Origin of the sequence: Tenacibaculum ovolyticum DSM 18103 (assembly GCF_000430545.1) — a bacterium.
Classification (GTDB): Bacteria; Bacteroidota; Bacteroidia; order Flavobacteriales; family Flavobacteriaceae; genus Polaribacter; species Polaribacter ovolyticus.
The window spans coordinates 952,716-1,010,386 of record NZ_KE387163.1; the positions used below are offsets into that span (position 1 = coordinate 952,716).

Below are 57,671 nucleotides of genomic sequence, written 5' to 3' on the forward strand. Positions count from 1 at the left end.
TTCAAGAAAACCAGTTAAATATCTTAAAATCGATGTTAACTCCTATTGAAAATGCTGATTTAGCAAAGACAATAATTAAAAATTACTTACTTAAAAATAAAGTAGGAAAAATTGTACGCTTGCAAATTGAAAATGATTTATAACAGTATCTAAATAACTTTCTTTACTTGAAAAAAAACACTAAAAATTGGAAAGAAAAACTTCATGAAGTAATTTATGAAGCAGATACACCTGCAGGTAAGTTATTTGATATTATTTTATTAATTGCAATAATAGCGAGTATCGTATTAGTAATGCTCGAAAGTGTTAACAGTATCAACTCACAATACGGTACTATTTTAAACATATCTGAATGGGTAATTACCCTGCTATTTACAGTAGAATATATTGTTCGTATCATTTCAATTAAAAAACCTACTAAGTATATTTTTAGCTTTTATGGTATTATCGATTTATTATCAACCTTGCCAAAATATTTAGCTATTTTCTTTACAGGAACGCACAGTTTAGTTGCCTTAAGAGCTTTACGTTTATTACGTGTTTTTAGAATTTTAAAACTAGCTCGTTTTGTAGGAGAATCTAACAATTTTATGAAAGCCTTAAAAGCTAGTAAAGCCAAAATTGCGGTCTTTTTATTCTTTGTCTTAATTTTATGCATCATATTAGGCACTATAATGTACTTAATTGAAGGAGGAGAAAATGGTTTTACAAGTATTCCTAGAAGCGTTTACTGGGCAATTGTAACACTAACAACTGTTGGTTATGGTGATATTGCACCACATACACCATTTGGTCAATTTATAGCTAGTATTATTATGATTTTAGGGTATGGTATTATTGCTGTTCCTACTGGTATTGTTAGTTCAGAAATGGTAAAAGTAAATGACCTTAATTTAAACACGCAATCTTGTCCTAATTGTTCTTATGAAGGACATGATGATGATGCTATTTATTGTAATCACTGCGGTAATAAACTACACGATTAAATGAAAAACACATTAATTACCATTGTTGGAGCAACGGCCATAGGAAAAACAGCACTTAGTATTAAACTTGCTCAACATTTTGGTTGTGATATAATCTCATGTGATTCTCGTCAATTTTATAAGGAAATGAGCATAGGAACTGCTATTCCCGATACTGAAGAGCTAGCCGCAGCTACACATCATTTTATTCAAAATAGAAGTATTTTAGAAGACTATTCCGTTGGTCAATTCGAAAGAGATACCTTAGCCAAATTAGATGAATTATTTGCCAAAAACCCTATTCAAATTATGGTTGGTGGTAGTGGTTTATATGTTGACGCTGTTTTAAAAGGCTTAGATTATTTTCCTGAAGTAGATCCAGAAATAAGAGCCACGCTTACCAAAGAGCTTGAAGAAAAAGGAATAGCGCCTCTTCAAGAAAAACTAAAAGAATTAGATATTGAAACCTACAATTCGATAACTATTGATAATCCTCATCGAATACTTCGTGCCTTAGAAATTTGTATTGGTAGCGGAAAAACGTATGCTTCTTTTAAAAATAAACCAAAAGCACCTCGTAATTTTAAATCGATTAAAGTTGGATTGACTGCTGATAGAGAGATTATGTACGACCGCATTAACCGTCGTGTAGATATTATGATGGAAAATGGTTTATTAGAAGAGGTTAAAAATATTTATTCTCACAAAAACCTGAACGCTTTAAAAACAGTTGGTTACCGAGAATTATTCGAATATATTGATGGTAATTTCACAAAAGAATTTGCGATTGATGAAATTAAAAAAAATACCCGACGTTTTGCTAAACGACAAGGTACTTGGTTTCGAAAAGATAAAGACATTCTTTGGTTTGATTTTAAAGAACAAACTGAACACATTATTAAATCTATAGAAAACAAATTTTAACGCTTTTTAAAGAGTTCATTTTTTTTCCGTTTTCTATATTTGCCTGCACTCATTAAGTTTGTAAAAAACTAAGATAATCCCCTATATTTGAGTTCTTAAATTATACTGTACTTTTTTAACTAAATTATAAACATGAAATCAAAAATCACACTTTTAATAGCAATTCTATTAACAACAATATCGTTTGCTCAAACAAAACTAGGTACAGTAGATACTGATTTGATTATTGGTAAAATGCCTCAAATGAAAAACGTTATGAGTAGACTTGATAAATATGCTAAAAAATTAGATTCATCTTTTCAAATAAAAGCAAAAAATTATCAAGCAAAAATTAAAGCATACAAAACGGTAGAAAAAACAATATCAGATGCTGATAAAAAAACTAAAATACAAGAAATTACTCTTTTAGAACAAGAGATGGCCAAATTTCGTAAAAATGGTAGTACTATGATGCAACTTCAAAAAGATGATAATATGCGTCCTTTATATAAAAAATTAAGTGAAGTTATAGCCGAAGTTGCCAAAGCTAATGGATATACACAAGTTTTAACTACCAATGGAAACCAGTTTGGGTATATCGATGAAAACTTTGATATTACTAAATTAGTTTTAGCTAAGTTAGGTATTAAAGAATAGTAATACTTTAATGGATAAAAAATCAAAAGAGTTACAATTACAATACGAAGGATATTTACAAACACCTTTTCTATGGAATGGAAAAGGTGTTTTTGATTTATTACAATTTAACAATAGCATATCTAAAACATCTTCTTACACAAATAAAACACCAGAGAAGCTTCGTTTAGGTAAACTTGTTGAACGCTTTGTTTCTTATGAGTTAGAACAAGACCCGTCAATTAAAATTATTGTAGAGAATATTCAAATTCAAAAAGAAAAAAGAACATTAGGTGAGTTAGATTGTATTTTATTTAAAAATAGAAAACCAATTCATTTAGAAATTGTTTATAAATTTTATTTGTACGATAATACTGTTGGTAATTCGGAAATTGAACACTGGATTGGCCCTAATAGGCGTGATAGTCTACTCCAAAAAATAACGAAACTAAAAGAAAAACAACTTCCACTACTCTACTCTAATGAATGTTTAACCTACCTAGATAGCTTAAAATTAACTCCAACAGAAATAAGTCAACAACTATTTTTTAAAGCACAATTATTTGTTCCTTTAAAAGAATATGGCAATAAACTTTCGTTGATTAATAATGAATGTATTACTGGTTTTTACATCAATCTAAAAGAGCTCAATGAATATAATAAATGTAAATTTCACATTCCAAACAAACATAATTGGTTAATACAACCTCACACAAATATTAATTGGCTAAGTTTCTCTGATTTTATTCCTAAACTTAAAATTTACTTAGATGATGAAAAAGCCCCACTCTGTTGGTTAAAAAAATCGAACGGTGAACTTATTAAATTTTTTGTGGTTTGGTGGTAACCTTATTTTTTGATATCCTTTTTCTTGATGTTATAAAATAAACACCTGTTAATAAAACAATAGACGCTACTACAGATTGCGTTGTTAATTCTTCATTTAAAAATTTCCACCCCAGTATTAAAGCGATTACTGGGTTTACATAAGCAGATGTTGCTACTTTTTCTGGCGACACTACTTTTAATAAATAATTGAATGATGTGAAGGCTATGATTCCTCCAAAAATAATTAAAAATAATAATGACCCTTGAGTTTTTAAAGTCCAGTTTAGTGGAGAAATCCATGTTTCTTTAAATATTAAACTTGACACTCCTAGTAAAAAACCTGCTATTAACATTTGATAACCTGTACTAACTAAATAATTTTTTGGTAAATCGGCTTTCGATACAAAAACAGTACCGTAACTCCAGCTTAAGACACAAGAAAGAATCATAAAAATTCCTAAAACACTTCCTTCTGAAGTTGATATTTCTTTTTGACTCACCAATAAATACATTCCGAAAATTCCAAATAAAACTCCTACAATAGATTTTCTTTGCATTCTTTGTCCATCTAGTAAACGTAAAAGAAACAGTACAAAAAGTGGTTGTGTTGCTGCTAACAAAGCTGCAAAACCACTATCTACATATTTAAGTGCCCATACAAAAACGCCGTTTCCATATACTAAAAACAAAAAAGCAGCTATTACCGAGTTTACAAATTGACGCTTCGTTAATTTTATACTTATTTTCATTGATTTTGCAATGATCATAATTAAAGTTCCTGCTGTAAAAAAACGTATCCCTCCTAAATATAATGGCGGAATCTCTGTTACAGCTATTTTATTAAACAAATAAGTAGATCCCCATATAACATATATAGATAAAAACGCTGCTACAATTAATAATTTTGAATTTTTCATGTTCCTATTTATTTCTTCGATAAAAGTACAATAATGTTTTAGTTTTAAGCACAAAAAAGAGTCACCTAAATAATATTAGATGACTCATATATTAAAAACAATATTTCTACAATTTAGCAAATAATTTTTCTGCTACTAATTCAGATGATGCAGGGTTTTGACCAGTAATTAAATTACCATCTTCAACCGCATGAGGTTGCCAATCTAATCCTTTAGTATAAACACCTCCGTTAGCCTTTAGCATATCTTCTACTAAAAAAGGAACTACTTCAGTTAACTTTACTACAGCTTCTTCAGAATTTGTAAATCCTGTTACTTTTTTACCGCTTACTAATGGTTTTCCATCAATTTTTGTATTTTTAAATATCGCTGGAGCATGACAAACTGCTGCCACTGGCTTATTGCTCTTGTAAAAAGACTCAATTAAAGCAATAGAGTTTTTATCTTCTGATAAATCCCATAAAGGACCATGACCGCCTGGATAAAAAACAGCATCGTAATCCGCTTCGTTTACCTCTGCTAATTTTAATGTTTTAGCTAAAATAGCTTGCGTTTCTTTATCATTCTCAAAACGTTTTGTAGCTTCAGTCGCTGCATTTTCAGCAGCACTGTTAGGATCAATTGGTGGCTGTCCTCCTTTTGGAGATGCTAATGTAATTTCTACACCTTTATCCTTTAAAGAGTAATATGGTGCTGCAAATTCTTCTATCCAAAAACCTGTTTTATGCCCTGTATCACCTAAATCTTCATGAGAAGTTAATACGAATAAAACTTTTTTTATTTTGGTTGCTTTTTCTATAGTGTTACCAACCTTTTTAACTTCTTTTTTATTTCCACAAGATGCAAGTAAAGTAATTGCAAAAATTGCCGTTATAATTTTTTTCATTTTATGATGTTTATAATTTATAACAAAATTACTACAAGCATTAAATGTAAAAATTGATGTATGGTAAGAAATTTATAACTCTGAAAATTCTATAATTTTATTAGAAAGAATTATAGACTCTGCTGGTTTTAACTTCACTATGTTTATCATAGCTGTAGCTATTGTTTCCCCTTTTATACTTCTATATTTTTTGAAACCTCCAATTAAAAACGGATTTATAAAATTGGCTATAAAATTACCAATATCTTCTCCTAACCTGCTTTCTTGTCTATTTCCTTTTATTAAAGACGGACGTAAAATGAAAGTGTGTTTTATTTTTTGCTCTAAAACAGACGCTTCCATTTCTCCTTTCGTCTTATTATAAAACACATTACTTTTTAAGTTTGCTCCCATAGCCGAAACAACAGTAAAAATTTCTATTCCGTTCGCTTTTGCTAATTTTGCGGCAGTAACCGGAATACCATAATCTATCAATTTATAAATAGCTTTATCTTTCGTTTTTTTCGCCGTTGTGCCAATACAACAAAATACTTCATCTGCTATAAAATCGGTTGTAAACTGATCTAAAAGAAGTAAATCAACTATAAATTCTTTAATTTTTGGTGATTTATTACCAGTTGATCTTCTCGTAAAAACTTTAATCGTTTTATAATTATCGTCTTTTAACAACTTATTTAACAACAAACTTCCTGTTAAACCTGTTGCTCCTAATACAATTGCCGTTTTCATAAAGTTATTTTGCTATTTCTTTTCGTATTCTACTTAAACTTTCTGTTGTAATTCCTAAGAAAGAAGCAATATGATAATTTTTTACATGTTGTTCTATGTTTGGATACGTTTTTATAAAATTCTGATATCGTTCTTTTGCTGATTGAGATAAGTTTGCTAGAATTCTCTTTTGAAAACTTACAAAAGAACGTTCCATCTTCTTTCTAAAAAAACGCTCTATTTTAGGTATTTGATTGTAAGTATCTTCTATACTCTTCTTTGATACTCGTAGTAAAACAGCCTCTTCTATACATTCAATTGTTAACACCGATTTTGTTTCAGAAAAGTAGCCTATATAATCACTAATCCACCAATCATTAACAGCAAATTGCACGGTATGTTCTTTACCTTTTTCATCAATAAAAAATGCACGTAAACAACCACTTAAAACATAATATTGATATTTTACATCTTCATTATTTCTTAAAACAATGTCTCCTTTTTTAAAAATTACTTTCGTAAAACCTACTTGAATACTGTTTATTTCTTCGTTAGAAATTTCTAAGCCTTTAAAAACTATTGATAATTCATTTTCCATTATTTGTAAAATTAAACTAAAAAAATCACCAATATTGGTGATTTTTATTATTTATTAATGAATATATTATAATGTTACACTAGCGTTTCTAGATAATGGTTTTCAATTAAATATGCCTCTTTTAAGGTTGCTATTCTACCATCTATTTTAGAAATATCATTCTTTTTTGAAGATTTACTTCCTACCAACATTACGTTTTTACGAGTATGTTCGTTGCTTATAAATTCAAATACCTTCGTATTGTAATTATTCTTTTCTAAAATTAAAGCTCTAATGGTATCTGTTACCATTTCGAACTGACGTTCTTTAAAAATTCCGTATTTTAAAAGTGGACTTTCTTGCTCTTTCCCTTTTACTTGCTGACGAATTTGTTTGTGACAACACGGTGCACAAATTATTAATTCTGATTTTGCTGACAATCCTTTATAAATTGCATCATCAGTAGCGGTATCACAAGCATGCAAAGCAATTAAAATGTCTATTTTATTATTATCGTATTCTTGAATTCGCTGTGCTACAAATGATAAGTTTTTAAAATCAGATTTCTCTGCGATGTCGTTACAGTAATTCACCAACTCTTCTCGTAACTCGATACCTGTAACTGTAGCGTTGTATTTTTTAGTATTTACCAAATAATCATACAAAGCAAATGTTAAATATCCTTTACCTGAGCCCATATCAACAATATTAATATGCTTTGGTAATTTTGTAGATTTTAACAAACCTTCAATAATTTCTAAATACTTATTAATTTGGCGGTACTTATCGGCCATTTTATGAATAACCTTTCCTGCTTTATCAGTAATTCCTAAGTGATGTAAATAACTACCTGCTTCTGCTAAACGCTCTTTTGGTTTATCGTGTGTTACAGGTAATTTATTTTTAAAACTTGCAGCATTTTCTCGGTAAGAAACTTTTTTCTTTTTTGATATAAAAACCAACAAGTCTTTAGATAACGTAAACAAAGTTGCTGCCCTAAAATTATCCATCAATAAAATTTCTAATTCAGATAAAGCCTCAGTTATTGTATAATTTTTAACTTTATCGTTTGTTGTATAATGATAGGTAAACTGAAACATTTCTGCTCCTTTTATTGCTACTAAACGAATATATATATTTGGTAAACCATCACTCTTTTTAATAGGCTTACTTAAAGTCATTTTTACAAAATTGTTATCTAAAACACTTTTATTTAGTGTATCTCTTAATTGCTGGAATTCATTCATACTGCAAAAATAAATAAGATTGTTTTTAAAAACACCATAATTAAAAATTAGTTTTCCTCCTCTTGATTTTAGACCTAAAAAAGCACGAACTTCGCTAACGCTGAATGTAAATCATTAAAACTGATTCATATTCTTTAAAAAAATAGCAATAACATAATGAAAACGATTATATTTTTTATATCAATATTATGCTTTTTAACCTCATGTAGAGGACAGCCGAATAAAGTAAAAAATAATGAAACTGAAATTGAAACTAAGAAAATACCAACTGATAATTTAAAGGCGTTAAACACCCAACTTGACTTAAAAACAAAAACTATCCATATCATTGTTGCTCTTTGTGATAATAAATATCAAGGGATAGTTCCTGTTCCGAAAAGTATAGGAAATGGACAAGATCCAAAAAACAATCTATATTGGGGTGCAGCTTATGGAATAAAAACTTACTTTAAAAGAAGTTCTGAATGGCAATTAATAAAACAAGAAAAAATTGACTCACTTATTTTAGAACGATTAATTTTTAAACATAATAGTCAGAATTATTATATTGTTGCTGATGCTTATAATGGAAGATACATAAAAAATGCAACGAAAAATTTTCTTAGAAGTAGTGCGGGAATCATAAAGGATACAGTTAAAATTGATAGTAAAACCATTGGAATAAAAGGTAACTCAAAGCTCATAGCATATATTGGTCACGATGGACTTATGGATTTTAATATTCAAGAAAAGTTTATAAATACAGATAATCAAATAAGAGATGTTATTATTCTTGCTTGTTACAGTAAAAGTTATTTTAAACCTCATTTAAAAGGTTCAAAAGTTAATCCATTGGTATGGACAACTGGACTTATGGCACCTGAAGCTTACACTATACACGATGCTATAACTGGGTATCTTAAAGATGAGACAAATGATAAAATTAGACTAAGAGCTGCAAAAGCTTACCATGAATATCAAAAATGTGGGCTTAATGGAGCAAAGAATTTATTAGTAACAAATTAAAATGCTACCGCCAACAATGGTAACTATTGTACAAGCCTATAACTTTATAAAAAACAGCCATAAAACAAGCCCTTTTTAGGGCTTTTATTTTGTACAATATAAAAAAAAATAAATTCTAGGATTGTACACGCTCGTACAATTTTAAAAATAAAAAAAACAGGATTGTACAGCCGTGTACAATCCTAAAAAATAAAATTCACAAACTGTACAAGCGTGTACAGTTCTAGAAACACTAAACTTAAAAATGTACAAAGATGCCGTATAGTTCTCTTTGATCTTTATAAGTAGAAATTATAACAGGTGTCCAAAATAATTAGAAAGCATACAGTGTTTTTTCTAGAAGCAAGTAGTAGATGTGATATAGATGATGTCAAATGTGACAGTCATAAATGGTACTTGGAAGATAATACTATTAATAACGCATAACATCTTATTACACAAGATATCACATCAATAATATAATAATAATGTTTTGCTTTATATTATTGAAATAAGTATTTTTATCGGTGTAAAAGAAAAGATTTTAATTGCATATTTTTTATTTCAACTATAATATATTTTAGTTAAATGATAATTTAAAAAAATAGCTACAACACTCTATAAATGGCATTAAAACGACCGTTTATACGAGTTACCCTTACAAAACATAAAAAAAAAGACTATGACAAACCATTCCCTTTTTAATTTTCAAGGAATAGAAACTGACTTAGAAGCTGCTATAACATCGAGTATATTCGACTTTAAGCACTGTGTTGGCGATGCCAAATTTTGGGCTGAAACAGATTTAAAACGAAGAGTAGAGCAAAGTATGCGAGGCTACAGTCAAAGTTTTATAACGAAAGACAAAAACGGCTGTTGTGGTAATATAGATCCGCCAGGAAGTGGATTTAAAGTTACTTTTGGTCTCCAAATTCAATTGGCTTATAAAGTACGGTTTAAAGCTAATTTAAACATAGGTTATGGCCAACGATATGGTAATTTTGCTGCAAACACCTCTTTTCATGTATCGGCATATAATAGCGGCTTAGGCGTTGGCGTAGATAAAAGTAATTTGGTAGTAGATGTAACTGCTGCTGCAAATGTTATTGTTGGTGGCGGACATGGTACACCTTTACAATCGTACAGCTTAAATTACAATTCTCCGATTCCTATGTTAAATAATTTTGAAAATTCATTTAGATATGGTCAATTATTTACTTGGAATTCTGCCTTACACGACAATCAATTTTCTTTAGATAAATTACAACGGGAAGGAATGATTGGTTTTCGCCTAGGAAATGTAAATGTGAGTTCAAATAACGATACAAAACGTGCTTATTTTGGTGGTGGAACCGATATGGGATGGACTGGCGGTTTAACAATTGTTACTCCTCTAATTGAAGTTGGTTTTCAAGATTTTTCAGGGGATTATTTAAAAAAAGGTATTGAACAAGAAAATAAAAGAATAGATATTCTTAAAAAAATAGAAAGCATTAAAAACTCTAACAAAACTAAACCTATAAAAAAAATAGAATTAGATAAATTAGAAGATGATTTAATAAAATTAACAAGAGGTAAATTTCATAAACAAACAGATTATCAAAAAAGACTTAATAAAGCCTCTACTTACATTCGTTTTAATCAACAAAACGGTTACAATGCAACCATTGATCTAGTTGGTGATGCTTGGTTACAAAACTTTATACATAAAACTATAAAAGATTTTAAATTTGAATATGAGTATAAAAACATAGAAGGATGGGGTGGAAAAAAGTTTTAGTTATATCAACCATTTTACTATGTAGTTGTAAAAATTATTATGTGAATCATAACGGAGGTTATCGACCTAAAAAATCAAAATTTAAGTTAGCAGAGACTCCTTATAAACTTAAAAAAAAGGACTTAGTTAATACAAGTTATGTATATATAAATAAAAGTGAAAATAGAGTATCATATCTCCGTTTTTTCTCTGATGGACGTTTCTTTGAAGGGAGAAATGAGTTAAATAATGAAAAATTAAAACTAACAACTATTAACAATTTTAATAAATATGGAGAAATTGGCTATTTTAAATTAAATGACAACAAAATTGAAATTGAAACCTTTAATGTTAACCTAGGAGGTTCGAGAGGTAATGTTGGATATTATTCTAAAAGTTATGGGTATATAAAAAAAGATAGTGTTTTTATTTTCTTTAACTCTATTGAAAATTCATTTGAAAAAACTGGATTTCCAAAACCAAATAAAGAGAATTGTATAATTTATATCGGTGAGAAAATAGAAGGTTTAAAACAAACGACTGATTGGTAAACGTTTTGCGATATTAAAAACAGAAAAATGGGAAGGAATAAAATTTTTAAAATTATTTGTCTGTTATTTTTGTTGAGTAGTTGCTGTACACCTATACTTCAAAAAAAATTCTATACAACTGAATACGGCAGTAACAGACCTAAAAAAAATAAGTTTAAATTAAGTAAAAAACAAAATGAATTAAATGATCTTCAACTAGAAAGTATTTATATTTCAAAAAACAAAGAAACGTTTTATCGTTTTTTTAAAAATGGTAAAGTTCTAATAAGCGGTATTAATCCAAACCTTAAAGAAAAAGAACAATTTAATAATTTAAGAAGTGGAAAAATAGGTTATTATAAATTAAAAAAGAATTTAGTTTTATTTGAATATTTTTCAGTTGGAGCTCATGACTGTGGGGAATATCATCAATATCAGAAGAAAATGATTGGGGATAGTATTGTAGGGTACCAAAAAATTAAAGTAGAAGGTTTAACGGGAACACCTGACTGGTAAATCTTTTGTAATAAGAAACTAAATAAATTAAGATAATGTAGTTTATTATGACTTAGAGTAGTGCTGTTCAAAATTATTGATACCTCACTTATTCGTATAAAAAAAAGACATGCAATAAAAACAAAGTATTGAAACAATTATTTATGTTAAGTAAATATAAAACTATACAACTCAAAATATGGAGACTTTTCTCAATGAAATAACACTATCAGAACGAGGAGAAATCTGTATTAAAAACCCTTTACTAAATTAGTAAAGGGTTTTTCTTTTATTTTTGATTTTTGATTGAATTTATTAAATTATGAAAAATAATTTTAGACGTATAAAAATTTAATAAATAATAAGAATACCATAAAAAAAACCAACCTGAAATTATAAAAGGTAAATAGGCTAAACTATATTCATATTCATTATAAAATAATTGTATAAATAAGAGAAATAAAATCCAGAAGGAATTATATAATATAGAGTTTTTAATACTCATTTTTAATAAACCTGTAATCATATTAAATTTAAAAAAAACTCCTTTAATTATAATTGTATTATTAATTTCTTTTATTTCAGTACCCAAACCAAAACCTAAATCTACAATTATTAAATCATCCTTTATTTTTAGCTTATAATTATAATAACTTAATTCATCTATTATTCTTTTAATCATTTTTTTTGTTTTTATATTATATACAAGAACCTCCTCTATCTTCCTGCATTTCATAAACTAACCAAGACATCCCTATACTTCCTAATCCTCCAAAAGTAATAAATCCAAAAGCATCTGACATATACCTTTGACTTGCTGCATCACATCTCATACTAGCTCTATTTAAACTTTTTATATTTTCGCCCTCATTTTTTATATAATTAGTCCAAAAATCATTTGAATGTTTTGCTATTACAATAAATGTATTTAATGTTTCGATTTCAATTATTGACAAATTTTTATTGTTAGCTATTTCTTTATTTATAAAATTATTTGTTTCTTCAAAAGTAAACTTATTTATTGAAATTTTGTTAAATATAGATTGAACATCTTTACTAACATTTCCATCAATAAAAGAATCCATTAATTCTGAGTAACTTTTATTAGACGCATTTTTAGATTTTAAAATTGATTTATTATAAAAATTTAAGCTTTTATAATTAATTGATGATTCTAATTTATAATCTTTTTTACCTTTTATAAATTCTTTATTTATGTCTTCAGTTAAATCATTAAAACCAGTATAAATATAATTGGGGTTATTCTTAATAAATAAACTTAAACCTAAATTGTGAATTTCCCCCATTTTATTAGCATCATAATTAAGTTTTTTCATCTCAACTAATCCTAAAGGAATTTTGTTTCTCAATTCATCCTTTTCTTCTATTAAACTCTCATTACTATTACACTTAACTAAAGAAAGTATTGAAATAGTTAACATTAAAACTACTCCTATAAATTGTATTTTTTTCATTATATATTATTTTAAATTATTATTATAATTTTTCAAAATTATAGTATTAAAAAGTAGTATTGGTTAGGTTAAACCTTACAAAAAGTAAGGCTCGCCCTCACTTTTTAGTATATTTATTATCAAATTTGTGTTTCTATCTTAAATTCCTCTCAAAATAATCTAGATATATGTTACTATAAACTCTTTTAGAGAGCGGTATATTTTTATTATCTTAGTCAAACATTATTAAATATAAAGAAACTGAAGAAAAAGATATAACGGAATAAATACTCGAAAAAAGGAATTTGGAAATATTATGAAAACGGATTTGACTTTGAGCCTAGTGAAAATGATAATAATCGTTCAGAACCTTTTTACTTTAAAGTTGATACTTTGTCGAATAAAATTGAACTTATGAATAAAAACTACAAGCAACAAAGAACTAAGGCAGAAAACAAACTCTTCATTAAATTTACGCAATACTAAGTTTCATATAATTACTATTTTAGAGCTCAACAGATAACTACCTTATATTTTAATTGGAATATCTTGAAGAATGTCTGGTTGAGCGCAGTCGAAACCTATTTTTTTACAGGCTAATAGTTCTCGTAAACTTCGTTTGCTACTTTCAATAAAATCATCTTTTTATTTCAGTAATGCTCGAACTGACAACAAGAGCAACACTCCCCCACTCAAAACAAGTATTTAGTTACATATATTTAACTATCAACCTCTATACTATTTATTTGAGCTATATAGAAACATCATGATTCATTACGTACTAACTTATTTCACAATTACAAAACTTTCTATTTTCTACTTAACTCATAGTACCTTTTCCTCTTACACTGCTCCAGATTATCGTTTGTAGATTTTACACCTTCATAATTAAAAATTAGTTTTTCTCTTCTTGATTTTCAATCTAGAAAACATGAACTTCGCTAACCTTGAATATAAATCATTAAAACGGATTTATATTCTTAAAAAAATTACCATCAATTATGAAAAAAATCCTTTTAACATTCTTCTTTTTATTAATAACTAATTACGGATTTTCTCAAGATAATTCAATAATGAAATTAGTTAGAGAAACTGGCGAGATGAAACTTGATTTAAAAGGTTTAACTGAATTTGCAAAAAATAATCTTGATAATAAGGAAAATTTAGCGAAATTTTTTTTCTACTGGACAAGTACCAATATAGAATATAATAATAAATCACTGAGAGAAAGGAATGATGGAATAATCTCTTCAAGCGAACTTTACAATAGACAAAGTAAATTTGAAGTTTATAAAAATAGAAAAGGGATTTGTGCTGGATATTCAAATATTTTTAAATGGTTTATGGATCAAATGGATATTGAATCTGTAATAATAAGTGGGCATATTCGAGATAGTAGAAATCATTATGTTGAATTAAAAAAAGATGATGACTTTCGTCACGGTTGGAACGCAATTAAACTAAATGAAAAATGGATAATTGTAGATACTACTTGGGGAACTTCAAATGATATATCACAATCAGAATATTATTTTGATATAAAACCAGAATTAGCCATAATAACACATTATCCTGAAAATCCTGAATGGCAATTATTGGAAAAACCTCTATCATTAGTAGAATTCAATAACTCTAAATTTATTGAACCTTTTTGGTTTATGAATGGATTTACTGATTCCCCAAAGTTAAAAGCAGATAAAGAATTCTATTATCTTGTTTTTAAGACAAATAAAAACAAAAGCTGGAGTATAAAATTACTATTTAGCAAAGACAATAAAAACTTTAATCCAATTCAAAATATAACTACCATTGAACAAGGTGGGTTTACTTATTTAAAATTTAATAAGCCTGAAGTATCTCAAAACGGATTTTATAAAATAAACCTTTTAAAAAACATCCTTACAGAATATTATAACATAATTAATTTCAAAACAATATAATCAACTCGTGGCAACATTGGCTAAAATTAATACGGGTTTGGTGTTTAATGTATTTTTATAATGTCCGCCAAATCTTTTGATTTGGCTTTAAAAAATGAAAAATTAAAAGAAGATAAAAAGTTTTGACTAAGTGTTTAATCGGAAATTAATTGCTTATTAATTTCCGATTAAACATAGCCGAATCTGTTAGCGAAGAAATTTTAGTTTCTTTCTTTTAAAACTGCTTCAATTTCACTTAACGTAAAACCTTTTGCTTTTAAGAGAATTAGAATGTGATAAAACAAATCGGCGGCTTCATTTTTAAATAAATTAGCATCATTATCTTTTGCTTCAATAACTAACTCTACAGCCTCCTCTCCTACTTTTTGTGCTACTTTATTAATACCTCTTTTATACAGTTTGTTTGTATATGAAGTTTCATTATCAGTATCTATACGATCACTAACAATTCGTTCTAATTCATATAAAAAACCTTTGGGAGTTTCATCTGCAAAGCAAGAAGTAGTTCCTTTATGGCAAGTTGGTCCCGCTGGTATTGCCTTTATTAAAATAGTATCGTTATCACAATCAATCTGAATATCTTTTACCTCTAAAAAATTACCAGACTCTTCTCCTTTTGTCCATAATCTGTTTTTACTTCTACTAAAAAAAGTAACTTTTTTATCCTCTTTTGTTTTCAAAAAAGCTGCTTCATTCATATAGCCTAACATTAACACTTGTAATGTGGTATCATTCTGAATTATTACAGGTACTAAACCGTTTCCTTTTGTAAAATCTATATTCATCGTACTGGTATGTTTTGTTCTTTTAAGTATTCTTTTAATTTTGGTACTGGTATTTCTGCAAAGTGAAAAATACTTGCTGCTAAACCTGCACTTGCTTCTGTTTTTGTAAACACCTCTTTAAAATGCTCTTCCTTCCCTGCTCCTCCTGATGCTATAACAGGAATATTTATCGCTTTACTAACATCATTTGTTATATCAATTGCAAAACCTGCTTTGGTACCGTCATTATTCATTGAGGTTAGTAAAACTTCACCCGCTCCTAGTTTTTCAACTTCTTTTGCCCAAGCTACCGTTTCTAAAGCTGTTTCATTTGTTCCTCCTTTTGTAAACACTTTCCATTCGTTGTTTACATTTTTAGTATCAATGGCAACTACTACAAACTGACTTCCGAAACGATTTTTCAAATCGGTTATTAATTGCGGGTTTTTAACTGCAGATGAATTAATACTCACCTTATCTGCTCCTGCTTTAATTAAAGCCAACGCATCATCAACAGAACTTATGCCACCACCAACTGTAAAAGGGATGTTTATTTCTTTGGCTATTTTTTCTACCAAGTCAACCAATGTTTTTCTGTTTTCTAATGTTGCTGTAATATCTAGAAAAACCAATTCATCTGCTCCGTCTTTTACATACTGCTTTGCTAATTCAATAGGATCACCAGCATCTTTAATATCTATAAAATTGACACCTTTTACGGTTCTTCCGTTTTTAATATCTAAACAAGGTATTATTCTTTTTTTTAACATGTTTAATAGTTGTCATCATTACGAATAAAATAAAACAATCTTTAGTTATAGAAAGATTACTTCGTTATTCTTCCTCGTAATGACGTATTAATTTATTATAAAATTTTGTAGTTGTTTTAATGAAATTCTATTTTCATAAATAGCTTTTCCTAAAATAGCACCTTCACAACCTATTTCTTTCAATCGAAATAAATCTTCTATTTTAGAAACACCACCACTTGCTATTAAATTTATAGCGCTTTTACTTAAAATTTCTTGGTACAAATCAACTGAAGCACCTTGTAACATTCCGTCTTTGGCAACATCAGTACAAATGGTGTTTTTTAATCCTATTTTTTCATATTGCATAATAAAATCAATAACATCTATTTCTGATGTTTCTAACCATCCGTGCGTCGCTATTTTTCGATTAATACAATCTGCTCCTAAAATAATTTTATCAGCTCCGTACTTAGCAAACCATCCTGTAAATACCTCCGAGTTTTTTACAGCAATGCTTCCTCCTGTTATTTGACTTGCTCCATTATCAAAAGCAATGCGCAAATCATCATCAGATTTTAATCCACCTCCAAAATCAATTTTTAAATTGGTTTTAGCGGCAATTTGTTCTAATATTTTATAATTTACAATATGTTGCGATTTTGCGCCGTCTAAATCTACTAAATGTAAATATTCAATTCCGTTGTCTTCAAACTCTTTAGCTACTTCAACAGGGTTTTCATTATATATTTTTTTAGTTGCATAATCACCTTTTGTTAAGCGTACACATTTTCCTTCAATAATATCTATAGCGGGTATAATTCTCATTTTTTCTAGTTTTATAACTCTAAAAAGTTTTTTAATAATTTTTCTCCTACGCTTGCAGATTTTTCTGGGTGAAACTGCATTGCATAAAAATTATTTTTTTGCATAATTGAACTAAATGGCTGAATGTAATTACAACTTGCAATGGTGTTTTCACAAATATCAGCATAGTAACCATGTACGTAATATACATCATCAGAAATGGTTAGCTTTTCTGTTATTTTTGATGTTTTTATTTCTTCAAAGTTATTCCAACCCATGTGTGGCACTTTTTTTAACGGAGGAAACTGTTTTGTTTGCGTATTAAAAATACCCAAACATGTTGTATTTCCTTCTTCAGATGATTTACACATAAGCTGTAACCCTAAACAGATTCCTAACACTGGTTGTTTTAAAGATACTAAAAGCTCATCTAGTTTTCGTTCTTTTAAATATGCCATTGCCGAACTAGCTTCACCAACACCAGGGAAAATAACCTTTTCTGCCTGCCTAATTTCATCAGGATTATCTGTAATTATACTCTCATATCCTAAACGAGTAATGGCGTTTTTTACCGATCGTATATTACCTGCATTGTATTTTATAATTGCAATCATATATTAATTTTAAATTATGTTTTTTGTTTTCTCGATACTAAATTACTTTCAGCTTTGCTTCAAGTAATTTCACTCGAAATGACAAAAAAACCACCATAGAACTTCTTATAATTCATAATTGTTTATAATGTTCCTTTAGTTGATGGTAAAATCATTTTACTACTATCTCTTTTTACTGCTACTTTTATTGCTTTTGCAAATGCTTTAAAAATAGCTTCTATTTTGTGGTGTTCATTTGCGCCTTCTGCTTTTATATTTAAATTACATTTAGCTCCATCAGTAAACGATTTAAAAAAGTGGAAAAACATTTCGGTTGGCATTTTACCGACCATTTCTCTTTTAAAATCAGCTTCCCAAACTAGCCAATTTCTACCTCCGAAATCAATTGCTACTTGTGCCAAGCAATCATCCATTGGCAAACAAAACCCATATCGTTCAATACCTAATTTATTGCCTAATGCTTTATTAAAAACCTCTCCTAAAGCAATGGCCGTATCTTCAATAGTATGGTGTTCATCAACCTCTAAATCTCCTTTAACCTGAATATCTAAATCCATTTGCCCGTGACGTGCAATTTGATCTAACATGTGATCAAAAAAAGCAATTCCTGTGTTAATCGTACTTTTACCAGTACCATCGAGGTTTAATTGAATATCAATTTTAGTTTCATTCGTATTTCTAACAATTCTTGAAGTTCTTTCTTCTAATTTTAAAAACTCATAAATAGCATTCCAATCGCTGCTTTCTATAGCGATAAATTCATCTAACTCACTTCTTTTTACAGTAATTTCATCTGTTCCTAAAAAAGTTTCATCATTTATATAAATTCCTTTCGAACCTAAATTTTTAGCTAGTTCAACATCTGTTAAACGATCTCCGATTACAAATGAATTTGCTAAATCATATTCTTCTGAAAAAAACTTCGTTAACAAGCCTGTATTTGGTTTTCTTGTTGGTTGATTGTCTTTTGCAAATGTTCTATCAATAATTTCTTCTGAAAAAACAATTCCTTCTTCTTTTAAAGTTTTCATTACAAAATTATGCACTGGCCAAAAAGTTGTTTCAGGATATACAGATGTACCTAAGCCATCTTGATTTGTTACCAATACCAATTCAAAATCTAACTCTTTTGCTATTTTACTTAATCCTTGAAATACCTTCGGATAAAATTCTAATTTTTCAAACGAGTCTGTTTGCTCATCTGCTGGTTCTTTAATTAAAGTTCCGTCTCTATCTATAAATAATACTTTTTTCATGTTTCTTGTTTTAAATCAAATGTTTATTAAAAACCTCTTGTCTGTGCTAGAGATGACGATTAATTTGAGATTGATTTTAATGCTTCAATTAGTTTTATATTTTCTTCTGAACTTCCTACTGTAATTCGTAAACAATTGTTTACAAGCGTATTTCTATTACGAGTTATAATTTTTTCAGCTACCAATTGATTATATATTGAATCTGCTTTTGTTACTTCTATTAAAAGAAAATTAGCTTCTGATGGATATATTTTTTTAACTAATTCAATATTTTTTAACTCACTTATCAGCTTTTGTTTTTCTTTGATAATAACATCTCTATTAGCACTAAACTCTTCTAAATTATTTAAAGATGTTACTACAGCTTCTTGATTTAAAGTACTTACGTTGTAAGGCGGTTTTACTTTATTGTACAAATTAATTATAGCAGCATTCGCATAAGCAGCTCCGACTCTTACACCTGCTAATCCCCATGCCTTACTAAAGGTTTGGCTCACAATTAAATTAGGGTATTTAGCTATCTTTTTTATAAAAGATGCTCTTGAACTAAAATCAATATATGCTTCATCAATAATTACGATTCCATTGTAATTATCTAAAATATATTCGATGCTTTCTTCTTCAAAACAATTACCTGTAGGGTTATTAGGGGAGCAAATGAAGATAATTTTCACGTCGTCCATATCTAAATATGGTTCTAATTGATTTAAACTTATTTGAAAATCGTTTACCAAAGGCTGCTTAATTAATTCAACATCATTAATGTTTGCCGATACATCATACATACCATAGGTTGGTGAAAAAGTTAAGGCTTTATCTTTTCCTGGTTCACAAAAAATTCTAAAAGCTAAATCAATTATTTCATCACTACCGTTTCCAACAAAAATTTGATCTTTAGCAACACCTTTTATTTCGGTTAGTCGTTCTTTAATTTTTGTTTGCTTAGGGTCTGGATACCTATTTAAAATTCCGAAAGGATTTTCATTTGCATCTAAATACACTTCAGCAGTTCCTTTAAACTCATCTCTTGCTGATGAATATGCTTGCAATTTTTGAATATTTGGACGAACTATTTTAGTTAAATTAAACATTATTAATTTCTTTTAATCTTAGTGTAACTGCATTTTTGTGAGCTTCTAAACCTTCTGCGGCTGCCATTAACTCAATTGTTTTACCAATATTTTGAATACCTATTTTTGATATTTTTTGAAACGTAATACTCTTCGTAAAACTATCTAAGTTTACACCTGAATATGCTTTTGCAAATCCGTTTGTTGGTAATGTGTGATTGGTTCCTGAAGCATAATCCCCTGCACTTTCAGGAGTGTAATTTCCTATAAATACCGAGCCTGCGTTTATTATTTTATCAATAAAAAAATCATCATTTTCGGTTGCTATTATTAAGTGTTCTGGCGCGTAATCGTTCACAAAATTAATTGCTTCCTCTTCATCTTTAATTAAAATAGCTTTTGTGTTTTTTAAAGCTTCTTCAAGAATTTCTTTTCTTGGCAGATCTAAGACCTGTTTTTGTATCTCCCTAGAAACGTTATCAATTAATTCTTTAGAATCAGATACTAAAACGACTTGACTATCTGCACCGTGTTCTGCTTGACTCAATAAGTCTGAAGCTACAAATGATGGATTTGCTGATGTATCTGCAATAACTAATAATTCACTTGGCCCAGCAGGCATATCAATAGCAACTCCATATTTTGTTGCTAATTGTTTTGCTACAGTTACATATTGGTTTCCTGGCCCGAATATTTTAGATACTTTAGGTATTGTTTTAGTACCAAATGTTAAACTTGCTATTGCTTGTATTCCGCCAACTTTATATATTTTAGTTACTCCACAAATGTTTGCTGTGTATAAAATAGCTGGATTTATTTCTCCGCTTTTATCTGGTGGTGAACATAAAACAATTTCTTTACAGCCTGCTATTTTTGCTGGAACTGCCAACATTAAAACGGTAGAAAACAAAGGTGCTGTTCCTCCTGGAATATATAATCCAACTTTTTCTATGCCTCTTTTTTCTTGCCAACACAACACACCATTTGTTGTTTCTACTGCTACTTTTTCAGTTTTTTGAGCTGCGTGAAATACTTCAATATTATTTTTTGCTTGTTGTATTGCCGTTTTTAATTCTTCTGAAACTAACTTACCTGCATTTACAACTTCTTTTGAAGTAACTTCTATTGTATTTAAATTAACACCATCAAAAAGTGATGTATATTTATTTACAGCAATATCTCCATCAACCTTAACTTCTTTAAATATTTTAGTAACGGTTTTTTCTATATCTTCTACCGTCTTTGTTGGTCGTTGTAATAGTGATTCCCAATTATTTTTATTTAATTCTATCGCTTTCATCTCTCTTATTTTTAAACAACCATTTTTTCTATCGGGCACACTAAAATACCTTCTGCTCCATTATTTTTTAACTCATCAATGATTTCCCAAAATTCATTTTTATCTAATACTGAGTGTACCGAACTCCATCCTTCTTCTGCCAATGGCAATACAGTAGGACTTCTCATTCCTGGTAAAATATCTAAAATTTTGTTTAGCTTATTATTGGGTGCATTTAAAAGAATATATTTTGATCTTCTTCCTTTTAAAACCGATTGAATTCTAAATTGTAATTTATTTAAAATCTCTTGTTGTACTGTATCTAATTTAGGTGAAACAGCTAAAACTGCTTCCGATTTTAAAATTACTTCAACTTCTTTTAAGTTGTTTTTAAATAGTGTAGAACCGCTAGATACAATATCACAAATACCATCTGCAAGCCCTATATTCGGAGCAATTTCTACAGAACCATTTATAATGTGTAATTGAGTTGTTATATTTTTTGACGCTAAAAAATTCTTAACTGTATTCGGATATGAAGTTGCAATTCTCTTGTTTTGAAAATATGATAATCCGTTGTATTCTTCTCCCTTAGGAATAGCTAAAGAAACTTTACATTTAGAAAAACCTAACTTTTCTATAAATTGAATATCTTCTCCTTTCTCTACTAATAAGTTTTCTCCGATAATTGCCGCATCAACAACTCCATCTTTTAGATATTGGGGAATATCACCATTTCTTAAATAAAAAATTTCTAATGGAAAGTTACTTGCTGAAGCTTTTAATTGATCTTTTCCATTGTCTATAGAAACTCCACAGTCTTTTAAAAGTTCTAATGACTCTTTGTTTAGTCTACCTGATTTTTGAATTGCTATTCTTAATTTACTCATGTTGTTTGTTAATTAATTTGAGTAAACCTTGACTTGAAGATTGTTTCTAAAAAAAAGAAACAAAAAACCCGTTTGATTTACTCAAACGGGTTTAAAATATATTTTGTTTTTAATCAATACATCTTCAGTTCGCTTGAGTGCAAATATGATGATGATGATGATGTAATTGATTAAAATTCATGTTCTTATTTTATTACTGCAAATGTTTGTCTTTTATTTTAAATACACAACCTTTTTCTTAAAAATTTAAAAAATAATTATTTTTAGTAGTTTATTCATGCTTTTATACTCCATAATTATTGTTATAAACAACAGAAGTAATTTTCCTTTATTAATACTTCAAACTCTAAAATATGACTATAAATCAACTAAAAAATCATATAAACTTTCCTCTTTTTCTAAGCCCATTTTTTTCTTCAACCTATACCTCGTAGTCTCAACACTTCTTGGTGATACACTTATTAATTGTGAAACTTCTTTACTCTTTAGATTAGATACAATATAAGTACAGTGTTTTAAATCGTTAACTGATAAATTAGGAGAGATATTTTTTAATTTGTTGAAAAAATTTGGTCTAATTTTCTCAAATTGAATTTTAAAATCATTCCATAATTCTTCTTCAGAAATTAAACTTAATAATTTTTTATTTATGTTAATTAAATAACTAGATGCATTTGGAATATTTTCGATATCATCAGTAATTTTTCGAATAGCATCATTATATGTTGATACTTTTAAAACTCGAGAAAACAATGCTTGCTCATTTAAATTTAAAAGAATTTCGATTTCATTTTTCTTATCTATTATGACACCATTATTCTTCTTAAGATCAGCTATTAATAAATTTAAATCGATATTTAAATTTTCAATTTGCTTATTTTTTTTGTTATTATTTCTACGTAAAAAAATAAAAAAAATGGTTAATCCAATAAAAAAAATTGCGATTATACCACTTACAATAAGTTTCGTTTTTTGGTTATTAATAATAAGGTTTTGTTTATTCTTTAATTCATTTTCTAGTTCCAATTCGTATACAAAAGATTCTTTGATTCTTAAATTATCACTAATAATCTTTTTCTCTAAATCATTATTTACCTCTTTATATTTTTGTAAAGCTAATATATAATCTCCTTTACTTTCATAGTATTTTGCATACGCATTGTTAATTAAACTATTAAATTTACTATTATCTGAAGGAATAAATTTTTCTGCATTTTCTAAATTTATTAAAGCTTTTTCACTCATTCCGAGTTCAAAATAACTGTCTGCAATAAAGTAATATATTTGACCTATCCCATCAGTTCTTTTACTGTCTTTTAAAATTAATTTTAAAAAACTTTTTGCATAAGTTATCGATTCTTCCCATTCCCCACGTAATCTTGCATTTATAACTAAATTATAATATGTATTAATTAATTGTAATAAGTTACCAACCTCACTATAACTTGCAATTGCTTTTTTATAATACAATGCAGCTTTAACAACATTTTTATATTCTGATGAAAAAATAAGCCCTCTAGCATTATATATAGAACCTATTAAAAATATATCGTTTGTATTTTTTGCTAATTCAAATGATTCAATGAATAAATCTTCCGCCTTTTTAAATCTTTTTAATTCAAGATTGTTAACTCCTTTTAAGTATAATATTTTACTATTTATTGAATCTTTCTTTACAGTAAACTTATTAAGTTTTATGATTGTTAGTAAGCTATCTAAAAACTGTGGTTTTTCATTATTTTGAAATTTATAAAAGCCTTTAACAATTATCTCCTCGTATTCTTTTTCTGAAATATTTTCTTTTTGCTGTCCATTTATGCTTATAACAGACGACAGTAGAAAAAACACAAATACTAAATATCTTTTACTTTTAAAAAAAATGCTCCTCATACACTTCATAATATTTTCACGTAGAAATTTAATTCAATTCCTCGCATAATAACCCTCTAAATATACGTCAAATATACTACATAAAGTATAAATACATCTTTAGTGGTTTTATAAAGAAAAAGCAGCAACAAAATATTTTTAAAAAAAAAATGACAATTTAAAAATACACAAACTACTATAAAACAAAAAGATAACTATCTATAAATCTATAATTACACATTAGCTAATTGACATAAAATATACATCAAAATCACTACAATCAATTTATCAACTCTTTACTCTTATATATTTGCACCGAAGTTATTATTTTCCCCCTTAATTAAATAACTTCTTTAATTAAACCCCCTTTTATTAATTATACCCTTCCTTATTAATTAATATTTATAAACTACCAAAAACATTATTCCCTATATATGTTATGGTAGTTTTTTTATTTAAAATAAACACGACAACATTCTTTTCAAAACAAATAAAACCACCTTTAGAGGTGGTTTTATTTGTTTTGAATTCAATTTAAACTCAATTGAAATTATTAAGATTACTTATCTTAATATAATAACAAGTAGTAGTTTTTAAATACCTATTTCCTTTTGAGTTGCTAACATCATTGTATTCTCCACAAACTCTTCTAATACTTTAAAGAAATTCAATATATCTAATTTTTCATTATTTGCATTAATAGTTACCAACCTAATAAAAGTATTTTCTTTAAATGCCCCAAAACCTACAACTGTAATTTGATGCTCATACAATGTTGTACAAAGTTCTGTTGGATCAATATTTTTATAATTAAAACAGATAGAAATGGAATCATCAAAACTATATAAAGTATAATCAGGATTATTTTTAAGATAATCAAGAGCTACATTTGCTAAACTAAATTGTTGCTCTACAATTTTCTTTAATCCATTTGTTCCAACAGATTTCCATAATGTCCAAAATTTTAAAGCATCATTTCTCCTTCCACATTGAAAAGATGTTTTACCTAAGTTAAAGTCATCTCCGTCTGTTTGATATAAATACTCAGCATCATTACTAAAAGAATCGTATAAATGCTTTTTATCATTTACTAAGATGATCGAACAAGTTAATGGTGTTCCTAACATTTTATGCGCATTGTAACTAAAAGAATTAGATCTTTCAACTCCTTTTATAAGATGCTTATATTTTTCGCTAAAAATTACACTACCACAATATGCTCCATCTACATGAAGCCATATTTTATATTTTTCTGTAATATCTGCAATTTTATCTATTGGGTCAAAAGCTCCTAAGACAGTTGTTCCAGCAGTTGCATTTACATAAGTTGGAATACCTCCGTTTTTTATATCTTCTTTTATTTGTGCTTCTAATTTTTCAGGGATCATTTTCCCTTTGTTATCAGCTTGAATATAACGAATATTATTTCTTCCAATTCCTGCAAAACTAGCATTTTTTGCATTCGAATAATGTGACTCTTTAGAAGTATAAACAATCAATGGCTTAGTCATACCATCAAACCTACAACTTGGATCTTTAGTGTCACGCGCCATTATTAATGCCATATAATTACTCATAGAGCCTCCTGTAGGAAATGTACCATTACTATTTAATCCGTACCCAACTAAATCACAAGATTTCCTTATAATTTCTTGCTCAATACCAACTTGTGGCCCTGCAACTTTGTAGGTATACATACTGTTATTAAGTAAAACAGCTAATAAATCTCCTAAAACAGCTTTCCCTTGTCTACCTCCAAAAAGTTGATTGAAAAATAAATTTGTTGCTGTTTTTGGTGTTGAAACAAGCACTTCTTTTAATAAAGATTTAAACTTATCATCAATCATTGCTGAATCATTTAACGAAAGGTCAATAGTGTCGTACAATTTATTTGAATCTATTCTTGCTGCTACTGGTTTTTTATCTTCTTCACTGATTAAAAAAGTTACTAGTTCATTAAATAAACTTAAATCATTATTTATGTCAGACATGTATTACTATTTTATTATTTCACTTATTATACTGTCGTACAATAAGTTAATTTTCTATTTATAAATTTTTTATTTTCCTCATCGAATGTTCTACATTTTCGTATCGGTTTAGCATACAAATGAAGAGACATGCTTCTTTTATTTGATATATTTTCTAAACTATGAAAACCCATAAAGTCTTTCATGTAAGTAACTTCATTTACTCTTGATATAGTTGTTTTAGTAACATTAAGCTCTCCTATATCATTCTCTTTATATATCTTTTCTCTAAATTCACCATTAATAACTTTTACCCAGCATTCTTCACCACCATGATCATGAATTGGCGTAATTTGTCCTTGTTCCCAACAAAGTAATATTAATTCAAACTTTTCATTATTGATAATACAGTTCCTAGTATAGCTTTCTTTAGACCATGAAGTATAATCGTCAAAAATATCAGCCGAGAGCTCTATTAGGTGTATAATATGATTGTAAGTCGTACTTTCTCCTTCAGAAAGAGCTGCAACTAATTCTTCTAATGTTTGAATTATTACAGGAGTATGATTGTTAGAATTCAAGTAATTTGTTGCTTTTTATATTCGTTTAATATACAATCCTAAGGTTTCCCTCTAAATTTAATCAAGTAACTCTACAAGGTTTTAATAATGTAAGTTACCAAATATAAGTTTTTCATATAATTATTAAGACTTAATAATGTTATTTTTCTTAATAGAAAATTTCTCTTATATATCATTGAGTCTATCTAAAAAAAATAACCTTACATTTTTAAGAGCGAAAATTATCTCGGATACTATCTGTTTTAAGATTGGTATTATCTCTTATATATTACAAAAATGTTATATGCTTATAGCATTATCAGAAACTATCGCTAAAAACCTTGATATTTTACGGAATCTTATTACAACTTAAGAATCCACAATCTTTAATATAATGTCTTAAGCATCTCTTCAAATATAGATTTAATTGACGCTATAAAAAGTAATAGTTAAATATAAATTAGGTACTATTAATTGTAAAATAAAATTACAACTAAGACTCTAAAGGTACTTCTGGTAGTTTATTTTTAAAACTCGGAGCATTTTCTCTGTAAGATATCAATTTCTTCTTAGATACCAATATCAATAAGTCTTCATTTAAAGTAAATAAAGTTCCTGCTCTAAAAGACTCCATCAATAGTTTTTCTAATTCTAATATTGCTTCTTTTAAAGAAAACTGCTTGTACTTTTCTTCTTCTGTATGTCGGTATTTGAATTGAAAAACCTCTTTCCCTTCAATCAAAAATAAACGCATATACACATTTATTAAGCCTGCACTTTTTCTAATAGACTTGCTTAATGTTAGTTTTACAAAACTATCATTCGTAAGACTATGTTCTAATGTTTCAAAAAATTGTTTAAAATCACTCATATTGCAAATATAAAAAAAGCTCAAGTTTAAAACTTGAGCTTTCTTATTTATATATAATTTAAAACTTATGCTTTAAATACAATTTTACGCATACGTAAACTTTCTGGAGTAACTTCTAAGTACTCATCTGCTTTAATATATTCCATATTCTCTTCTAAAGAGAAATCAATTTTTGGAGCAATTTTCATAGCGTCATCTGTACCAGATTTACGCATATTTGTTAATTGCTTTCCTTTAATTAAGTTTACAGCCATATCATCAGATTTACTGTTCTCACCAATTACTTGTCCAATATAAATCTCTTGGTTAACATCAATAAAGAATTTACCTCTATCTTGTAAACGGTTTAATGCATATGCTGTAGCTTTACCTGTTGCTGCAGAAATAATTGCTCCTTTTACTTCTTCAGTAAAGTCTCCTTTATAAGGACCGTACTCACTAAATCTATGGTTAATAATTGCTTGACCAGCTGTAGCTGTTAAGATCTTATTTCTTAATCCGATTAATCCACGAGATGGAATTGTAAATTCTAAGTGTTGTAAATCTCCTTTAGGCTCCATAATCATTAAATCTCCTTTACGTAAAGAAACTAAATTTACAGCTTTAGAAGCAACATCTTCTGGTACATCGATAGACAATGTTTCCATTGGCTCATGTTTCTTACCATCAATCATTTTTATAATTACTTGTGGTCTTCCCACTTGTAATTCATATCCTTCACGACGCATTGTTTCAATCAATACAGATAAGTGTAATACTCCACGACCGTATACATTAAATTTATCTTCAGAATCAGTAGTTTCAACTTTTAAAGCTAAATTCTTTTCTAATTCTTTAAACAGTCTATCACGAATATGACGAGATGTTACAAATTTACCTTCTTTACCAAAGAAAGGTGAGTTGTTAATTGTAAATAACATACTCATTGTTGGTTGATCAATTTCTGTTCTTGGTAATGCTTCTGGATTTTCTAAATCAGCAATAGTATCACCAATTTCAAATCCTTCAATACCTGTAATAGCACAAATATCTCCACAAGGAACTTTATCTACTTGAACTTTACCCATTCCTTCGAATACGTGCAATTCTTTAATTCTTACTTTTTTAGTAGTACCGTCAGCTTTACATAACATGTAATCTTTACCAGCTTCTAAATCTCCTCTAAAAACACGTCCAATAGCTATTCTTCCTGTAAAAGAAGAAAAATCTAATGAAGTAATTTGCATTTGTGGAGTTCCTTCGTTGTACTTTGTTTCTGGAATAGATTCTAATACAGCATCTAATAAAGGTACGATGTTATCAGTTTCATTTTTCCAATCAGTACTCATCCAGTTATTCTTTGCAGAACCATAGATTGTTGTAAAGTCTAATTGCTCTTCAGTAGCTTCTAAAGCAAACATCAAATCAAAAACTTTTTCATGAACAATGTCAGGAGTACAGTTTTCTTTATCTACTTTGTTTACTACTACAATTGGTGTTAAACCTAATTCTAAAGCTTTTCCTAATACAAAACGAGTTTGTGGCATAGGACCTTCAAATGCATCAACTAATAATAAAACACCATCAGCCATTTTTAATACACGCTCTACTTCTCCTCCGAAATCGGCGTGACCAGGTGTATCAATTACATTGATTTTAGTGTTCTTATAGTTTACAGATACGTTTTTAGAAAGAATCGTAATTCCTCTTTCACGTTCTAAGTCATTATTATCTAATAATAAGTCTGTACGTTCTTTACGATCGTCTAAAACTTTTGCCTGATCTATAATTTTGTCTACCAAGGTAGTCTTACCGTGATCAACGTGTGCTATAATAGCGATGTTTCTAATTGGTTGCATTCTTGCTCGATTTTGAAGCTGCAAAAGTAGTGTTTTAAAAATGAAAACAATATAAATGAAGCTGAATTATTTTTCTTCGTCTAAAGGTTCATCGTCTGCCCTAAAGGCACTTGGCAAAATATCTGGAATTAATTTTATTAATAAAGGGAGTAACAATGCGCCTCCCGGTAGCATAAATACAGTAAAAGCAGGTATTGCTTTACAAATATCTAAAAGTTGTTCTTTTACCTTTCCCTTCTCTTCATCAGTTAAGTTTGTGGTAATCGATTTTTTAACCAAAAAAACTAATTCTTTGCTTTCTTGAAGTTCTTTTGCTACTCTTTTTTTATTTTTTTTTATTACTTCCTTTATTTCGTCAACCGCATTCATTACAATTTACGTCGTTTTCTTTCTGTTTTTAATAAATTAAGTTCTCTCGAAGTTTGTCCTTCTATTGAAGTATTTTCTTCTGCTCTACGAATTAAATATGGCATCACATCACGTACAGGACCAAACGGAACATACTTTGCTACATTATAACCTTGTTCGGCTAAATTAAAACTAATATGATCACTCATACCATATAACTGACCAAACCACATACGATTGTCGTTTGCATTAATATTATATTCTTTTGCTAAATCCATTAATAAAGAAGAACTTTCTTCATTATGTGTTCCTGCAAAAACTGCCATATCTTTATGTTCCATCATAAAGCGAATTGCTTCATCATAATTTTTATCAGTCTCTGGCTTGTCTTTACATATTGGAGAGGCATATCCTTTTTTCTCAGCTCTTTCTCTTTCTTTTTCCATGTAAGCACCACGTACCACTTTCATACCTATATGATATCCTTTTTGATGTGCTTTCTGATGTAATTCTCGTAAATAATCCATACGATCATGACGATACATTTGTAAGGTATTAAAAACAATCGCTTTCTCTTTATTATAGGTCTCCATTAATTCTTCAACCAAATTATCGGCAGCATCTTGCATCCAACTTTCTTCTGCATCAATTAATAAAGGAACATCTTTTGCTACAGCTAATTTACAAACTGCATGAAAACGCTCTACGACTCTAATCCATTCAGATTTTTCTTCAACCGTTAATTCTTTTTTCTCTGTTAATTTTTGATACAAAGCAAAACGTCCAAATCCGGTTGGTTTAAAAACCGCATAGGGTATCGATTTTTTCTCTTCTGCAAAATCGATTGTCTTTATTGTCATTCTTAATGCATCATCAAAACTTTCTTCTTCTTCTTTTCCTTCTACAGAATAATCTAAAACACTATGTACTTTACCTTTTGTAAACATTTTGTCTATTACAGGTAAACAATCATCTTCTGTTACACCTCCGCAGAAATGATCAAAAACAGTAGAACGAATTAATCCTTCAACAGGTAAGTGCGCTTTTAATGCAAAATTAGTTACCGCTGTACCAATACGAACCATTGGTTGGTTTTGTATCATTCTAAATAAAAAATATGCACGCTCTAATTCTGAGTCTGATTTTAATTTAAAAGCCGTTTCTGTATTATTAAAAAGTGTCATTACTAAAAAAATTTAATCTATAGTTTGTAAAGACAAATATAACTGACTGTAATCATATTTTTTTAAATTATTCTATTTATTTTCGCCTCTAAATTATAGATTACAATGACTACAATTCAAGCTGTAACATACCCTGTTCATTTTAACGAAAAGGCATATACTGAGTTAGCGAATTTAATTCGTAAAAATAATTATTCATCTATCTTTATGTTGGTTGATGACAATACTCTTGAACATTGTTATCCTCGATTTATACAGTTATTAGAAACAGATAAACCGATAGAAGTAATTCAGATTGAGGCTGGTGAAATTAACAAAAACATAGAGACTTGTGTTGGTGTTTGGAATGCCATGACCGAGTTAGGTGCCGATAGAAAAAGTTTATTAATTACCTTAGGTGGTGGTGTTATTACCGATTTAGGTGGTTTTGTCGCTTCTACTTTTAAACGTGGAATCGATTTTGTTAACATTCCTACTACGCTACTTAGTATGGTTGATGCTTCTGTTGGTGGAAAAACAGGTGTTGATTTAGGTGTTTTAAAAAATCAAATTGGCTTGTTTGCGAATCCTGAAATGATTGTACTTGATCCTGAATATTTACAAACACTTATTCCTCGTGAAATTAGATCTGGTACTGCTGAGATTATTAAATATGGAATGACACATGATATTCGCCTATTTAACGAAATTAAAGATAATGCAGATTTAAATATTATCGATTTAATTCATCGTTCTATTGAAATTAAAAACGAGGTTGTTTTAGAGGATCCTAAGGAACAAAATATTCGTAAAGTGTTAAATTGGGGACACACTATTGGGCATGGTGTTGAATCTTATTTTTTAGAAAACACTACTAAAGAAAACTTAACACATGGTGAAGCTATTGCTATAGGTATGGTTTGTGAAGCTTATATTTCTGCCGAACTTTTAGGTTTTCCTTGTGATGATCTTAAAGATTTAAAGAAAGCTATTATCGCTATTTATGGTAAAGTAACAATTTTAGAAGAAGATTTTTCTGCAATTATGGAATTAATGAAGCATGATAAGAAAAATGTAGCTGGAGAAATTAATTTTGTACTCTTAAAAAACTATGAAGATTTTAAAATTGATTGTAAAGTTCCGAATGAATTAATTATTGATAGTTTAAAATACTACAATTTATAAAATAAAAAAAGCGCAACCTAAGTTGCGTTTTTTTATTAAATCACCTCCGAACAACTTTTATAAATTGCTTCATAAACAGGCAATATATTTTCTAAAGAGAATAACTTAATATGCTCCTTTGCATTCGCTTTAAATTCATTTAAAACTACATTATCTCTTAATATTGTAATAGCGTTCTTCGCCATATCATCTACATCACCAAGATTACTTAAATAACCTGTTTTACCATGAATATTTACTTCTGGTAAACCTCCACAATTTGTTGATATTACAGCCGTACTTGCAGCCATTGCTTCTAAAGCTGCTAAACCAAAACTTTCAGTTTCTGATGGTAATAGAAAGACATCAGAATAACATAGAATTTTTTCAACCTCTCTACTATTCCCCATAAACAGTACTTTATCTTCTAAGCCAAATTTGTTTACTAAATTTTCAGCCTTTAAACGCTCTGGTCCATCACCAACCATTAATAATTTTGATGGAATTTCTTTTTGAATCTCATTAAAAATCTTTATCACATCATCAGTACGTTTCACTGGTCGGAAATTACTTACATGTGTTAAAATTTTTTCTTCTGGTTTCGCCAATGCAATACGCTTACATTCTGTTTGATGTGCATTGTCATATTTTACTCCATCAATAAAATTATAAACCACTTTAATATCTTTCTCAATATTAAATAAGCGTAACGTATCTTCTTTTAAACTATTAGATACCGTTGTTACCTCATCTGATTTATTAATACTAAATTCTACTGCCGTTTTATAAGTTGGGTGACTTCCTACTAAAGTAATATCTGTACCATGTAAAGTAGTTACAACTTTTACATTTATACCTTTATTTTCTAACATTTTTTTTGCCATGTACGCAGCATACGCATGTGGTATTGCATAATGTACATGTAAAACTTCTAGTTGGTGCTTTTCAACCACCTCTACCATTTTACTAGACAATGCTAATTCGTAAGGCTGGTATTGAAATAGTGGATACTCCTCTAAAACAACTTCATGAAAATGTAAACGATGTGAAAAAAAATCTAATCGAACGGGTTGATTATAGGTTATAAAATGTACTTCATGACCTTTATCTGCCAGTGCCATTCCTAATTCAGTTGCTACTACTCCACTTCCTCCAAATGTAGGATAACATACAATTCCTATTCTCATATTTACGCTTGATTATTACAGTATCGTTATTGACGTAAATTTACAATTTTACTTACGTTATTTTGTGAATAAAAACATAAAAAAAACATCATTACGAAAGAAGTGAAGTTATCTTAATATTTTAAGATTGCTTCGTCATACTTCTTCGTAATGACGTTTATAATATATTGCTAGTAAAATTTAACTTTTAATAATCTCCTAATGTTTCAGGGTTTTGAGCTAATGACTCAGCTAACTGCTCATCATTTGGTGCCTTACCATGCCAAGCATGTGTATTCATCATAAAATCGATACCATTCCCCATTTCTGTATACAATAATACACAAACTGGTTTTCCTTTACCTGTACGAGATTTTGCATCTGCCATTCCGCTTAAAATAGCTTCAACGTTATTTCCTTCTCTTACTTCTAATACATCCCAACCAAAAGCCTCAAATTTAGCTTTTAAGCTTCCCATTGCTAGTACCTGATCAGTAGTACCGTCAATTTGCTTTTCGTTTACATCAATAGTTGAAATTAAATTATCAATTTTTTTACCTGATGCATACATTGCTGCTTCCCAGTTCTGACCTTCTTGTAATTCACCATCACCATGTAATGTATATACAATTTTATCATCTCCATTTAACTTCTTAGCTTCTGCTGCACCAATAGCAACACTCATACCTTGCCCTAATGATCCTGAAGCAATACGAATACCTGGTAATTTTTCATGTGTAGTTGGATGTCCTTGTAAACGAGTATCTAACTTTCTAAAGGTTGCTAACTCAGCTACTGGAAAAAATCCACTACGAGCTAAAACACTATAATATACCGGCGAAATATGTCCGTTAGATAAAAAGAATAAATCTTCTTTGTTTCCGTCCATTTCAAAATCAGTAGAATACTCCATGATTTCTTGATACAAACATGTTAAAAATTCAGCGCATCCTAAAGATCCTCCTGGATGTCCTGAACTAACGGCATGTACCATTCGAACGATATCTCTACGAACCTGTTGTGTAAAATCTTGAAGTTGTTGTGTTGTTGGCATTGTTGTTTTGTTTTGTGTGAGCAAAAGTAACGGTTTATAAAACAATTGCCAATTTCTTTTTTTAATTCTTAAAAGAAAAAGGGTTCGTGGTTGTAAAATTTCTTTTTCATTTAATTTCCCCTTTCTAAATAGTTTAGTATTCGAACCCTTTTATTTACGTAGCTCAAAGAACCTCTTTGTATTGTTAACACGCAATAAAATGCAGTCTACTTTCATGAAAACCGAGTAAACAAAAACATAAACTCCTTATTATCAACGTAAAAAAAAGCACTTATTTTAACACCGAAAACAGTAAATTTGGAACTTCTAATATTTACACATGCTTTTTTTTCCAAAAAAAACGATTACTTTTTCTTTATTATTCATAATTAATTTAACTACTAATAGTCAAAACACTGCTTTTTCTTTAGATTCTTTATCTCAAAAAAGCTATAATGAGTTGTCCGATTTATTTTATGAAAGTAAACCTGATACTACAAAAGCAATTACATATGCAAATGCTTATTTAATAAAAGCTTTACAAAAAAAAGATACTATGAAAATCGTTAGAGCTAAGCAGCTACTAGCAGATATAAAAAATAATGAAAGTATTTATTTAAATTATTGCGACTCAATAATTCTAATTACTAAAAGAAAGCCTTCAAAAAACTACCCTGCTGCCATTTATTACGACAAAGGAAGATTCCTTAGAAGTAAGGAGAAATTAAGTAAATCACTTGAAAGCTTACTTTTAGTTCATTCCAAAAAAATAAAAAATGATAGCCTACAACAAATCACGAACGTTATAATTGCAGCTATAAAAAGTACTATTGGTAAAAAAAGAGAAGCTATTTCTATTTATAAAAACATATATAAATATGCTAAAAAAAATGACTTATTAGAATACAGAGAATTTCATGTTGTTTTATTAAACTTATCTATCAGTTACCAACATATAAATCAACTTGACTCTGCATTATATTATAATCAAAAAGCAATTAATCTATATCAAAAAATAAATGATTCTTTAAGCTTAGGATATACCTTTTACACTAATGGAGGTATCTTATACAAAAAAAAAGAATATCAAAAATCTTTAAACTCATACCTAAAGTCTGTTCCCTTCTTAATTAGAGATGAAAACTATAAAGTAGTAACACGTACTTATTCAATAGTTGGAAGATTGTACGATAGTCTTAATATTCCAAACAAATCTTTAATCTATCACTTAAAAGCAGATTCTTTATCTATAAAAACAAACATCTATTCACCTTCATTACGAAATAGCTATAGATATTTAATCAAGAACTTTAAAAAAGAGACTAATTTAGAAAAACATTTACTTTACATAAATAAGCTTTTAGAGTTAAATAAATACTATTCAAAAGAAAAAGAAAAGGTCAATAAAACATTCACAGAAGAATACGATATCCCAAACTTAATATCTGAAAAGAAAATTATTATAAATGAATTAAAAAACAGGGTTAAAAAATCTAAAAGAAATAAACTTATTTACCTATCTCTTCTTTTCATAACGACCTTATTAATTCTTTACCAATTTAAAAAAAGAAGTATCTATAAGAAACGTTTTTTAGATTTAGTTAACCAAAGGGAATCTATTAAACATATAACGATACAAAACACAAAGAATACTGTTACAAATAAGCATAATATACCTAACAATATTGTTACTTCAATTTTAAAAGAGCTTGATATTTTTGAAAAAGAAGAAGGCTTTTTAAATAGTGATAACAGTTTACAAGCTTTAGCTAATAAAGTAAATACAAACACTAATTATTTATCCAAAGTAATAAACCATCATAAAAACACTACTTTTTCTAACTACATTAATAACCTAAGAATTAATTATACTGTTGAAAGATTAAAAACAGATTCTTTATTAAGAAAATACACTATTAAAGCTATAGCAAATGAAGTTGGCTTTAAAAATGCAGAATCTTTTTCGAAAGCTTTTTATAAGTTTACAGAAATTAAACCTTCTTATTTCATTAAAGAATTAGAGAAAACGGAAATTAATATTTAAAATATAATTATGTTTTTTGCTTCTTCTTTTTTGCCGCAGGAAAAAGCACATTATTTAAGATTAAGCGATAACCTGGTGATGTAGGATGCAAATCTAACTCTGTTTTTGGATCCCCTATTCTATGCTGATAATCTTCAGGGTCATGACCTCCATAAAAAGTAAACATCCCTTTTCCTTTCGTTCCATGTATGTATTTACCTTCTTTATTAGTAGTATTTTCTCCCAGAACCATAACAGTAGATTTCATTGTAGTATAATCAAACGAAGTCGTTTGTCCCATAAAACCTTTTACTAACTGTGTATGGTTTTGCGTTAACATGGTTGGCACTTGATCCCATTTTGCCGAAAACTCTTTTAAAGTAAAATAATCCACTTCTTTTTTTATTCTTCGTTTTCTTGTCATATCTATTGATGAAAACTCGTATGTTGTTGGATTTCTAATTAATTGAAAGTCTTTAAAAGCAAATGTTTTATTAAAATCTATTTTAGATTGATAACTAGGTTCAGATGCGTCACCATCAAACATCCCTTCACAAATATCAACACCATCAGCAGCCAAAGAAATATCAAAACTATCTGTAGCTGAACACATTGCAAACATAAAACCACCACCAACTACATAATCACGTATTTTTTTTGCTACAGCTCTTTTTTCTTCAGAAACTTTAGTATAACCTAATTTTGTAGCCAATGCCTCTGCATCTTTTTTCTGTTGAATATACCAAGGTGCAGTTCTAAACGCACCATAAAAACGTCCATATTGCCCTGTAAAATCTTCGTGATGTAAGTGCAACCACTCATATAGTAATAATTTATCATTTAATACTTCTTCATCATAAATTACATCAAACGGAATTTCAGCATAGGTTAATACCATTGTTACGGCATCATCCCAAGGCATTTTGCCTTTTGGTGAATACACTGCTATTTTTGGTGCTTTTTCTAGGGTTACTGCCTCTTGATTTTTAGAAGGTGAAGAAATTTTCTCTAAAATTAATGCCGATTTAGCATCTGTAATCACTTGGTATGAAACTCCGCGTATTTTGCATTCTTTTACTACCGATTCATTATTTTCTATTAAAAAAGCGCCTCCGTCATAATTTAACAACCATTTTGCTTTTAAACCATTTTGTAGCGCGTAATACACAATTCCGTATGCTTTTAAATGATTTTTCTGATTTTCATTACTCATTGGCACATAAACAAATGATGCCCAAATTGAGTTTGAAAGAAATAAAAATAATAGTATAAATAGCGTTTTCTTCATATTAAAAACTAAAATACACAATTACTAAGTAGCAATTGTGTATTCTTTTATTTTTATATATAATTTAAGTTCTAAAACGGAACATCATCATCACTAGGTCCAAATGCATCTTCTGGTGATGCAAAATTACTAGAGGCCACGTCCGTATTAAAACCAGACTCTATACCTGTGTTCATACTCGACTGAAACTCACTACTAATACCTTCTTCTAAATCTGAGAACAATGCTAAGTGCCCTGTAAATTTTAAACGAATATTATCCATTCCACCATTACGGTGTTTTGCTACAATAAATTCTCCCTGACCTTCACACGGACTATGATCATCATCATCCCATTCTGTCATTCCATAGTATTCTGGTCTAAAAATAAACGATACAATATCGGCATCCTGCTCAATTGCTCCAGATTCACGTAAATCTGATAGTAACGGACGTTTAGATCCTCCACGTGTTTCTACCGCACGAGATAACTGAGATAAAGCAATTACTGGTATACTTAATTCTTTTGCTAATGCTTTTAAGTTTCGCGAAATAGTTGATATTTCTTGTTCACGATTCCCTCCTGCTCCACCAGCTGTCATTAACTGTAAATAATCAATAACAATTATTTTAACGTCGTGTTGCGATACTAAACGTCGTGCTTTTGCACGTAAATCAAAAATTGAAAGTGCTGGAGTATCATCTATAAATATTGGAGCATCAGAAAGTTTTTTAACTTTTACATTTAACTGTTCCCATTCATGTGGTTCTAAATTCCCTTTACGTAGTTTCTCTGAAGTTAATCCTGTTTCCGAAGAAATCATACGAGTAATTAACTGTACCGATGACATCTCTAATGAGAAAACGGCAACACCATGTCCAAAATCAATCGCCATATTTTTAGCCATTGAAATTACAAATGCTGTTTTACCCATACCCGGACGTGCAGCAATAATAATTAAATCGGATGGTTGCCAACCCGAAGTTAATGCATCTAATTTCGTAAATCCGGTAGCCAAACCACTCATTCCCTCTTTACCCGAAATTTCTTGTATTTTAGTTATAGATTGTTGTACTAATGAATCGGCTCTTTCTGCTCCCTTTTTAAGGTTACCTTGGGTTACTTCAAATAACTTACCCTCGGCATCATCTAATAAATCAAATACATCTACTGTTTCATTATACGCGCTCTCTATAATTTCAGAAGAAATTGTAATTAACCTACGTTGTATATATTTTTCTAATATAATTCTGGCATGAAACTCAATATGCGCAGAAGATGCTACTTTTTGAGTTAAACCGATTAAATAAAAATCACCTCCGGCTAAATCTAAGGTACCATCTTTTTTTAACTGATTTGAAACCGAAAGTAAATCAATCGGTTCAGAATTTTGAAACAATGCATAGATAGCTGCATATACTTCTTGATGTCTTTTATCATAAAAAGAATCAGGACTAAGAATATCAATTATTTCATCAATACCTTTCTTATCAATCATCATAGCACCTAAAACAGCTTCTTCTAATTCTAAAGCTTGTGGTGGTAATTTCCCTTTTTCAAGGCTAATAATTTTAGATTTTTCCGCTTTCGTTCCTCTGAGAGATTGAGTTCTTTCCATAATTGCAAATGTAAAATTTTAAGATGATACTTATAGGAACTACCTATAACTTTCTTTATACAAAATTTTGTAAACAAAACTGTTATTAACTTGTTGATAACCTACTAACTTTCTTATTTTTGAAGTTATGCAGTACAATAAAAAACAAGTAATACTCGCCTTAACCTTACCTTTTCAAATATTAATTGTGCAATTTTTAAGCCAGAAACCTCAATGGGTGGAACAATATTACAGTAATAGGTTGTACCAATACATCTCGTCTTTTTTTAGATTTATTTTTGGATGGATACCATTTTCCGTTGGTGATGTTTTAGGTTTCATTTTGCTTTTTTTATTAACAAAAGCTGTTTATCGTTTAATTAAAAATCGATTTAAAAACAGTATCACACAATTAATCAGACTTATAGCAACTTTATCTATAATTTATTTTTGTTTTTATACTTTTTGGGGATTAAATTACTTTAGAGAACCCTTAGCCAAAAACCTTGGGCTACAACAATCCAATTACACCACAGAACAATTAATACAAACGACTAAAAAAATTGTTTTAGAGCTAAATAAAATCCACCTAAAAATTACAGATAACGATACAATTAAGATTGAATCACCTTATACTCAAAAAGAAATTTACACGTTAGCACCTAATGGCTATAAAAAGTTAGCAGTTATTTACCCACAGTTAACATACAAAACTCCTTCAATAAAAAATTCTTTAGTTAGTTTATTTCAATCTTATAACGGTACTGCTGGCTACATAAATCCAATTACAGGTGAAGCACAAGTAAATGATATGATTCCAAAAACAGGATATCCCTCAACAACTTGTCATGAAATGGCACATCAAATTGGTTGGGCTGCTGAAAACGATGCCAATTTTGTTGGTTTTCTTGCATCAATTTACAATGATGACCTCTACTTTAAATATTCGGGATACCGCATGGCTTATAATTATTGTATTGGCCAAGTTTATAAACATGATAAAAAACTAGCTAAAGAAATAAAACAAAGTGTAAACAAAGGAATCTATAAAGATTATAGAGACAGTTATTTACATTGGAAAAAATTTGACAACCCTATTGAACCTTATTTTAAAAAAGGATATAATTCTTATTTAAAAGCAAACAATCAATCAAAAGGAATTAAATCTTACAGTTATGTAGTAGATTTGTTAATTGCTTACTTTAAGCAAAACAAATAAAATTAAATTACTACCTATGAAATACTTTTCTGCTGTTTTCGTATTTTTTTTACTTATTTCCTGCAATTCACTTCCTAATTTAAATGAGGAATTTAATTGTAAAGCTGTAAATTCATACGATAATTTAAAAACACATAATGATGTTAGAAAGATGTTTAGTACTCAACTTCCCAAAAATTGGAAAGTGAATTTATATTATGATAACGCAAAAACATCAGTTTATGCTGCTGATACAACTGTCAGCTTAACAAAAACGACACTTATTGATGTTACTTTAGTACATAAAACGGTTTTTATTGACAATACTTTTAAACAAAAAATTACGGGTGATAATAAGAAAATGCAATTATCAGAAGTAAAAACAAATGCTATAAATTTATTAAAAAGGCCTTCATATTACAGTTATGCTAAAGGTAAAAAAAACAACTACACATATCATATCTTAAATACATTTACCAAAGTAAATTCTGAAAATTTCTTACATATTAAAACTGAAGTTTATGGAGATTCTTTAGTTGACAAACGAATATGTAAAGCCATAAAATTAATAGACAAAATACAATTGAATTAGTTATTTTTGAAACGCTTAAAATTATAACAATGAACAAACAACATATCATCGATAGATTTATAAAATATGTAACTATTGATACTGAAAGTGATCCTAACAATCCTGCTTTTCCTAGTACAGAGAAACAATGGGATTTAGCAAGAGTTCTGGAAAAAGAATTGAAAGAACTAGGAATGGAAGATGTTGACTTAGATGAAAACTGCTATTTAATGGCTACGTTACCTAGTAATTTAGATTACGAAGTACCAACTATTGGTTTTGTTGCTCATATTGATACAAGTCCTGATTTTACTGGAGCAAATGTAAAACCTCAAATTCATGAAAATTATGATGGTAAAGACATTCTTTTAAACAAAGAACAAAACATTGTATTATCTCCTGATTATTTTGATGATTTATTACAATACAAAGGGCAAACAATTATTACTACAGATGGTACTACTTTATTAGGTGCCGATGATAAAGCTGGTGTTACCGAAATTGTTTCAGCAATGGAATATTTAATTCAACATCCAGAAATTAAATACGGAAAAATTAGAGTATGCTTTCCTCCTGATGAAGAAGTTGGTAAAGGAGCTCACATGTTTGATGTAGAAAAATTTGGCGCACAATGGGCTTACACCATTGACGGAAGTCAAATTGGTGAGCTAGAATATGAAAACTTTAATGCAGCTGGTGCAAAAATTACCATTAATGGTAAAATAGTACACCCTGGGTATGCAAAAGGGAAAATGATTAATTCAATGACTATCGCTAGTGAATTAATCAATGCTTTGCCTGAAGATGAAGTTCCTGAAAAAACGACTGGTTATGAAGGTTTTTTCCACTTACATCAAATGGAAGGAAAGGTCGAAAAAACAGTTTTGCAATATATCATTAGAGACCATGATATGGAATTGTTTAAAAACCGTAAACAAGCTATGTTAGATTTAGTTTCTGTGATGAACACTAAATTAGGAAAAGACCTTATTGAAATTGAAATAAAAGATCAATACTACAATATGAAGGAAAAAGTAACCCCTGTTATGCATATTGTTGATATTGCCGAAGAGGTTATGAACGATCTTGGTATAGAACCTTTAATAAAAGCTATTCGTGGTGGTACTGACGGATCTCAGTTATCATACAAAGGATTACCTTGCCCAAACATATTTGCTGGTGGTCATAACTTTCATGGACGTTATGAATACGTTCCTGTAGAAAGTATTCTTAAAGCAACTGAAGTAATTGTTGGTATTGCCAAAAAAGTAGCTACAAAATTTAAATAGAAACATATATATCTTAAATAAAAAACTCTAGCTAACGCTAGAGTTTTTTTTATGATTTTTCTATCCCCAAAAGAAAATACCATAATATAAAATGAAACCCCTTTCTTTCATTTCGTGGCAAAGATGATTTATTTTCACATCATATTTTACAGGAAAAACACCTTGTTTTTCACAAAAAACATTGATTTGTATATTTCTTATAAATAATTTGTTTAAAAAAACTGCTTATCTACATTTGACACTTATTAATACATAGACAAAAATGAATAGAGAAGAGTTATTAAATTTAGCCAACAAGTATGGTTCGCCACTTTATGTATATGATACTGAAAAGATAATAAATCAGTATAAAAATATGACGGCTGCTTTTTCTAAAGTTAAAAACTTAAAGATAAATTACGCTGCCAAAGCACTATCTAATATAAATATTTTAAAAGTATTTAAATCCCTAAAAAGTGGTTTAGATACAGTTTCTATTCAAGAAGTAAGATTAGGTTTACTTGCAGGTTTTGCACCTAAAGATATTATTTATACTCCAAATGGTGTTTCGCTTCAAGAAATTGAAGAAGTAGCTAAATTAGGAATACAAATTAATATTGATAATTTATCCATATTAGAATTATTTGGACAAAAACATCCTAAAACACCTGTTTGTATTCGAATTAATCCACACATTATGGCAGGAGGAAATAGCAATATTTCTGTTGGGCATATTGACTCTAAATTTGGAATTTCAATTCATCAAGTACCACATATAAAACGAGTTGTTGAAAATACAGGAATGCGTATTAATGGTATACACATGCATACAGGTTCTGATATTTTAGATATTGACACTTTTATAAGGGCTTCTGACATATTATTTGATGTTGCTAAGCAATTTAAAAATATTGATTTTATAGATTTTGGAAGTGGTTTTAAAGTTCCTTATAAAAAAGATGATATCTCTACAGATATTATTGAATTAGGAGATAAACTATCTGATAGGTTTAATAAATTTTGCAAGGTTTACGGGAAAAATGTTACACTAATGTTTGAACCAGGTAAATTTTTAGTTAGTGAATCAGGTTATTTTTTAGCAAAAGTAAATGTTATTAAACAAACAACTTCTACTGTTTTTGCAGGTATCGATAGTGGTATGAATCATTTAATACGCCCAATGCTTTATAACTCATATCATACTATCGAAAACTTATCAAACCCTAAAGGTAGAGAACGTTTTTATAGTATTGTAGGCTACATTTGTGAAACTGACACTTTTGGATCTAATAGAAGAATTAATGAAATATCAGAAGAAGATATTTTATGCTTTAATAATGCAGGTGCTTACTGTTATTCTATGGCATCTAATTACAATTCAAGATTTAAACCAGCAGAAGTTATGATCTATAAAGGAAAAGATTATTTAATTAGAAAAAGAGAAACAATAGAAGATATTCTTAGAAATCAAGAAGACCTTAAAATTATGTAATCTTAATAATTACGAATCACAAAAAGTTAAACCTGAATAATAGTAGTTATTGTTCAGGTTTTATTTTTTAATAACATTTATAAACTACAACACTTTTTTAGTATAGTATATTTATAATTTTTAAAAAAAAAACCTATTCAAAAATGAATAGGTTTTTATAAATGTATTTTTTAATTCTTACTTTTCAGCAACAACTTCAAAAACGATATCAGCAACAACTGCTCTGTGTAAACGTACAGCAGCATTGTATTTACCTAATCTTTTTACACTACCTCCAGTAACTTTAATAAATTTCTTATCAATTGTAGTACCAGCTTTAGCTAAAGCTTCAGCAACATTAATGTTGTTTACAGAACCAAATAATTTATCTCCTGAACCTACTTTAGAAGTAATTTTTAATTCATATCCTTTAACAGCTTCTGCTATTTTAGTAGCATCTTCTATTAATTTAGCTTCTTTAAAAGCACGTTGCTTTAAATTCTCAGCTAATACTTTTTTAGCTGAAGAAGTAGCTAAAATCGCATATCCTTTAGGAATTAGGCTGTTACGACCATAACCATTTTTAACAGTTACAACATCGTCTTTAAAACCTAAATTTTCTACGTCTTGTTTTAATATCAATTCCATGTCTCTACTTCTTTATTATTTTAATAAATCACCAACATATGGCATTAAAGCTAAATGACGAGCTCTTTTAATAGCTTGTGCAACTTTACGTTGATATTTTAATGATGTTCCTGTTAAACGTCTTGGTAAAATTTTACCTTGTTCGTTTACTAAATACATTAAGAAGTCTGCATCTTTATAATCGATGTACTTAAAACCGTTCTTTTTAAAACGACAATATTTTGCTTCTTTTTTTGTTTCAATATCAAGCGGAGTTAAGTAACGTACTTCTCCCTGCTTGTTTCCTTTTGATTGTTGTTCTATAGTTGTTGACGCCATTTCTTACTTTTTTGCAGATTTAACACGTTCTCTTCTCTTTTCAGCCCACGCTTCAGCATGTTTGTCTAACTTTACAGTTAAATAACGCATAACACTATCATCTCTTCTGAACTCTAATTCAAAAGCCGAAATAACATCTCCTGCTACTTTGTAGTCTAATAAGTGGTAAAATCCACTTTTTTTCTTTTCGATTGGGTAAGCTAATTTTTTTAAGCCCCAATCTTCTTTAGAAATCATTTCTGCACCTTTAGAAAGTAAATAGTCCTCAAACTTCTTTACTGTCTCCTTTATCTGAGTTTCAGATAAAACGGGATTCAAAATGAAAACAGTTTCGTAATGATTCATAATTAGATTGTTTAAAATTTATTTTAAGCCTGCAAATATAAGTGTTTTTAACCTATAAAAAAATGATTTACCATTTTTATTAACTTGCTTGTTTTTAGTATTTTTACACTTCAATATTAATTAATCTTATTTATGCATATCCCTGAACTCCCAAATATAATTCATTATGCCATTCCTTTTTTTGTTTTAACAATAATCATTGAAGTTACTTTAACAGTTAAAGTAAAATTAGAGGATTATGAATTTAAAGATGCAATGACATCAATTACAATGGGCTTAGGAAATGTTTTTATTGGCTTATTTACAAAAATACTTGCTTTAACTTTTTTTACCTTTTTATACCACTATCGTTTTTTTACAATACCTTTTATTTGGTGGTCATGGATTTTATTACTTTTTGCTGATGATTTTGTTTATTATTGGAATCACAGAATTGCACATGAAAGTAGACTCTTTTGGGCAAGTCATGTAGTACATCATTCTTCTACAAAATATAATTTAAGTACTGCTTTAAGACAAACATGGTCGGGTAGTTTTTATACTTTTATCTTTTGGGCACCTTTAGCTCTTTTAGGCTTTCATCCTCTAATGATTTTAATGCAAATGAGTGTTAGCTTATTATACCAATACTGGATTCATACAGAATTAATTCAAAAAATGCCTAAATGGTTTGAAGCAATTTTTAACACTCCAAGCCACCATAGAGTGCATCATGCTACAAACCCACAATATTTAGATAGAAATCACGCGGGTATTTTTATTATTTGGGATAAACTCTTAGGTACTTTTGAACCTGAAGTAGAAAAACCTGTTTACGGTTTAGTTACCAACATAAATACATACAACCCTATTAAAATTGCTTTTATTGAATGGTATAATATGTTAAAAGATGTTTCTACAAGTAAAACCTCTATAGGAAGAAAGTTTTTATATTTTTTAAAACCTCCAGGATGGAGACATGACGGAACAGGTAAACTCTCTGGTGATTTACGTCAAGAATGGGTAGAAAACAAAAAAGGAGAAGTTTAAAACTTCTCCTTTTTTTATTTAATTAATATCAAATCGTAAACCTAATGAAACATTTCTCGTATCAGTATTTTTAAATAATGGATTCAAATCATATTTCACATACAAACCACACCCTTGATAAGCAATATAAGCGCTTAATCCATAATTAATTATATTCGTATTAAAACTATCTTTTTGCAACTCTTCTACATTTACCCCTTCCGCATTTTTATATTCTAAATATTGTCGTGTTCCTAATTTAAAACCAAAGAAACCTCCTACTCCTAAACGAATAGATTCATGTGTTCTATCAACAATTTTATCATCTGAATACTTAGCATTTTTTGAAAAATCAAATTCTAAATGCATCGGAAAATTCATTTGTACATGACGTAATCTACTTTCACTAAGTCCGTTTTGATGTACTTTCAATATTGTTTCTTTTCCGTTTACAACATGGTACTTATTATTTTTTGCTCTTAAATTATTCCAAAGAAAAGAAATACCATATTTAAAATATGCTTTTGAAGGTTGTTTAGAAATACGTGTTTTCCATGTTAAACCTAATTCATAAAAATGCGATTTCCAAAACTTATAATCAGAATCGTTTAATGAATTAAATTTATTATTTGTTAAAACATTATTTACCCCTAGTGCAAAAACAATTTGAGAAGTTGTTCTTTTATCTCTTTCCTTTTTGTTCTTCTTTTTCTCATCATTATTTGCATTTACATGAAGGATTCTTCTATTAAAAATTGTAATATCAAACCCTTCTATTTCTGATGAATCCATTATTTTCCCATCAGTCTTATCTTGAACTAATTGTTGTAACTTTTGTTCTTGAACACCTACTAATCGTTCAATTTGTCTTGCATGATAAAATGCTGCTGTTTTTTTAAGCGAAATGGCTTCATCACTAGTAAGTTCATTTTTATCAATTTTTAAATTAATTTCTTTGACTTTATTTTTTAAAGAATCTTTTTGTTGTTTAGTAATCTTATCAATTTTTTTTGATATTTTTTTCACTTCACTTTCAAATGTTTTCTCTTGAGATTGGGCAATAGTTGTTACTAACAACACTAATAATAGTATTCTTTTCATTTTATAAATTTTTAAATTAAACAGGTAATTGGTTTGGTAAGTTTAATTATCGATAATTGGTAAGCGCTTATTTATTTCTATCAGCAATTGCAACAATTACATCAGATAGTTTTAACTTGAATTTTTGCATAAAATTTTGCTTAAAATCAGCTTCTTCTAAATCATATTCTACTTCTGCTAAAATAGTTTCTGGATTAATTTTAAGATTAGATCTCATCAGTTCTTTTTCAATCGTTTCTAAAACTTTTTCTCTTTTAACTTTATATTTAGCGTAATACTCTTTTACTTCTTGTGATGAATGTGTTACAGCAAACAATAAATCATCACTACTAACCTTCACTCTCGAAGTAAATGCTGCTGTTTTTTGTGTATCACTATTTAACAAGCTAGTATTTTCGTTCTCTTTTTTTAATGCTGCTATTTTAAAAGTTTCAGTAATTCTAACTGGCTCATTTATTAAACTAGCGATTTCTTCTTTTTTAGTCTCTTTCTGATTTTTAAATTCAGAGTTTTTAGCCGTTTTATAGTTATTTTTATTTTTTACATGTAATGTTTTTACAATTGCCTCTTCTGTTAATAAGATATCTTCTAAATTAACCTTCTTTATTTTTACTGTATCCAAATCTAAAGAAGTTTCAACTATAATAGTATCAGTAACATTTTCATTACTATTAGTTACTTGATAGAAAACACCAAGGCTAATTAATATAGTAATGCTAGCTACATAGCCTAAATACAACATCCCTTTTTTCTTCTTTTTACGTTGTTCATTATCTAACTGAACATTTAATCGTTCCCAGGCAGATGAAGATGGTTTTAATTCTCTATCTTTTAATTTACTTGCTATATGTTTATCTATATTATTTATTTGCATTTTCAATCTTATTCATTTTTACGTAACTATTTTGCAACCACTTTCGTGCTTTAAATAATTGTGATTTAGAGGTACCTTCAGATATATTTAATTTTTTTGAAATTTCTGAATGCTTATATCCTTCAATAGCATATAAATTAAAAACTAGCTTATATCCTTCGGGTAATTTATCTATTAATGTTTGTATATCTTCTACTGAAGTATTTTCTAAACTCTCGGTAGCTACATCATTAAAAACATAATCTTCATCTGTTAATCTAATTGGATTCTTTTTATTCAAATACGTAAGGCAAGTGTTTACCATTATTCTACGAATCCACCCTTCAAAACTTCCTTCACTTTTAAATTTTTGTAAGTTGGTAAAAACCTTTAAAAAACCTTGTAGCATTAAATCTTCTGCATGATGTAAATCTTTTACATACTGCCTACAAACTCCTAACATTTTAGGAGAAAATTGCTCAAACAATTGCTGTTGAGCCTCCCTATTGTTGTTTATCGCTTTTTTAATGAGCGACTTTTGTTTGTTATGCAATGATATAATTTTCAAGCCTCTTGTACTGTTTTTGTTGTCTTACAAATATATAGACTATGACTCTTTAAAAAAGGTTGCTTCTTAAGCAAAAAAAAATCTCCGTATTTATAAAAAACGGAGATTCTAATGTTATACTATATGTTTTAAGAATACCAATTCTTGTTTAAAATTAGAAATGATATAAACTTATAAATTCAATGCTTTTTTACTTATTTCTAACTGTTCGTTAAACAACTCTTTCGTAATTTCTGCTTTATAAAACGGAATTATTTCTTTTAATTTAATCTTACCTTCTTCTGACTCTAATAATTCGGGAAATGCTTTTTCTAACACTTCTAACATAATTGCCGTTGCTGTTGATGCCCCTGGTGATGCTCCTAGCAAACAAGTAATACTACCATCTTTACTACTAATTACTTCTGTTCCGAATTGCAACTTCCCTCCTTTAAATTCATCTTTTTTAATGATTTGTACTCGTTGCCCAGCTTTTACAACTTCCCAATCTTCATTCTTAGCATTTTTCACGAACTTACGTAAAGAATCCATTCTATCTTCCTTACTCATCATTACCTGTTCTATTAAGTATTTTGTTAAGGGTAAATTATGCCAAAAAGCACCAAACATAGAAGGTATATTATCTGATTGAATCGATTTAAATAAATCTAAATTAGATCCTTCTTTTAAAAACTTTGGACTAAACCCTGCAAAAGGACCAAACATTAATTGTCGTTTTCCATCAATATAACGAGTATCTAAATGTGGCGTTGACATTGGCGGGTCTCCAATACCAGCCTTACTATATACTTTTGCATTATGTTGCTTTATAATTTCCTCATTATTACATACTAACCACTCTCCACTTACAGGAAAACCACCATAACCTTCCTTCTCTTCAATTTCTACCTTTTGAAGTAATAACAAACTTCCACCTCCTGCTCCAATAAACACATGCGCTGCCTCTACTTGATGTACTTCTTTAGTTACAGTATTTTTAACTTCAACTGTCCAATCTAAATCTGTATCAGGATCAACATCTAAAACTTCCATATTACAATGAACAGGTGTATCAAACTCAGTTTCTAAAATATCAAATAATTTCTTTGTTAAAGAACCATAATTTACTTCAGTACCTCTATCAATTCTTGATGCGGCCATAATTTCACCATCTTCTCTATCATCTACAATTAAAGGAAACCATTCTTTCATTTTACTTTTATCTCTAGTGAAATCTATTGAATCAAACATAAAACACTCTTTAAAAGCTTTATACCTCTTCTCTAAATAATCGCTATTATCTTTTCCTATTACCCAACTATGATGTTTTACTGAAGACACAAATTCAGTTGGGTTCTCAATAAAATCTTCATTAACTAAATAAGACCAAAATTGCTTAGACATTTCATATTGTTTGCAAATATCAATCGCTTTCTTTATTGAGATAGTACCATCTTTCTCTTCTGGACAATAATTTAATTCACATAAAGCTGAATGCCCTGTTCCTGCATTATTCCATGCAGCAGAACTCTCTTTAGCAACACCATTTAAACGCTCTAAAATTAAAATATTAATTTCAGGATTTAACATCTTTGCTATTAAGGCTAAATTAGCGCTCATAATACCACCTCCTACACAAATTAAATCATACTCCTTTTTAATATTCATTGCTTATTTATTTTAGCTTTAGAGGTAAAAATAAGTTTTTTTTTCATTTTTAAACAAGTGTTAAAGATTTCTTAATAAAACTTGCTCAGTAAAATTCTTTAGACTATTTTTATTTTAGAACATCTAATAAAAGATCTTTAAGCGTATGAGTTATAATGCAACGATAGAAGAAGAAAATAAAGAAATTGCAAACAGATATAAAAACTTATTAAAAGGTACTTACCAAACATTATCTGAAGATGATAAAAAGCTGATACGTAAAGCTTTTGACATTGCTGTTGAGGCACATTCTGAGCAACGTAGAAAGACTGGTGAACCATATATTTTTCATCCAATAGCTGTTGCTAAGATTGTTGCTGATGAAATTGGATTAGGTGCAACATCTATTGCTGCTGCACTACTTCATGATGTTGTTGAAGATACTCCTTATACAATTGATGATATGGAGCGCTTATTTGGAGAAAACATAGCGCGTATAGTTAGTGGTCTTACAAAAATTTCAAGTTTAAAAAAAGAGCAAGACTATTCTATACAAGCTGAAAATTTTAGAAAAATGCTACTTACCTTACATGATGATGTTAGGGTAATTCTTATAAAAATTGCCGATCGTTTGCATAACATGCAAACAATGGATGCAATGCCACCTCATAAGCAAGTAAAGATAGCCTCTGAAACCTTATACATTTATGCACCTTTAGCACACCGTTTAGGCTTGTATAATATTAAAACAGAATTAGAAGACTTAGGTTTAAAATATACAGAACCTGAAGTTTACAAAGATATTCTTACCAAAATAAAAGACAGTAAAGAAGATCAACAAAAATATATTAATAGCTTTACTGGCATCTTAAAAGAAGCTTTAGATAAAGAAGGCTTTAACTATGATATTAAAGGTCGTTTTAAATCTATTTTTTCTATTAGAAAAAAGATGCAAAAGCAAAACGTAACTTTTGATGAAGTATACGATAAATTTGCTATCCGAATTATTTACGAACCAACCTCTGGTGATGAAAAATTTGATGCTTGGAAAATATACTCTATTGTAACCGATTTTTTTAAACCAAATCCTGCTCGTTTAAGAGATTGGATTTCTCAGCCAAAATCAACAGGTTACGAAGCACTACATATTACCGTTATTGGTCCTCAATCAAAATGGGTAGAAGTACAAGTACGTTCTGAAAGAATGGATGAAATTGCCGAAAAAGGATATGCAGCCCATTTTAAATACAAACAAAATGATGTTAAAGAAAATGGTCTTGACGGTTGGTTAAACCGTTTAAAAGAAACTCTAGAAAATCAAAGTATTGATGCTATTGATTTTGTTGAAGATTTTAAACTTAACTTATACGCTAAAGAAATATATGTATTTACACCTAAAGGTGACTTAAAATCATTACCCAAAAACGCATCTGCCCTAGATTTTGCTTTTTCTGTTCATACTGATGTTGGTTTAAAATGTAGAGGAGCTAAGGTAAACGGAAAACTAGTTCCTTTAAGTTATGCCCTTAAAAGTGGTGATCAAGTTGAAGTTCTTACTGCTAGTAATAACAAACCAAATGTTCGTTGGTTAGATTTTGTTTTAACAGCTAGAGCTCGTACAAAAATTAAGTCGGCATTAAAAGCAGAAGAAAAAATTATTGCTGAAGAAGGAAAAGCAATTTTACTTAGAAAACTTCGCCATTTAAAAATTGGTTCGAGTGATAAAATAATTCATGAAATTGCTCACTATTTTGGTTTAAAAACTAGCTTCGATTTATTTTTTAGAGTAGGTAATGGTGCTATTGACAACACGCAATTAAAAGAGTTTGTTGCACAAAGAAGTGGTTTAATAATGGGTTTTATTAAAAACACTTTTCGTCGTAGCCCATCTAAAGATTTTTCAGATAAAGAAGAAGTTACTCACAAGTATGATGCATTAGTTTTTGGTAAAGATGAACAAACTTTAGATTATACACTCGCTAAATGTTGCTCTCCTATTCCTGGAGATAAAGTTTTTGGCTTTGTAACCATTAATGAAGGTATAAAAATACACAAAAACGATTGCCCTAATTCCATTTCTTTGCAATCTAATTATGCTTATAGAATTATGCCTGCCAAATGGATAGACTCTACTAAGCAAGATTTTACGGCTATTTTACATTTATCTGGAATAGATAATAAAGGTATTGTAAATAATATTACGCGTATTATTTCTAATAGTATGGATGTATTTATACATAGCATTAATATCTCTGGAGACCACGGTGTTTTTGATGGAAAACTTTCTTTAAGTGTTAAAAACAAAGCGCAATTAAATAAATTAATTGACAATATGAGAAAGCTCGAAGGGGTACAAAAAGTAGAACGTGTTAATACATTGTAAATATCATTTTAATTTACTTGTTTTTTTATCAATAAATAACTGTAAATTTGTCTTTTGTAAAAATTTAAAAGTAAATGGGTAATTCAGTCGAAAATCAAGAAATTGTAAAAAAAGTTTTCACTACTTTTTTAGAAGAAAACAAGCATCGTAAAACACCTGAACGCTATGCGATTTTACAAGAAATATATGTAGCTGAAGAGCATTTTGATATAGAATCTTTATATATTAAAATGAAAAACAAAAACTATCGTGTAAGTAGAGCTACGCTTTATAATACGATGGATCTACTTATAGACTGTGGATTGGTTAGAAAACACCAATTTGACGGCCAATCAATGGCACGCTATGAAAAAAGTTACTTCGATAAAAACCACGATCACGTAATATTTACTGATTCTGGAGAAGTAAAAGAATTTTGTGATCCTAGAATTCAAATTATCAAAAAAACTATTGAAGAGGTTTTTGATATTGATATTCAAAACCACTCACTTTATTTTTACGGAACAAAACGCAACAAAAAATAACAACAACAAATACACTTAATAACACACTAAATGGCAGTAGATTTATTACTCGGATTACAATGGGGAGACGAGGGAAAAGGTAAAATCGTAGATGTTTTAACAGGAAATTACGATATTATTGCACGATTTCAAGGAGGTCCAAACGCAGGACACACTTTAATATTTGATGGTAGCAAACATGTTTTACACACAATTCCTTCTGGAATTTTTCATAAAACCGCTTTAAATGTAGTTGGTAATGGTGTTGTAATTGACCCAGTTATCTTTAAAAAAGAATTAGAAAATTTAGATGTACATAATATAGATTACACTTCTAAGTTATTAATTTCAAGAAAAGCACACTTAATATTACCTACACACAGGTTATTAGATGCTGCTTCTGAAACATCAAAAGGTAAAGCAAAAATTGGTTCTACATTAAAAGGTATTGGTCCAACTTACATGGACAAAACTGGTAGAAACGGAATGCGTGTTGGTGATTTAGAACTTGATAATTGGAAAGATAAGTATAGATCTTTAACTCAAAAGCATTTAAGTATGCTTGCTTATTTTGATGTTCAAGTAGAGTACGATTTAGATGAATTAGAAGCTGAATTCGACTTAGGTATCGAAAAATTAAGAACACTACAATTTATAGATTCTGAAGAGTTTTTAAACTCAGCGATAAAAGAAGGTAAAACTATTTTAGCTGAAGGAGCACAAGGATCATTATTAGATATCGATTTTGGTACCTATCCTTTTGTAACTTCTTCAAATACTACAGCCGCTGGTGCTTGTACAGGTTTAGGAATTGCACCTAATAGAATTGGTGATGTATTCGGTATTTTTAAAGCATATACAACGCGTGTTGGTTCAGGACCATTTCCTACTGAATTATTTGACGAAGATGGTGCAGAAATGGCTAAAGTTGGTCATGAATTTGGTGCAACAACTGGTCGTCCTAGAAGATGTGGTTGGTTAGATTTAGTTGCTTTAAAATATGCTGTTGATGTTAACGGTGTTACACAATTAATGATGATGAAAGGTGATGTACTTTCTGGTTTTGATACTTTAAAAGTATGTACATCTTATAACTACAAAGGTGAAGAGATTACACATTTACCTTACAATATTGAACCTGAAAACATATCAGTAAACTATACTGAGTTTAAAGGATGGGAAGATGATTTAACTAAAATGACTAGTGCAGATCAATTACCTAAAAACTTAATGGACTATGTAGCTTTTATTGAAAAAGAAACAGGAGTTCCGGTAAAAATTGTATCTGTAGGACCTGACAGAAAACAAACAATTAATAGATAAATTTAAAAAGGAGCTCTATCGAGCTCCTTTTTTATTGTGAACTAATGATTAATGAATATTTAGAAAACATTATAAAACAATTTAAATCTTACAAAGAAGTAGCTGATAAAGCAATACAGCAACTACAAGAAGAAGATTTACATTGGAAATATAATGATGAAAGCAATAGTATTGCTTCAATTATTATACATCTCTCTGAAAACATGCTTTCTCGATGGACGGATTTTTTTACTACCGATGGAGAAAAGAGTTCAAGAGATAGAGATAAAGAATTTGAATCTCATAATTTATCTAAGCACGAATTACTACAAAAATGGGAAGATGGATGGAACTGTCTTTTTACAGCTATAAGCTCTTTAAATGAAACTAATTTTAATACTCCTATACAGATAAGAAACAAACAACATAAACTTATAGAGAGTATTACTAGGCAAATAGCCCATTACCCTTATCATATTGGTCAAATAACCTACATCGCTAAAATGATTTTAAATGATAAATGGAAAACAGCCTCTATTGCTAAAGGAAAATCAAAAGAGTACATGAAACAAGAGTTTAAAAAAAATTCAATCTAAAAAAAAGGAGTTCAAAATTTGAACTCCTTTTTCATTTATTTTTTTAAAATCTCTTCACCAAATTTATGACACAATGCTAATGTTTCATTTACGTCATCAATTGTTGTTTTTGGGTTTATTAAACACATTCGTAATACAACCTGTTTATTTAAAATTGTAGTTACCAACAATGCTTCTTTAGAATCCATTACCTTTTTAGAAATCTTCTGATTTAAAACATCAATTTCTTTTTCTGATAAATTCAACCCTATAGGGTTATATCTAAAGTTAATAACCGCTAAAGTTGCAGGAGAAATAATTTCCCAATGCCTACTCTTACGTAAATTCTTTTCAACATCATCAGCCAACTGAATATTATAAGTTACAGCCTTTTTAAAAGTATCTAAACCATAGGTTTTTATTGACATATAAAACTTTAAAGCTCTAAACCTACGGGTTAATTGAATACCATAATCATAAAAATTAATCTCAGATTCATTCCCTTCAATATCTCTTAAATATTCTGGTTTTTCACTAAAAGTACTACTTAACCAAGATGAATCTTTCACCAATAAACATCCGATTTCATAAGGTTGATAAAACCATTTATGCGGATCAACAGTTAAAGAATCTGCTCTTTCAATTCCGCGTAAAGCCCTTGCTCCTTTTTCTGATAAAATCGCTGCCCCACCATAAGCTCCATCAACATGAAACCATAAATTTTCCTCTTCACAAATATCTGCTATCTCATCTAACGGATCAACAGTACCTGTATTTGTTGTTCCTGCTGAAGCTAAAAAACAAAAAGGTTGCAAACCTTCCAACCTATCCTTAGCTATTGCGTTTTTTAGTTTATTTATGCTTATTCTAAATTCTATATCAGTTGGTAAAATACGAATCTGCTCTTTCTTAAACCCTAAAACACGAATTGCCTTAATATTAGACGAATGTGCTTGATCTGATAAATAAATTACAGCTTTCGAAAAATCATCACCACATTTAATTCTACGTGCAGTAACTAAAGCTGTTAAATTAGCCATAGAACCACCACTTGTAAAAATACCTCCTCCTTTTTCAACAGGAAAATTAAACATTTTAAGTAACCAGTTCATTGTTACTATTTCTAATTCTGCCGCTGCTGGAGACACTACCCAACCTCCAGAAAAAATATTAAACCCTGTTGCCAAACTATCGGCCATTGTACTAATAAAATTACTTGGCCCTGGTACGAATGAATATGCTTTAGGGTGTGAAATAACCGTACTATTTGGTATTACATTACCCATTACAAAATCTAAAACTTCATTTGCATTCATACCTTTTTCAGGTGCTTCTTGCAAAAATAAATTATCCATTTCTTTACGTGTAGCAGAAGTAACAGGTTTTTTATCATTCATAGTATCCCAGTGCTCTGCAATAAGATCAACTATTTTATAACCATAAGACTTCATCTCTTCAAGAGATAAATCAAAATGAGCGCTCATAAAAATATTTTTTTTATTGTTTTTGCAAAATTAATCATTAAAAAAACGGTACTCTCTCTTTTCTTATTATAATTTTATTGGTTTATTAAGAAACATGGCACGTTCTTTTCATTATTTTTGCTAACTAAATACTGTTACTTTGAAAAAATTATTTTTTTTAACTTTTTTATTATTCTCTATAATAGGTTTTTCTCAATCAAAAAGAATAAAAATACTCTCTACGCAACTAAGTACTGCCGATGAAGAAAAATATCCTGGAGCCACTATACTCAGTGGTAAAGTAAAAATGGAACATGAAGGTGCTACACTCGATTGCCAAAGAGCTTTATTTTATAAGAAAGAAAATATTTTTAAAGCGGTAGGAGAAGTCGTTATAGAACAAGGTGATAGTATTATTCAATACAGTGATTTTGCTATTTATAACGGAGCAACTAAGAAAGCTAAATCTTGGGGAAATGTTGAAATTAACGATAAAGAAATGAAAATGAGCACTGATACGCTTCATTTTGATAGACAAAATCAAATTTTATACTATCCTAACGGAGGAACAATTCGTGATAAAAAAAACACATTAAAAAGTATTAGAGGAACCTATTTTTTAAAGGATAAAAAATTTACTGCCAAATCTAAAGTAACCGTAGTAAACCCTGATAATAATTTAGAATCTGATCATTTAGATTATTATACAAATTCTAACTTAGCATACTTATACGGACCAAGTACTGTTACTAATTTAAAAGACAGTACTAGAATTTATTCTGAAAGAGGTTTTTATGATACAAATACAGATATTTCTTACTTTGTAAAAAATGCTAAACTTTTTTTAAAAGAACGAACAATCTCTGCTGATAGTTTATACTATGATAAACGTAAAGGTTTTGCTTCTGCTACAAATCGAATAAAAGTTATTGATACACTTCAAAAAATGGTTACAAAAGGTAATTATGCTGAGTTGTATGAGAAAAAAGATTCTCTTTTTATTATTGATAGAGCTGTTGCTATTACTGTTTTAGATAAAGATTCTATGTATGTTGCTGGTGATAAAATTTTATTAACTGGTAAACCAGAAAAAAGAATTGTAAGAATTTTTAAAAATGTGAAAATTTTCAAATCTGATTTACAAGGAAAATGTGATTCTATTCACACAAGCCAAACAACAGGTTTAACACGATTATTTAATAACCCTATTCTATGGTCTGGTAAAAGTCAAATTACTGGAGATAGCATTCAACTATTAACGAACAAAGAAACAAATAAACTAGACTCTTTAAAAGTGTTGCAAAATGCCTTTATGATTCAAAAAGATTCTTTATCTAATGAT

Annotated in this window: 56 protein-coding genes (2 of these 56 cut by a window edge); 22 read left to right on the plus strand and 34 right to left on the minus strand. The window is 29.0% G+C overall.

The genetic code is table 11. From position 1 onward, the window contains the following. The 5 genes from H518_RS0114365 to H518_RS0114385 form a co-directional block, all read left to right on the plus strand. Positions 1-143, plus strand: partial view of an exonuclease domain-containing protein gene (locus H518_RS0114365; RefSeq protein ID WP_028889711.1) — the final stretch only. It extends 955 nt beyond the left edge of the window; the window shows 143 of its 1,098 coding nt (coding positions 956-1,098); its start codon lies off the left edge, out of view; its stop codon occupies positions 141-143. A 24-nt stretch (positions 144-167) separates the two neighbouring features. Beyond that, positions 168-986 (plus strand): ion transporter, encoded by an 819-nt coding sequence (locus tag H518_RS0114370; RefSeq protein ID WP_028889712.1) that lies wholly within the window; start codon positions 168-170, stop codon positions 984-986. After that, complete coding sequence (miaA, locus tag H518_RS0114375) at positions 987-1,889, plus strand: tRNA (adenosine(37)-N6)-dimethylallyltransferase MiaA (protein ID WP_028889713.1); 903 nt, start codon at positions 987-989, stop codon at positions 1,887-1,889. It abuts the gene before it with no gap. Positions 1,890-2,021: 132 nt separating this feature from the next. Then, positions 2,022-2,525: an OmpH family outer membrane protein gene (locus H518_RS0114380; protein WP_028889714.1), complete on the plus strand. Its 504-nt coding sequence runs from the start codon at positions 2,022-2,024 to the stop codon at positions 2,523-2,525. A gap of 10 nt (positions 2,526-2,535) precedes the next feature. Next, positions 2,536-3,351, plus strand: coding sequence for a DUF1853 family protein (locus H518_RS0114385; RefSeq protein WP_028889715.1), 816 nt, complete (start codon positions 2,536-2,538; stop codon positions 3,349-3,351). On the opposite strand, the gene H518_RS0114390 is transcribed toward H518_RS0114385, so the two are convergent. The 5 genes from H518_RS0114390 to H518_RS0114410 all read right to left on the minus strand — a co-directional run bounded on the left by H518_RS0114390 (position 3,326) and on the right by H518_RS0114410 (position 7,667). Continuing rightward, the gene (locus H518_RS0114390) at positions 3,326-4,249 is read right to left on the minus strand and encodes an EamA family transporter (protein ID WP_028889716.1); all 924 of its coding nucleotides are present in this window, start codon (positions 4,247-4,249) and stop codon (positions 3,326-3,328) included. The two genes, H518_RS0114385 and H518_RS0114390, sit on opposite strands and share 26 nt — an antisense overlap. 106 nt (positions 4,250-4,355) lie before the next feature. Next, complete coding sequence (locus H518_RS0114395; RefSeq protein ID WP_028889717.1) at positions 4,356-5,135, minus strand: type 1 glutamine amidotransferase domain-containing protein; 780 nt, start codon at positions 5,133-5,135, stop codon at positions 4,356-4,358. 72 nt (positions 5,136-5,207) lie between these two features. After that, on the minus strand, positions 5,208-5,864 hold the full coding sequence (locus H518_RS0114400; protein WP_028889718.1) for an NAD(P)H-binding protein: 657 nt from the start codon (positions 5,862-5,864) through the stop codon (positions 5,208-5,210). A gap of 4 nt (positions 5,865-5,868) precedes the next feature. Then, positions 5,869-6,441, minus strand: coding sequence for a Crp/Fnr family transcriptional regulator (locus tag H518_RS0114405; RefSeq protein WP_028889719.1), 573 nt, complete (start codon positions 6,439-6,441; stop codon positions 5,869-5,871). 74 nt (positions 6,442-6,515) lie between these two features. Further along, the gene (locus H518_RS0114410; protein WP_028889720.1) at positions 6,516-7,667 is read right to left on the minus strand and encodes a class I SAM-dependent methyltransferase; all 1,152 of its coding nucleotides are present in this window, start codon (positions 7,665-7,667) and stop codon (positions 6,516-6,518) included. 156 nt (positions 7,668-7,823) lie between these two features. Between H518_RS0114410 and H518_RS0114415 the strand changes: the two genes are divergently transcribed. The 4 genes from H518_RS0114415 to H518_RS0114430 all read left to right on the plus strand — a co-directional run bounded on the left by H518_RS0114415 (position 7,824) and on the right by H518_RS0114430 (position 11,456). Then, positions 7,824-8,672: a hypothetical protein gene (locus H518_RS0114415; RefSeq protein WP_240472523.1), complete on the plus strand. Its 849-nt coding sequence runs from the start codon at positions 7,824-7,826 to the stop codon at positions 8,670-8,672. A gap of 661 nt (positions 8,673-9,333) precedes the next feature. After that, positions 9,334-10,431 (plus strand): hypothetical protein, encoded by a 1,098-nt coding sequence (locus H518_RS0114420; protein WP_028889722.1) that lies wholly within the window; start codon positions 9,334-9,336, stop codon positions 10,429-10,431. Further along, positions 10,410-10,961 carry a hypothetical protein gene (locus H518_RS0114425; protein WP_028889723.1) on the plus strand — a complete coding sequence of 184 codons (552 nt, stop codon included), beginning with the start codon at positions 10,410-10,412 and terminating at the stop codon, positions 10,959-10,961. Before H518_RS0114420 ends, H518_RS0114425 begins: the two co-directional genes overlap by 22 nt. 27 nt (positions 10,962-10,988) lie before the next feature. Next, positions 10,989-11,456 (plus strand): hypothetical protein, encoded by a 468-nt coding sequence (locus H518_RS0114430; protein ID WP_028889724.1) that lies wholly within the window; start codon positions 10,989-10,991, stop codon positions 11,454-11,456. 268 nt (positions 11,457-11,724) lie between these two features. Here the strand turns inward: H518_RS0114430 and H518_RS0114435 are convergent, their stop codons facing one another. Both H518_RS0114435 and H518_RS0114440 read right to left on the minus strand, forming a co-directional pair. Then, positions 11,725-12,117 carry a hypothetical protein gene (locus H518_RS0114435; protein WP_028889725.1) on the minus strand — a complete coding sequence of 131 codons (393 nt, stop codon included), beginning with the start codon at positions 12,115-12,117 and terminating at the stop codon, positions 11,725-11,727. Between the two features lie 16 nt (positions 12,118-12,133). Next, a complete protein-coding gene (locus H518_RS0114440; protein ID WP_028889726.1) occupies positions 12,134-12,910 on the minus strand; it encodes a hypothetical protein in 777 nt (258 codons plus the stop codon). Positions 12,911-13,890: 980 nt separating this feature from the next. Between H518_RS0114440 and H518_RS0114445 the strand changes: the two genes are divergently transcribed. Then, complete coding sequence (locus tag H518_RS0114445; protein ID WP_028889727.1) at positions 13,891-14,829, plus strand: transglutaminase domain-containing protein; 939 nt, start codon at positions 13,891-13,893, stop codon at positions 14,827-14,829. Positions 14,830-15,029: 200 nt separating this feature from the next. On the opposite strand, the gene hisIE is transcribed toward H518_RS0114445, so the two are convergent. From hisIE to H518_RS0114520, 15 genes are all read right to left on the minus strand, one after another. Next, complete coding sequence (hisIE, locus tag H518_RS0114450; RefSeq protein WP_028889728.1) at positions 15,030-15,614, minus strand: bifunctional phosphoribosyl-AMP cyclohydrolase/phosphoribosyl-ATP diphosphatase HisIE; 585 nt, start codon at positions 15,612-15,614, stop codon at positions 15,030-15,032. After that, positions 15,611-16,363, minus strand: coding sequence for an imidazole glycerol phosphate synthase subunit HisF (gene hisF / locus H518_RS0114455; protein ID WP_028889729.1), 753 nt, complete (start codon positions 16,361-16,363; stop codon positions 15,611-15,613). Before hisF ends, hisIE begins: the two co-directional genes overlap by 4 nt. Positions 16,364-16,450: 87 nt before the next feature. Beyond that, on the minus strand, positions 16,451-17,170 hold the full coding sequence (hisA, locus tag H518_RS0114460) for a 1-(5-phosphoribosyl)-5-[(5-phosphoribosylamino)methylideneamino]imidazole-4-carboxamide isomerase (protein ID WP_028889730.1): 720 nt from the start codon (positions 17,168-17,170) through the stop codon (positions 16,451-16,453). A gap of 11 nt (positions 17,171-17,181) precedes the next feature. After that, the gene (hisH, locus tag H518_RS0114465) at positions 17,182-17,763 is read right to left on the minus strand and encodes an imidazole glycerol phosphate synthase subunit HisH (RefSeq protein WP_028889731.1); all 582 of its coding nucleotides are present in this window, start codon (positions 17,761-17,763) and stop codon (positions 17,182-17,184) included. Positions 17,764-17,885: 122 nt separating this feature from the next. Then, the gene (gene hisB / locus H518_RS0114470) at positions 17,886-19,019 is read right to left on the minus strand and encodes a bifunctional histidinol-phosphatase/imidazoleglycerol-phosphate dehydratase HisB (RefSeq protein ID WP_028889732.1); all 1,134 of its coding nucleotides are present in this window, start codon (positions 19,017-19,019) and stop codon (positions 17,886-17,888) included. A gap of 59 nt (positions 19,020-19,078) precedes the next feature. Next, on the minus strand, positions 19,079-20,110 hold the full coding sequence (gene hisC / locus H518_RS0114475; RefSeq protein ID WP_028889733.1) for a histidinol-phosphate transaminase: 1,032 nt from the start codon (positions 20,108-20,110) through the stop codon (positions 19,079-19,081). Then, positions 20,103-21,389, minus strand: coding sequence for a histidinol dehydrogenase (hisD, locus tag H518_RS0114480; RefSeq protein WP_028889734.1), 1,287 nt, complete (start codon positions 21,387-21,389; stop codon positions 20,103-20,105). Before hisD ends, hisC begins: the two co-directional genes overlap by 8 nt. A gap of 11 nt (positions 21,390-21,400) precedes the next feature. Further along, positions 21,401-22,258, minus strand: a complete 858-nt coding sequence (gene hisG, locus H518_RS0114485; RefSeq protein ID WP_028889735.1) for an ATP phosphoribosyltransferase — start codon at positions 22,256-22,258, stop codon at positions 21,401-21,403. A 357-nt stretch (positions 22,259-22,615) separates the two neighbouring features. Beyond that, a complete protein-coding gene (locus H518_RS0114490) occupies positions 22,616-24,148 on the minus strand; it encodes a tetratricopeptide repeat protein (protein ID WP_162143114.1) in 1,533 nt (510 codons plus the stop codon). Positions 24,149-24,720: 572 nt separating this feature from the next. After that, positions 24,721-26,118: a pyridoxal phosphate-dependent decarboxylase family protein gene (locus tag H518_RS0114495; protein ID WP_028889737.1), complete on the minus strand. Its 1,398-nt coding sequence runs from the start codon at positions 26,116-26,118 to the stop codon at positions 24,721-24,723. Between the two features lie 26 nt (positions 26,119-26,144). Further along, the gene (locus H518_RS0114500; RefSeq protein ID WP_028889738.1) at positions 26,145-26,678 is read right to left on the minus strand and encodes a cysteine dioxygenase; all 534 of its coding nucleotides are present in this window, start codon (positions 26,676-26,678) and stop codon (positions 26,145-26,147) included. A 472-nt stretch (positions 26,679-27,150) separates the two neighbouring features. Beyond that, the gene (locus tag H518_RS0114505) at positions 27,151-27,528 is read right to left on the minus strand and encodes a hypothetical protein (RefSeq protein WP_028889739.1); all 378 of its coding nucleotides are present in this window, start codon (positions 27,526-27,528) and stop codon (positions 27,151-27,153) included. A 65-nt stretch (positions 27,529-27,593) separates the two neighbouring features. Continuing rightward, the gene (gene typA, locus H518_RS0114510) at positions 27,594-29,366 is read right to left on the minus strand and encodes a translational GTPase TypA (RefSeq protein ID WP_028889740.1); all 1,773 of its coding nucleotides are present in this window, start codon (positions 29,364-29,366) and stop codon (positions 27,594-27,596) included. Positions 29,367-29,432: 66 nt separating this feature from the next. Then, a complete protein-coding gene (locus H518_RS0114515) occupies positions 29,433-29,735 on the minus strand; it encodes an LETM1 domain-containing protein (protein WP_028889741.1) in 303 nt (100 codons plus the stop codon). Beyond that, the gene (locus H518_RS0114520) at positions 29,735-30,898 is read right to left on the minus strand and encodes a proline dehydrogenase family protein (RefSeq protein ID WP_028889742.1); all 1,164 of its coding nucleotides are present in this window, start codon (positions 30,896-30,898) and stop codon (positions 29,735-29,737) included. The genes H518_RS0114515 and H518_RS0114520 overlap by 1 nt, the downstream gene beginning before the upstream one ends. 105 nt (positions 30,899-31,003) lie before the next feature. Between H518_RS0114520 and aroB the strand changes: the two genes are divergently transcribed. Then, complete coding sequence (gene aroB / locus H518_RS0114525; protein ID WP_028889743.1) at positions 31,004-32,062, plus strand: 3-dehydroquinate synthase; 1,059 nt, start codon at positions 31,004-31,006, stop codon at positions 32,060-32,062. Between the two features lie 35 nt (positions 32,063-32,097). Here aroB and bshA read toward each other — a convergent pair whose 3' ends face one another. Both bshA and H518_RS0114535 read right to left on the minus strand, forming a co-directional pair. Continuing rightward, positions 32,098-33,228 carry an N-acetyl-alpha-D-glucosaminyl L-malate synthase BshA gene (gene bshA, locus H518_RS0114530; protein WP_028889744.1) on the minus strand — a complete coding sequence of 377 codons (1,131 nt, stop codon included), beginning with the start codon at positions 33,226-33,228 and terminating at the stop codon, positions 32,098-32,100. Positions 33,229-33,415: 187 nt separating this feature from the next. Continuing rightward, positions 33,416-34,261, minus strand: coding sequence for a transketolase (locus H518_RS0114535; protein WP_028889745.1), 846 nt, complete (start codon positions 34,259-34,261; stop codon positions 33,416-33,418). A 319-nt stretch (positions 34,262-34,580) separates the two neighbouring features. Here H518_RS0114535 and H518_RS0114540 point away from each other — a divergent pair, with 319 nt between their 5' ends. Then, positions 34,581-36,284, plus strand: coding sequence for a helix-turn-helix domain-containing protein (locus tag H518_RS0114540; RefSeq protein ID WP_028889746.1), 1,704 nt, complete (start codon positions 34,581-34,583; stop codon positions 36,282-36,284). 7 nt (positions 36,285-36,291) lie between these two features. Here H518_RS0114540 and H518_RS0114545 read toward each other — a convergent pair whose 3' ends face one another. Both H518_RS0114545 and dnaB read right to left on the minus strand, forming a co-directional pair. After that, complete coding sequence (locus tag H518_RS0114545) at positions 36,292-37,551, minus strand: asparagine synthetase B (RefSeq protein ID WP_205618017.1); 1,260 nt, start codon at positions 37,549-37,551, stop codon at positions 36,292-36,294. A gap of 71 nt (positions 37,552-37,622) precedes the next feature. Beyond that, positions 37,623-39,149 carry a replicative DNA helicase gene (gene dnaB / locus H518_RS0114550; protein ID WP_028889748.1) on the minus strand — a complete coding sequence of 509 codons (1,527 nt, stop codon included), beginning with the start codon at positions 39,147-39,149 and terminating at the stop codon, positions 37,623-37,625. 127 nt (positions 39,150-39,276) lie between these two features. Between dnaB and H518_RS0114555 the strand changes: the two genes are divergently transcribed. The 4 genes from H518_RS0114555 to lysA all read left to right on the plus strand — a co-directional run bounded on the left by H518_RS0114555 (position 39,277) and on the right by lysA (position 43,657). Beyond that, positions 39,277-40,347: a DUF3810 domain-containing protein gene (locus tag H518_RS0114555; RefSeq protein WP_028889749.1), complete on the plus strand. Its 1,071-nt coding sequence runs from the start codon at positions 39,277-39,279 to the stop codon at positions 40,345-40,347. A 16-nt stretch (positions 40,348-40,363) separates the two neighbouring features. After that, a complete protein-coding gene (locus H518_RS0114560) occupies positions 40,364-40,918 on the plus strand; it encodes a hypothetical protein (protein ID WP_155995232.1) in 555 nt (184 codons plus the stop codon). A 29-nt stretch (positions 40,919-40,947) separates the two neighbouring features. Further along, on the plus strand, positions 40,948-42,186 hold the full coding sequence (gene pepT / locus H518_RS0114565) for a peptidase T (RefSeq protein WP_028889751.1): 1,239 nt from the start codon (positions 40,948-40,950) through the stop codon (positions 42,184-42,186). Between the two features lie 262 nt (positions 42,187-42,448). Next, complete coding sequence (gene lysA, locus H518_RS0114570; protein ID WP_028889752.1) at positions 42,449-43,657, plus strand: diaminopimelate decarboxylase; 1,209 nt, start codon at positions 42,449-42,451, stop codon at positions 43,655-43,657. A 177-nt stretch (positions 43,658-43,834) separates the two neighbouring features. On the opposite strand, the gene rplI is transcribed toward lysA, so the two are convergent. The 3 genes from rplI to rpsF are packed head-to-tail and all read right to left on the minus strand — an operon-like array spanning position 43,835 to position 44,947. Further along, positions 43,835-44,284 carry a 50S ribosomal protein L9 gene (gene rplI / locus H518_RS0114575; RefSeq protein ID WP_028889753.1) on the minus strand — a complete coding sequence of 150 codons (450 nt, stop codon included), beginning with the start codon at positions 44,282-44,284 and terminating at the stop codon, positions 43,835-43,837. Between the two features lie 15 nt (positions 44,285-44,299). Beyond that, positions 44,300-44,602 (minus strand): 30S ribosomal protein S18, encoded by a 303-nt coding sequence (gene rpsR / locus H518_RS0114580; RefSeq protein ID WP_028889754.1) that lies wholly within the window; start codon positions 44,600-44,602, stop codon positions 44,300-44,302. Positions 44,603-44,605: 3 nt separating this feature from the next. Further along, positions 44,606-44,947: a 30S ribosomal protein S6 gene (gene rpsF, locus H518_RS0114585; RefSeq protein ID WP_028889755.1), complete on the minus strand. Its 342-nt coding sequence runs from the start codon at positions 44,945-44,947 to the stop codon at positions 44,606-44,608. A 132-nt stretch (positions 44,948-45,079) separates the two neighbouring features. Here rpsF and H518_RS0114590 point away from each other — a divergent pair, with 132 nt between their 5' ends. After that, complete coding sequence (locus H518_RS0114590) at positions 45,080-45,976, plus strand: sterol desaturase family protein (protein WP_028889756.1); 897 nt, start codon at positions 45,080-45,082, stop codon at positions 45,974-45,976. An 18-nt stretch (positions 45,977-45,994) separates the two neighbouring features. Here H518_RS0114590 and H518_RS0114595 read toward each other — a convergent pair whose 3' ends face one another. The 4 genes from H518_RS0114595 to mqo form a co-directional block, all read right to left on the minus strand. Continuing rightward, the gene (locus H518_RS0114595; RefSeq protein ID WP_028889757.1) at positions 45,995-47,056 is read right to left on the minus strand and encodes a hypothetical protein; all 1,062 of its coding nucleotides are present in this window, start codon (positions 47,054-47,056) and stop codon (positions 45,995-45,997) included. Positions 47,057-47,123: 67 nt separating this feature from the next. Next, positions 47,124-47,936 carry a hypothetical protein gene (locus tag H518_RS0114600; RefSeq protein WP_155995233.1) on the minus strand — a complete coding sequence of 271 codons (813 nt, stop codon included), beginning with the start codon at positions 47,934-47,936 and terminating at the stop codon, positions 47,124-47,126. Then, positions 47,917-48,477, minus strand: a complete 561-nt coding sequence (locus H518_RS0114605) for an RNA polymerase sigma factor (protein WP_028889759.1) — start codon at positions 48,475-48,477, stop codon at positions 47,917-47,919. The genes H518_RS0114600 and H518_RS0114605 overlap by 20 nt, the downstream gene beginning before the upstream one ends. A gap of 171 nt (positions 48,478-48,648) precedes the next feature. Beyond that, complete coding sequence (mqo, locus tag H518_RS0114610) at positions 48,649-50,124, minus strand: malate dehydrogenase (quinone) (RefSeq protein WP_028889760.1); 1,476 nt, start codon at positions 50,122-50,124, stop codon at positions 48,649-48,651. A 145-nt stretch (positions 50,125-50,269) separates the two neighbouring features. Here mqo and H518_RS0114615 point away from each other — a divergent pair, with 145 nt between their 5' ends. The 4 genes from H518_RS0114615 (at position 50,270) to H518_RS0114630 (ending at position 54,887) form a co-directional block, all read left to right on the plus strand. Then, complete coding sequence (locus H518_RS0114615; protein ID WP_028889761.1) at positions 50,270-52,486, plus strand: RelA/SpoT family protein; 2,217 nt, start codon at positions 50,270-50,272, stop codon at positions 52,484-52,486. Positions 52,487-52,560: 74 nt separating this feature from the next. Further along, positions 52,561-53,010: a Fur family transcriptional regulator gene (locus H518_RS0114620; protein ID WP_028889762.1), complete on the plus strand. Its 450-nt coding sequence runs from the start codon at positions 52,561-52,563 to the stop codon at positions 53,008-53,010. 30 nt (positions 53,011-53,040) lie between these two features. Further along, complete coding sequence (locus tag H518_RS0114625) at positions 53,041-54,312, plus strand: adenylosuccinate synthase (RefSeq protein WP_028889763.1); 1,272 nt, start codon at positions 53,041-53,043, stop codon at positions 54,310-54,312. A gap of 44 nt (positions 54,313-54,356) precedes the next feature. Beyond that, positions 54,357-54,887, plus strand: coding sequence for a DUF1572 family protein (locus tag H518_RS0114630; RefSeq protein ID WP_028889764.1), 531 nt, complete (start codon positions 54,357-54,359; stop codon positions 54,885-54,887). Between the two features lie 35 nt (positions 54,888-54,922). On the opposite strand, the gene H518_RS0114635 is transcribed toward H518_RS0114630, so the two are convergent. Then, positions 54,923-56,350, minus strand: a complete 1,428-nt coding sequence (locus H518_RS0114635) for a pyridoxal phosphate-dependent decarboxylase family protein (protein ID WP_028889765.1) — start codon at positions 56,348-56,350, stop codon at positions 54,923-54,925. A 139-nt stretch (positions 56,351-56,489) separates the two neighbouring features. Here H518_RS0114635 and H518_RS19965 point away from each other — a divergent pair, with 139 nt between their 5' ends. Then, a protein-coding gene (locus tag H518_RS19965) for an OstA-like protein (protein WP_064966383.1) crosses the window boundary here: on the plus strand, positions 56,490-57,671 show its 5' portion. 453 nt of this gene lie beyond the right edge of the window; only the first 1,182 of its 1,635 coding nucleotides appear in the window; its start codon is at positions 56,490-56,492; the stop codon falls past the right edge of the window.

Bases quoted from the DNA above. Each gene is read 5' to 3' on its own strand.
- miaA (WP_028889713.1), top strand. From the start codon at position 987: ATGAAAAACACATTAATTACCATTGTTGGAGCAACGGCCATAGGAAAA.
- H518_RS0114380 (WP_028889714.1), top strand. From the start codon at position 2,022: ATGAAATCAAAAATCACACTTTTAATAGCAATTCTATTAACAACAATA.
- H518_RS0114385 (WP_028889715.1), top strand. From the start codon at position 2,536: ATGGATAAAAAATCAAAAGAGTTACAATTACAATACGAAGGATATTTA.
- H518_RS0114390 (WP_028889716.1), bottom strand. From the start codon at position 4,249: ATGAAAAATTCAAAATTATTAATTGTAGCAGCGTTTTTATCTATATAT.
- H518_RS0114395 (WP_028889717.1), bottom strand. From the start codon at position 5,135: ATGAAAAAAATTATAACGGCAATTTTTGCAATTACTTTACTTGCATCT.
- H518_RS0114400 (WP_028889718.1), bottom strand. From the start codon at position 5,864: ATGAAAACGGCAATTGTATTAGGAGCAACAGGTTTAACAGGAAGTTTG.
- H518_RS0114405 (WP_028889719.1), bottom strand. From the start codon at position 6,441: ATGGAAAATGAATTATCAATAGTTTTTAAAGGCTTAGAAATTTCTAAC.
- H518_RS0114410 (WP_028889720.1), bottom strand. From the start codon at position 7,667: ATGAATGAATTCCAGCAATTAAGAGATACACTAAATAAAAGTGTTTTA.
- H518_RS0114415 (WP_240472523.1), top strand. From the start codon at position 7,824: ATGAAAACGATTATATTTTTTATATCAATATTATGCTTTTTAACCTCA.
- H518_RS0114420 (WP_028889722.1), top strand. From the start codon at position 9,334: ATGACAAACCATTCCCTTTTTAATTTTCAAGGAATAGAAACTGACTTA.
- H518_RS0114425 (WP_028889723.1), top strand. From the start codon at position 10,410: ATGGGGTGGAAAAAAGTTTTAGTTATATCAACCATTTTACTATGTAGT.
- H518_RS0114430 (WP_028889724.1), top strand. From the start codon at position 10,989: ATGGGAAGGAATAAAATTTTTAAAATTATTTGTCTGTTATTTTTGTTG.
- H518_RS0114435 (WP_028889725.1), bottom strand. From the start codon at position 12,117: ATGATTAAAAGAATAATAGATGAATTAAGTTATTATAATTATAAGCTA.
- H518_RS0114440 (WP_028889726.1), bottom strand. From the start codon at position 12,910: ATGAAAAAAATACAATTTATAGGAGTAGTTTTAATGTTAACTATTTCA.
- H518_RS0114445 (WP_028889727.1), top strand. From the start codon at position 13,891: ATGAAAAAAATCCTTTTAACATTCTTCTTTTTATTAATAACTAATTAC.
- hisIE (WP_028889728.1), bottom strand. From the start codon at position 15,614: ATGAATATAGATTTTACAAAAGGAAACGGTTTAGTACCTGTAATAATT.
- hisF (WP_028889729.1), bottom strand. From the start codon at position 16,363: ATGTTAAAAAAAAGAATAATACCTTGTTTAGATATTAAAAACGGAAGA.
- hisA (WP_028889730.1), bottom strand. From the start codon at position 17,170: ATGAGAATTATACCCGCTATAGATATTATTGAAGGAAAATGTGTACGC.
- hisH (WP_028889731.1), bottom strand. From the start codon at position 17,763: ATGATTGCAATTATAAAATACAATGCAGGTAATATACGATCGGTAAAA.
- hisB (WP_028889732.1), bottom strand. From the start codon at position 19,019: ATGAAAAAAGTATTATTTATAGATAGAGACGGAACTTTAATTAAAGAA.
- hisC (WP_028889733.1), bottom strand. From the start codon at position 20,110: ATGTTTAATTTAACTAAAATAGTTCGTCCAAATATTCAAAAATTGCAA.
- hisD (WP_028889734.1), bottom strand. From the start codon at position 21,389: ATGAAAGCGATAGAATTAAATAAAAATAATTGGGAATCACTATTACAA.
- hisG (WP_028889735.1), bottom strand. From the start codon at position 22,258: ATGAGTAAATTAAGAATAGCAATTCAAAAATCAGGTAGACTAAACAAA.
- H518_RS0114490 (WP_162143114.1), bottom strand. From the start codon at position 24,148: ATGAGGAGCATTTTTTTTAAAAGTAAAAGATATTTAGTATTTGTGTTT.
- H518_RS0114495 (WP_028889737.1), bottom strand. From the start codon at position 26,118: ATGTCTGACATAAATAATGATTTAAGTTTATTTAATGAACTAGTAACT.
- H518_RS0114505 (WP_028889739.1), bottom strand. From the start codon at position 27,528: ATGAGTGATTTTAAACAATTTTTTGAAACATTAGAACATAGTCTTACG.
- typA (WP_028889740.1), bottom strand. From the start codon at position 29,366: ATGCAACCAATTAGAAACATCGCTATTATAGCACACGTTGATCACGGT.
- H518_RS0114515 (WP_028889741.1), bottom strand. From the start codon at position 29,735: ATGAATGCGGTTGACGAAATAAAGGAAGTAATAAAAAAAAATAAAAAA.
- H518_RS0114520 (WP_028889742.1), bottom strand. From the start codon at position 30,898: ATGACACTTTTTAATAATACAGAAACGGCTTTTAAATTAAAATCAGAC.
- aroB (WP_028889743.1), top strand. From the start codon at position 31,004: ATGACTACAATTCAAGCTGTAACATACCCTGTTCATTTTAACGAAAAG.
- bshA (WP_028889744.1), bottom strand. From the start codon at position 33,228: ATGAGAATAGGAATTGTATGTTATCCTACATTTGGAGGAAGTGGAGTA.
- H518_RS0114535 (WP_028889745.1), bottom strand. From the start codon at position 34,261: ATGCCAACAACACAACAACTTCAAGATTTTACACAACAGGTTCGTAGA.
- H518_RS0114540 (WP_028889746.1), top strand. From the start codon at position 34,581: ATGCTTTTTTTTCCAAAAAAAACGATTACTTTTTCTTTATTATTCATA.
- H518_RS0114545 (WP_205618017.1), bottom strand. From the start codon at position 37,551: ATGAAGAAAACGCTATTTATACTATTATTTTTATTTCTTTCAAACTCA.
- dnaB (WP_028889748.1), bottom strand. From the start codon at position 39,149: ATGGAAAGAACTCAATCTCTCAGAGGAACGAAAGCGGAAAAATCTAAA.
- H518_RS0114555 (WP_028889749.1), top strand. From the start codon at position 39,277: ATGCAGTACAATAAAAAACAAGTAATACTCGCCTTAACCTTACCTTTT.
- H518_RS0114560 (WP_155995232.1), top strand. From the start codon at position 40,364: ATGAAATACTTTTCTGCTGTTTTCGTATTTTTTTTACTTATTTCCTGC.
- pepT (WP_028889751.1), top strand. From the start codon at position 40,948: ATGAACAAACAACATATCATCGATAGATTTATAAAATATGTAACTATT.
- lysA (WP_028889752.1), top strand. From the start codon at position 42,449: ATGAATAGAGAAGAGTTATTAAATTTAGCCAACAAGTATGGTTCGCCA.
- rplI (WP_028889753.1), bottom strand. From the start codon at position 44,284: ATGGAATTGATATTAAAACAAGACGTAGAAAATTTAGGTTTTAAAGAC.
- rpsR (WP_028889754.1), bottom strand. From the start codon at position 44,602: ATGGCGTCAACAACTATAGAACAACAATCAAAAGGAAACAAGCAGGGA.
- rpsF (WP_028889755.1), bottom strand. From the start codon at position 44,947: ATGAATCATTACGAAACTGTTTTCATTTTGAATCCCGTTTTATCTGAA.
- H518_RS0114590 (WP_028889756.1), top strand. From the start codon at position 45,080: ATGCATATCCCTGAACTCCCAAATATAATTCATTATGCCATTCCTTTT.
- H518_RS0114595 (WP_028889757.1), bottom strand. From the start codon at position 47,056: ATGAAAAGAATACTATTATTAGTGTTGTTAGTAACAACTATTGCCCAA.
- mqo (WP_028889760.1), bottom strand. From the start codon at position 50,124: ATGAATATTAAAAAGGAGTATGATTTAATTTGTGTAGGAGGTGGTATT.
- H518_RS0114615 (WP_028889761.1), top strand. From the start codon at position 50,270: ATGAGTTATAATGCAACGATAGAAGAAGAAAATAAAGAAATTGCAAAC.
- H518_RS0114620 (WP_028889762.1), top strand. From the start codon at position 52,561: ATGGGTAATTCAGTCGAAAATCAAGAAATTGTAAAAAAAGTTTTCACT.
- H518_RS0114625 (WP_028889763.1), top strand. From the start codon at position 53,041: ATGGCAGTAGATTTATTACTCGGATTACAATGGGGAGACGAGGGAAAA.
- H518_RS0114630 (WP_028889764.1), top strand. From the start codon at position 54,357: ATGATTAATGAATATTTAGAAAACATTATAAAACAATTTAAATCTTAC.
- H518_RS0114635 (WP_028889765.1), bottom strand. From the start codon at position 56,350: ATGAGCGCTCATTTTGATTTATCTCTTGAAGAGATGAAGTCTTATGGT.